Source organism: Sulfurimonas hydrogeniphila (assembly GCF_009068765.1).
GTDB lineage: Bacteria > Campylobacterota > Campylobacteria > Campylobacterales > Sulfurimonadaceae > Sulfurimonas > Sulfurimonas hydrogeniphila.
On sequence record NZ_CP035534.1, the window covers coordinates 804,225 to 861,895 of the forward strand.

55 protein-coding genes and 1 tRNA gene (1 of these 56 only partly in view) are annotated in these 57,671 nt (G+C 38.1%); 30 read left to right on the forward strand and 26 right to left on the reverse strand.

Annotated elements, in window-relative coordinates:
* Both cmoB and ETP70_RS04280 read left to right on the forward strand, forming a co-directional pair.
* A protein-coding gene (gene cmoB / locus ETP70_RS04275) for a tRNA 5-methoxyuridine(34)/uridine 5-oxyacetic acid(34) synthase CmoB (RefSeq protein ID WP_151900018.1) crosses the window boundary here: on the forward strand, positions 1-530 show its 3' portion. Its footprint begins 364 nt before the window's first position; only the last 530 of its 894 coding nucleotides appear in the window; the start codon falls outside the window, past its left edge; it ends in the stop codon at positions 528-530.
* A complete protein-coding gene (locus ETP70_RS04280) occupies positions 530-1,021 on the forward strand; it encodes a PaaI family thioesterase (RefSeq protein WP_188110046.1) in 492 nt (163 codons plus the stop codon). The genes cmoB and ETP70_RS04280 overlap by 1 nt, the downstream gene beginning before the upstream one ends.
* A gap of 18 nt (positions 1,022-1,039) precedes the next feature.
* On the opposite strand, the gene ETP70_RS04285 is transcribed toward ETP70_RS04280, so the two are convergent.
* Complete coding sequence (locus tag ETP70_RS04285) at positions 1,040-1,639, reverse strand: class I SAM-dependent DNA methyltransferase (protein WP_151900020.1); 600 nt, start codon at positions 1,637-1,639, stop codon at positions 1,040-1,042.
* Positions 1,640-1,648: 9 nt separating this feature from the next.
* Complete coding sequence (locus ETP70_RS04290; RefSeq protein ID WP_151900021.1) at positions 1,649-2,242, reverse strand: MBL fold metallo-hydrolase; 594 nt, start codon at positions 2,240-2,242, stop codon at positions 1,649-1,651.
* A 40-nt stretch (positions 2,243-2,282) separates the two neighbouring features.
* On the opposite strand from ETP70_RS04290, the gene ETP70_RS04295 reads away from it, so the two are divergent.
* From ETP70_RS04295 to ETP70_RS04305, 3 genes are read left to right on the forward strand one after another with little or no spacing between them, the layout of a single operon-like run.
* Positions 2,283-3,098, forward strand: a complete 816-nt coding sequence (locus ETP70_RS04295; protein ID WP_151900022.1) for a ferritin-like domain-containing protein — start codon at positions 2,283-2,285, stop codon at positions 3,096-3,098.
* Between the two features lie 34 nt (positions 3,099-3,132).
* Positions 3,133-3,411, forward strand: coding sequence for a hypothetical protein (locus ETP70_RS04300; protein WP_151900023.1), 279 nt, complete (start codon positions 3,133-3,135; stop codon positions 3,409-3,411).
* Between the two features lie 50 nt (positions 3,412-3,461).
* Complete coding sequence (locus ETP70_RS04305; protein ID WP_151900024.1) at positions 3,462-4,475, forward strand: transporter; 1,014 nt, start codon at positions 3,462-3,464, stop codon at positions 4,473-4,475.
* Positions 4,476-4,483: 8 nt separating this feature from the next.
* Here the strand turns inward: ETP70_RS04305 and ETP70_RS04310 are convergent, their stop codons facing one another.
* Positions 4,484-6,346, reverse strand: a complete 1,863-nt coding sequence (locus ETP70_RS04310; protein WP_151900025.1) for a nitrate- and nitrite sensing domain-containing protein — start codon at positions 6,344-6,346, stop codon at positions 4,484-4,486.
* A 232-nt stretch (positions 6,347-6,578) separates the two neighbouring features.
* On the opposite strand from ETP70_RS04310, the gene ETP70_RS04315 reads away from it, so the two are divergent.
* The 3 genes from ETP70_RS04315 to ETP70_RS04325 are packed head-to-tail and all read left to right on the forward strand — an operon-like array spanning position 6,579 to position 9,429.
* On the forward strand, positions 6,579-7,385 hold the full coding sequence (locus tag ETP70_RS04315) for an NAD+ synthase (protein WP_151900026.1): 807 nt from the start codon (positions 6,579-6,581) through the stop codon (positions 7,383-7,385).
* A gap of 16 nt (positions 7,386-7,401) precedes the next feature.
* On the forward strand, positions 7,402-8,538 hold the full coding sequence (locus ETP70_RS04320) for a DegT/DnrJ/EryC1/StrS family aminotransferase (RefSeq protein WP_188110047.1): 1,137 nt from the start codon (positions 7,402-7,404) through the stop codon (positions 8,536-8,538).
* Entirely contained in the window at positions 8,539-9,429 is an 891-nt protein-coding gene (locus ETP70_RS04325) for a tetraacyldisaccharide 4'-kinase (protein WP_151900027.1), read from the forward strand.
* Here ETP70_RS04325 and ETP70_RS04330 read toward each other — a convergent pair.
* A complete protein-coding gene (locus ETP70_RS04330) occupies positions 9,413-10,699 on the reverse strand; it encodes an APC family permease (RefSeq protein ID WP_151900028.1) in 1,287 nt (428 codons plus the stop codon). The genes ETP70_RS04325 and ETP70_RS04330 overlap by 17 nt on opposite strands.
* A gap of 1 nt (position 10,700) precedes the next feature.
* Positions 10,701-11,246: an HdeD family acid-resistance protein gene (locus ETP70_RS04335; protein WP_151900029.1), complete on the reverse strand. Its 546-nt coding sequence runs from the start codon at positions 11,244-11,246 to the stop codon at positions 10,701-10,703.
* 126 nt (positions 11,247-11,372) lie between these two features.
* On the opposite strand from ETP70_RS04335, the gene argB reads away from it, so the two are divergent.
* The 9 genes from argB to hemC all read left to right on the forward strand — a co-directional run bounded on the left by argB (position 11,373) and on the right by hemC (position 19,013).
* Positions 11,373-12,224 carry an acetylglutamate kinase gene (gene argB / locus ETP70_RS04340; protein WP_151900030.1) on the forward strand — a complete coding sequence of 284 codons (852 nt, stop codon included), beginning with the start codon at positions 11,373-11,375 and terminating at the stop codon, positions 12,222-12,224.
* Between the two features lie 12 nt (positions 12,225-12,236).
* Positions 12,237-12,524, forward strand: coding sequence for a DUF2018 family protein (locus ETP70_RS04345; protein ID WP_151900031.1), 288 nt, complete (start codon positions 12,237-12,239; stop codon positions 12,522-12,524).
* Between the two features lie 96 nt (positions 12,525-12,620).
* Entirely contained in the window at positions 12,621-12,944 is a 324-nt protein-coding gene (locus tag ETP70_RS04350; protein WP_230973308.1) for a hypothetical protein, read from the forward strand.
* Positions 12,945-12,960: 16 nt separating this feature from the next.
* A complete protein-coding gene (locus ETP70_RS04355) occupies positions 12,961-13,848 on the forward strand; it encodes a polyprenyl synthetase family protein (RefSeq protein ID WP_151900033.1) in 888 nt (295 codons plus the stop codon).
* Positions 13,848-15,128 carry a glutamyl-tRNA reductase gene (gene hemA / locus ETP70_RS04360; protein ID WP_151900034.1) on the forward strand — a complete coding sequence of 427 codons (1,281 nt, stop codon included), beginning with the start codon at positions 13,848-13,850 and terminating at the stop codon, positions 15,126-15,128. Before ETP70_RS04355 ends, hemA begins: the two co-directional genes overlap by 1 nt.
* Positions 15,129-15,131: 3 nt before the next feature.
* On the forward strand, positions 15,132-16,835 hold the full coding sequence (locus tag ETP70_RS04365) for a proline--tRNA ligase (protein WP_151900035.1): 1,704 nt from the start codon (positions 15,132-15,134) through the stop codon (positions 16,833-16,835).
* Positions 16,836-17,267: an FxsA family protein gene (locus tag ETP70_RS04370; RefSeq protein WP_151900036.1), complete on the forward strand. Its 432-nt coding sequence runs from the start codon at positions 16,836-16,838 to the stop codon at positions 17,265-17,267.
* Positions 17,221-18,054 carry a DsbA family protein gene (locus tag ETP70_RS04375; protein WP_151900037.1) on the forward strand — a complete coding sequence of 278 codons (834 nt, stop codon included), beginning with the start codon at positions 17,221-17,223 and terminating at the stop codon, positions 18,052-18,054. The genes ETP70_RS04370 and ETP70_RS04375 overlap by 47 nt, the downstream gene beginning before the upstream one ends.
* Complete coding sequence (gene hemC / locus ETP70_RS04380; protein WP_151900038.1) at positions 18,054-19,013, forward strand: hydroxymethylbilane synthase; 960 nt, start codon at positions 18,054-18,056, stop codon at positions 19,011-19,013. The genes ETP70_RS04375 and hemC overlap by 1 nt, the downstream gene beginning before the upstream one ends.
* On the opposite strand, the gene ETP70_RS04385 is transcribed toward hemC, so the two are convergent.
* From ETP70_RS04385 to ETP70_RS04445, 13 genes are all read right to left on the reverse strand, one after another.
* Positions 19,010-20,188, reverse strand: coding sequence for a glutathionylspermidine synthase family protein (locus tag ETP70_RS04385; protein ID WP_151900039.1), 1,179 nt, complete (start codon positions 20,186-20,188; stop codon positions 19,010-19,012). The two genes, hemC and ETP70_RS04385, sit on opposite strands and share 4 nt — an antisense overlap.
* A gap of 3 nt (positions 20,189-20,191) precedes the next feature.
* Positions 20,192-20,770, reverse strand: coding sequence for a Cj0371 family chemotaxis-regulating polar lipoprotein (locus tag ETP70_RS04390; RefSeq protein ID WP_151900040.1), 579 nt, complete (start codon positions 20,768-20,770; stop codon positions 20,192-20,194).
* Position 20,771: 1 nt separating this feature from the next.
* A complete protein-coding gene (locus ETP70_RS04395; RefSeq protein WP_151900041.1) occupies positions 20,772-21,218 on the reverse strand; it encodes a hypothetical protein in 447 nt (148 codons plus the stop codon).
* Positions 21,215-21,688 (reverse strand): L-threonylcarbamoyladenylate synthase, encoded by a 474-nt coding sequence (locus ETP70_RS04400; protein WP_151900042.1) that lies wholly within the window; start codon positions 21,686-21,688, stop codon positions 21,215-21,217. Before ETP70_RS04400 ends, ETP70_RS04395 begins: the two co-directional genes overlap by 4 nt.
* Positions 21,649-24,906, reverse strand: a complete 3,258-nt coding sequence (gene carB / locus ETP70_RS04405; RefSeq protein ID WP_151900043.1) for a carbamoyl-phosphate synthase large subunit — start codon at positions 24,904-24,906, stop codon at positions 21,649-21,651. Before carB ends, ETP70_RS04400 begins: the two co-directional genes overlap by 40 nt.
* A 69-nt stretch (positions 24,907-24,975) precedes the next feature.
* A complete protein-coding gene (locus tag ETP70_RS04410; RefSeq protein WP_151900044.1) occupies positions 24,976-25,725 on the reverse strand; it encodes a MipA/OmpV family protein in 750 nt (249 codons plus the stop codon).
* The gene (gene mreC / locus ETP70_RS04415) at positions 25,722-26,483 is read right to left on the reverse strand and encodes a rod shape-determining protein MreC (RefSeq protein WP_151900045.1); all 762 of its coding nucleotides are present in this window, start codon (positions 26,481-26,483) and stop codon (positions 25,722-25,724) included. Before mreC ends, ETP70_RS04410 begins: the two co-directional genes overlap by 4 nt.
* Positions 26,476-27,513: a rod shape-determining protein gene (locus ETP70_RS04420; RefSeq protein WP_151900046.1), complete on the reverse strand. Its 1,038-nt coding sequence runs from the start codon at positions 27,511-27,513 to the stop codon at positions 26,476-26,478. Before ETP70_RS04420 ends, mreC begins: the two co-directional genes overlap by 8 nt.
* A 10-nt stretch (positions 27,514-27,523) precedes the next feature.
* Positions 27,524-28,768: an ATP-dependent Clp protease ATP-binding subunit ClpX gene (gene clpX, locus ETP70_RS04425; protein WP_151900047.1), complete on the reverse strand. Its 1,245-nt coding sequence runs from the start codon at positions 28,766-28,768 to the stop codon at positions 27,524-27,526.
* Complete coding sequence (gene lpxA, locus ETP70_RS04430) at positions 28,765-29,550, reverse strand: acyl-ACP--UDP-N-acetylglucosamine O-acyltransferase (protein ID WP_151900048.1); 786 nt, start codon at positions 29,548-29,550, stop codon at positions 28,765-28,767. Before lpxA ends, clpX begins: the two co-directional genes overlap by 4 nt.
* Positions 29,551-29,561: 11 nt before the next feature.
* Positions 29,562-30,011 (reverse strand): 3-hydroxyacyl-ACP dehydratase FabZ, encoded by a 450-nt coding sequence (fabZ, locus tag ETP70_RS04435; RefSeq protein ID WP_151900049.1) that lies wholly within the window; start codon positions 30,009-30,011, stop codon positions 29,562-29,564.
* A gap of 50 nt (positions 30,012-30,061) precedes the next feature.
* Positions 30,062-31,147, reverse strand: a complete 1,086-nt coding sequence (locus ETP70_RS04440; protein ID WP_151900050.1) for an epoxyqueuosine reductase QueH — start codon at positions 31,145-31,147, stop codon at positions 30,062-30,064.
* Positions 31,148-31,292: 145 nt separating this feature from the next.
* Positions 31,293-31,799, reverse strand: a complete 507-nt coding sequence (locus ETP70_RS04445; RefSeq protein WP_151900051.1) for a peptidylprolyl isomerase — start codon at positions 31,797-31,799, stop codon at positions 31,293-31,295.
* Between the two features lie 124 nt (positions 31,800-31,923).
* Between ETP70_RS04445 and ETP70_RS04450 the strand changes: the two genes are divergently transcribed.
* The 10 genes from ETP70_RS04450 (at position 31,924) to ETP70_RS04495 (ending at position 42,886) form a co-directional block, all read left to right on the forward strand.
* Positions 31,924-33,117: a sensor histidine kinase gene (locus ETP70_RS04450; protein WP_151900052.1), complete on the forward strand. Its 1,194-nt coding sequence runs from the start codon at positions 31,924-31,926 to the stop codon at positions 33,115-33,117.
* Entirely contained in the window at positions 33,117-33,770 is a 654-nt protein-coding gene (locus ETP70_RS04455) for a response regulator transcription factor (protein ID WP_151900053.1), read from the forward strand. The genes ETP70_RS04450 and ETP70_RS04455 overlap by 1 nt, the downstream gene beginning before the upstream one ends.
* 398 nt (positions 33,771-34,168) lie before the next feature.
* A complete protein-coding gene (locus ETP70_RS04460) occupies positions 34,169-35,602 on the forward strand; it encodes an OprD family porin (RefSeq protein ID WP_151900054.1) in 1,434 nt (477 codons plus the stop codon).
* Positions 35,603-35,616: 14 nt separating this feature from the next.
* Entirely contained in the window at positions 35,617-35,940 is a 324-nt protein-coding gene (locus tag ETP70_RS04465; protein ID WP_151900055.1) for a DUF485 domain-containing protein, read from the forward strand.
* Positions 35,933-37,600: a cation acetate symporter gene (locus ETP70_RS04470; protein ID WP_151900056.1), complete on the forward strand. Its 1,668-nt coding sequence runs from the start codon at positions 35,933-35,935 to the stop codon at positions 37,598-37,600. The genes ETP70_RS04465 and ETP70_RS04470 overlap by 8 nt, the downstream gene beginning before the upstream one ends.
* Positions 37,601-37,602: 2 nt before the next feature.
* Positions 37,603-39,417 carry a putative nucleotidyltransferase substrate binding domain-containing protein gene (locus ETP70_RS04475; RefSeq protein ID WP_151900057.1) on the forward strand — a complete coding sequence of 605 codons (1,815 nt, stop codon included), beginning with the start codon at positions 37,603-37,605 and terminating at the stop codon, positions 39,415-39,417.
* A gap of 11 nt (positions 39,418-39,428) precedes the next feature.
* Complete coding sequence (locus tag ETP70_RS04480) at positions 39,429-40,061, forward strand: 3'-5' exonuclease (protein ID WP_151901497.1); 633 nt, start codon at positions 39,429-39,431, stop codon at positions 40,059-40,061.
* Positions 40,030-41,994 (forward strand): acetate--CoA ligase, encoded by a 1,965-nt coding sequence (gene acs, locus ETP70_RS04485; RefSeq protein WP_188110048.1) that lies wholly within the window; start codon positions 40,030-40,032, stop codon positions 41,992-41,994. The genes ETP70_RS04480 and acs overlap by 32 nt, the downstream gene beginning before the upstream one ends.
* A 75-nt stretch (positions 41,995-42,069) precedes the next feature.
* Positions 42,070-42,753, forward strand: a complete 684-nt coding sequence (pyrF, locus tag ETP70_RS04490; protein ID WP_151900058.1) for an orotidine-5'-phosphate decarboxylase — start codon at positions 42,070-42,072, stop codon at positions 42,751-42,753.
* 43 nt (positions 42,754-42,796) lie between these two features.
* Positions 42,797-42,886 (forward strand) — tRNA-Ser (locus ETP70_RS04495).
* A gap of 295 nt (positions 42,887-43,181) precedes the next feature.
* Here the strand turns inward: ETP70_RS04495 and ETP70_RS04500 are convergent.
* The 3 genes from ETP70_RS04500 to ETP70_RS04510 all read right to left on the reverse strand — a co-directional run bounded on the left by ETP70_RS04500 (position 43,182) and on the right by ETP70_RS04510 (position 44,557).
* Positions 43,182-43,466 (reverse strand): type II toxin-antitoxin system RelE family toxin, encoded by a 285-nt coding sequence (locus tag ETP70_RS04500; RefSeq protein WP_151900059.1) that lies wholly within the window; start codon positions 43,464-43,466, stop codon positions 43,182-43,184.
* Positions 43,453-43,680: a CopG family transcriptional regulator gene (locus tag ETP70_RS04505; RefSeq protein ID WP_151900060.1), complete on the reverse strand. Its 228-nt coding sequence runs from the start codon at positions 43,678-43,680 to the stop codon at positions 43,453-43,455. Before ETP70_RS04505 ends, ETP70_RS04500 begins: the two co-directional genes overlap by 14 nt.
* 472 nt (positions 43,681-44,152) lie before the next feature.
* A complete protein-coding gene (locus ETP70_RS04510; RefSeq protein WP_151900061.1) occupies positions 44,153-44,557 on the reverse strand; it encodes a hypothetical protein in 405 nt (134 codons plus the stop codon).
* A 412-nt stretch (positions 44,558-44,969) separates the two neighbouring features.
* On the opposite strand from ETP70_RS04510, the gene ETP70_RS04515 reads away from it, so the two are divergent.
* Positions 44,970-48,014 (forward strand): MutS-related protein, encoded by a 3,045-nt coding sequence (locus tag ETP70_RS04515; RefSeq protein ID WP_151900062.1) that lies wholly within the window; start codon positions 44,970-44,972, stop codon positions 48,012-48,014.
* A 3-nt stretch (positions 48,015-48,017) separates the two neighbouring features.
* On the opposite strand, the gene ETP70_RS04520 is transcribed toward ETP70_RS04515, so the two are convergent.
* Positions 48,018-48,461: a GatB/YqeY domain-containing protein gene (locus ETP70_RS04520; RefSeq protein WP_151900063.1), complete on the reverse strand. Its 444-nt coding sequence runs from the start codon at positions 48,459-48,461 to the stop codon at positions 48,018-48,020.
* Positions 48,462-48,533: 72 nt separating this feature from the next.
* Between ETP70_RS04520 and flgH the strand changes: the two genes are divergently transcribed.
* A complete protein-coding gene (gene flgH, locus ETP70_RS04525; protein ID WP_151900064.1) occupies positions 48,534-49,256 on the forward strand; it encodes a flagellar basal body L-ring protein FlgH in 723 nt (240 codons plus the stop codon).
* Positions 49,231-50,646, forward strand: coding sequence for a hypothetical protein (locus tag ETP70_RS04530; RefSeq protein WP_230973310.1), 1,416 nt, complete (start codon positions 49,231-49,233; stop codon positions 50,644-50,646). The genes flgH and ETP70_RS04530 overlap by 26 nt, the downstream gene beginning before the upstream one ends.
* Before the next feature lie 3 nt (positions 50,647-50,649).
* Here the strand turns inward: ETP70_RS04530 and ETP70_RS04535 are convergent, their stop codons facing one another.
* From ETP70_RS04535 to ETP70_RS04550, 4 genes are all read right to left on the reverse strand, one after another.
* Positions 50,650-52,512 (reverse strand): diguanylate cyclase domain-containing protein, encoded by a 1,863-nt coding sequence (locus ETP70_RS04535; RefSeq protein ID WP_151900065.1) that lies wholly within the window; start codon positions 52,510-52,512, stop codon positions 50,650-50,652.
* A 91-nt stretch (positions 52,513-52,603) separates the two neighbouring features.
* Positions 52,604-54,142, reverse strand: a complete 1,539-nt coding sequence (locus ETP70_RS04540) for a SulP family inorganic anion transporter (RefSeq protein ID WP_151900066.1) — start codon at positions 54,140-54,142, stop codon at positions 52,604-52,606.
* A gap of 1 nt (position 54,143) precedes the next feature.
* On the reverse strand, positions 54,144-56,771 hold the full coding sequence (locus tag ETP70_RS04545; protein WP_151900067.1) for a valine--tRNA ligase: 2,628 nt from the start codon (positions 56,769-56,771) through the stop codon (positions 54,144-54,146).
* Positions 56,772-56,847: 76 nt separating this feature from the next.
* Positions 56,848-57,669, reverse strand: a complete 822-nt coding sequence (locus tag ETP70_RS04550; RefSeq protein ID WP_151900068.1) for a GGDEF domain-containing protein — start codon at positions 57,667-57,669, stop codon at positions 56,848-56,850.
* Positions 57,670-57,671: the final 2 nt, after the last annotated feature.

A 57,671-nucleotide genomic window follows, 5' to 3' on the forward strand; every position in this document is an offset into this window, starting at 1 on the left:
TCGGTTTTGATCCTTCACCGCTCTATAAAACACAGTTTGATTTCATCAATCATTTTGTAAAAAGTGACATAGTGTATGAACTTTTGGGTGTTGAACATCTGCCGATATATGACGAAAAATTTGATATGATTTTTTGTTTGGGTGTTTTGTACCACAGAAGTGATCCTGTTGCCATGTTAAAATCACTCTATAAGGGATTGGACAAAAAAGGCGAAGTGATTTTAGATACATTTTATATAGATGGCGATGAGGAGATGGCACTCTGTCCTGAGTTTTCTTACTCCAAAATACCCAACATCTATTTTGTACCGACGATAAAAGCATTGAAAAACTGGTGTCTGCGTGCCGGATTTGATGGATTTAAAGTATTATGTACTTCTGTTACAGATGCTGATGAACAGCGTAAAACAGAGTGGATAGAGGGGCAGTCACTGGAAGACTTCCTTGATCCGGATGATAACACAAAAACAGTAGAAGGCTATCCTGCGCCGCAAAGAGTCTATGTGAAACTGATAAAGGATAAAAAATAATGAAAAATGAACAACTTGATGATGAATTAGAACTTGAAGAGTATAGAAATACAGAAAATGAAGTGATGATTCAAACACATGAAAAGGTCAACCAAAATCTTTGTGGTGAAGTGATAAAGATGCAAGAGGGATATGTGGAATTGAGCCTTGAGACTATTCCTGACATGCTTGCTGATGAGGTCGGATTGATTCATGGCGGTTTTATTTTTGGTGCTGCTGATTATGCAGCTATGCTTGCAGTAAACGAACGAAATGTTGTTTTGGTAGCAAGTGACTGCCAGTTTCTCTCTCCTGTAAAATTGCATGATGTTGTTGATGTTGTTGCAAAAGTAAGACATAAAGAAGGGCGCAAAAGAAATGTACATGTACAGGCTTTTGTTCTGGATATAAAAGTTTTTGAAGGAGAATTTAAAACTGTTATAACAGACAAGCATGTTTTAAAACTCAAACTGCTGGATGAGGAAGAGCAAAAGAGCGGAACACCAGAGTAAAAAGGTTCAGCCCACCTCTTACTCTTTGTTTGCTGTGAGTAAAAATATTCCAAAATCTTTATGGGGTTTTTTGATTGTATTTATGTTTTGTATTTTTACATCTGCAAATCCATGTTTTTGGACGATGTCGCGCAGTGTTTGGGCATCGAATCCAAAATGGTGCACACCTGTATTGTCCGAGTGAAAGGTTCCGTCTTCCCTTTCCAAATCGGCAATGGCAATAAAACCGCCTTTTTTAATGTTTTTATAAATTGTTGCAAAAAAAGCATCCAAATCTTCTACATGATGCAGTGTCATTGAGCTGATAAGTCCGTCAAACTGCTGTTTGAGCGGTTCTTTGACAATATCTTGATGATAGGCTTTTATTGCCAGTTGCGGTGTGTTTTTTTCCTGAAGTTTTTCGAGCATTTTTGCCGAGGTGTCCACACCGTAAACCTGTTTTACTTTGGGAGCAATGCTAAATCCAAGCAGTCCTGTCCCCACGCCAAAGTCAAGTATCTCCATATGCTCACTCAGCGGTATCTCTTTTTCTATAGCATCAGCAATTGTTTTTGCGCCCTTCACACGTATGTCACCGCTGTCCCAGTTTTGTGCTTTTTCTTTAAAATGATCTTGCATTATTTTCCTTTAGAGTTGGTTGATCCAGTAGTCTGCATACTGCTGTTCCTGTTTGATCGAAGTATTGTCCCCGTGTCCCGGGTAGACAGTTTTGTCATAAGGAATCTGTTTGAATTTTTCTAAAGATTTTTTCATATCTTCAGGGCTGGAGTAAGGAAAATCCGTTCTGCCGATACTTCTTTGAAAAATAAAATCACCGCTGAACATTGCATGCCCGATTTCAATAGTGGAGCACCCCGGACAGTGTCCCGGAAAATGGGTAAATTTTACTTTTGTACCGTCAAAATCAAGCTCTTCGTCACCCTCAATGGCTACATCAGGAGTAGATGGCGGCAGATCCGGCATCCAGGTATTGTCTTGAAGCAGAGGAATGTCACCTTTTGGTGTGTAGAGTTTGACCCCCAGTTTCTCCTGAAGCTCTGCATTGCTCCACACATGGTCAAAATGGCCGTGTGTATTTAATATAGCTACAGGATTTGTAACATTGTTCAAAACCCACCCAGTGGCACCAACACCCGGGTCAATTATAAAATCTTTGCCATCAACTGTAGCAATATAACAATTTGTCTGATACGGTCCCATAGGCTGTTTTTTTATCTGCATTATAATCTCTTTTTTAGTGTTATTATAGCATCATATCGGTATGAATTTTTATAAAGAATTAGAGTTAATTTTACAGACAAAATCACCCAAAGAAAAAATCAGAAGATTTAATGATTTTTATGTGCATTACAAAGCGGGGAGCGCCGTTTTTGAAACAGAATACAAAGCAAAAGAGTTTTCAGAACCCTCATACAGTGTTACATGTAAGACAGTACCGCCTCAGGATGTTCCAAAAAGAACAAACCTCACAACAAAAGAGGGACAGGTGAATTTGCTGCATGCCATAGCACATATAGAATATTCTGCTATAGATCTGGCACTGGACGGGGCATACCGTTTTACAAATATGCCAAAAAAATATTATGATGACTGGCTGGAAGTTGCAGATGATGAGATACGCCATTTTTTACTGCTTGAAGAACTGTTGCATGAACTTGGGAGCAAGTATGGCGATGTGGAGGTGCATAATGCTCTTTTTGAAGCAAGTCAGCGAACACAGACTTTATTGGAGCGTATGGCAGTAGTTCCCCGTTATCTCGAAGCCAACGGCTTGGATGCTACACCGATGATACTGCAAAAAATCCAGAGAATGCCAAAAAATACTATGCTTGAAAAAATTACACATGCTTTACATGTAATCCTTGATGAAGAGGTTTCTCATGTGAAAAAGGGCGATGTCTGGTTTGAGTATGCCTGTGAAAAAGAGGGTGTAAATAAAGATGTCTATTTTGAAATTATAGACAAATATTATCCGCAAGGATTTTTACGTCCTAAAAATTTAAATCTTGAGGCAAGAAAAGCAGCAGGCTTTACATGTAATGAACTTAATATTATGGCAAAAAAAGAGGTGTGCTGATTTTTTGATATGAATTATATGTTATAATTCAAAAATGATAATAAGAAAGATTCTCAGAAAATACTTTGCCGCTCTTTTTGTAGTTGCGACACTTATGGCGGTTTTTCATCACCACAGTGACCTGGAAGTACATGAAGATTGTCAGATATGCAGTATCTCCTCCAATATCTTTGATGGTGATATTCAAAGAGAACCGGTCTATCTTCCTACACTTGGGCAGACACTCTGTTTTGTGCCTGTTTCTACTCTTTTTATATACATAAACGAAATTTACACTCCTCGTAATCCCAGAGCTCCCCCAAGTTATTCTTAATTTTCAAAAACAACTGTTTCAAATTTTTTTAATTATTAATAAGGATACTTATGCAAAAAAAACTCTTCAGAAAATTACAAATACTATCGCTGGCAGCATCAGCTGCTATAACGCCTTTATGGGCATGCAACTCTTCGCATGTCTTGGGAATGGGTGGCTCGAGCGCCGCGTATACACTTTCTGCAAATACAATGCAAAAAGGAAACTACTACATTGGCGTAAATGCTGAGCGTGTCCAGAACAACACACTCTCTGATCAAACCATAATATCAGCGATGCAAAACGGTTCAAGTCATTTGCACAATATTGATGCAATAGATTCCTATTCTCTCTCACTCTCTTACGGGCTCACAGAAAGATTGACACTCAGTATGCAACTTCCCTATGTTTCGCGTATAAATGTTCGTGCAGGTGAAGCAGATAATGGTTTATATGCAGTACATCCGCATGGAAATGCTCAGGGTATAGGCGATATTTCTACAATTTTACAGTATAAAGTGTATGACAAAGAGTTCAAAGTTGCTCTTTTAGCCGGAATAAAAGCACCAACAGGCAAAACTGATATAGCAGATGCAGGAGAAGTTCTTGAAGCGGATTTGCAGGCAGGAAGCGGCTCATGGGACTTTTTTGCCGGAGTTGCTCTGACAAAAGATTTTGACACTTTCTCTTTGCATGCAAACATACTGTACAAAAAAAATACAAAGGGTGTTGATGAGAGTCAATTGGGGGATATTTTTACCTACAATGCAGCATTTTCATACAAACTTTTTGCGCACCAGCATAATCAGAAGTTTTGCAGAGCAGATGAAAAAGAAGATTTTGGCTATTCTGTATCGCTTTTTGCTGAAATCAACGGAGAAAAAGCGTATAAAGATGATTTTGGTGGTGAGACCGCTTACAACACAGGACATCATGTTGTTTTTGCGACCGTAGGAACACAGGTCGCCATGCACAGCGGTTACTCGTTTTTTATAACATTTTCAAAACCGTTTTATCAGAATTTTAACGGAATACAAAATGATATAAACTACAAATCAAGTATAGGGTTTGGAAAAAGCTTTTAAAGCTTCTTCTAAACTTTTGTGTAAGAGTGCATATCATTGTAGCTATCTCTTACATGTAAAAACTCATCAAGATGTTCAAAGAAAATATCGACAAGTTCAGGGTCAAAATGTTTTCCTTTTTCTTCTTGTATTAATTTGAAAATTCTTTCATCATCCCATGCTTTTTTATAGCAACGTTCACTGCCAAGAGCATCAAAAACATCCGCAAGCGCAGTAATGCGTCCGTAAATATGAATATTTTTTCCACGTAAACCTCTTGGATAGCCGCTGCCGTCATATTTTTCGTGATGCTCATACGCAATGACTGCGGCAGTTTTCAAAAGCTCTCTTTGTGAGTTTTTAAAGAGCTGATAGCCTATTTCTGCATGGGTTTTCATCACTTTCCATTCTTCTTGTGTCAGCTTGCCTTTTTTGTTCAAGATATGATCAGGAATGGCAACTTTGCCTATATCATGCATCGGAGAAGCAATAGTGAGATATTTTGTCTCTTTTTCCCCCAAGCCGTAATGTTTTGCCAAGATCTGAGAATATAAGGCTACCCGTTTGACGTGGAAACCTGTTTCCTGACTTCGTGTTTCACCAATTTCACCCATTTTGAGAATAATATCTTCTTGCGTCTCTTCTATCTCTTTGTGGAGTTGTAAAATCTGTGTGATGTCATTTCTGATGGCAATAAACTCTTCAATTTCTCCTCTTTCATTTAAGATAGGGCTGATGGTCACTTCGACTATGTAAGAACTTCCGTCTTTTTTTCTGTTTTTTATAACGCCGGACCAGGCTCTTTTTTCTAAAACAGTGTGCCACATATCCCGGAACAGTGATTTTGGCATATCTTTGTGACGGACAATATTGTGCGGTTTTCCTAAAAGTTCTTCTTTTGTATAGCCTGAAATTATGCAGAATTTATCATTTACATAGGTGATTCTTCCGCTTCTGTCGGTTTTGGAAACAATGCTGCTTCTGTCAACAGCATTTTTGTATTCACTTAACAGTTTTAAGTTTCTCAAAATACTGTTTTTAATTTTGACTCCAAGCAAAAGCATAATCAAAGTGATGAGGACCAGTAGAAAAATATTTATAATCAGTTCTATTTTGAGTCTTGAGGCATATTTGTTTATCAAACTGTTAATATTGGCAAATTCCAGTTTTTGGAGTCTGTTAAATGCTTCTATAATAGCTGTAGCTTTATCAAACCATTCGTTTGGATCCTGTGTGACAGAAATATTTTGATGTTTTGTATACTTTTTAAATACATTTTGCAGCCATTGATAATTTTTCCCCTGAGCAATTGTATGAAACTCTTTCATCATCTCATCAGAAGCATATGTTAAAAAGTTTTGCTGTGCCAGATCATACTCGCCTTTTGCATGCATAGCTGTAAATACAAGTTGGTAGTTTTGTTTTTTCTGGGCAAACAATCCGCTGAGGGAACCTCGCATCTTGCCGGCGGCTTCTTTCATAAAAAGCAGGTTTGTGTAGGCATGAAACATCTGTTCAATCTCTTTTTCTTTGATTGTTTTGGTGATCATGAGATGATTTTGCAACAGATGGTATATGATTTTTGTATACTCGTTAAAAGCATCTATAGTGCTAAGAGAGAGTGATTGGACTTTTTTTCGGAGTTTTGCAAGTGTCTTTTTGTCGGGAGAATAATCTTCATGCAAAAAGATGATTTTAGCATATATACTGTCTGTATTTTGTTGCTGTTTGCGCAGTAGTGATTGAAATTTTGTTCCATGGGAGCCAAGATACCCGCTGCTGTAGCCTCTCTCTTTTTGAAGAGAGTTTATCAAAAGAGAAATATTTTGTATATGCAAAGCATCTTTTTTAAGATGAGAAAGGCCTTGAAGATTGTTATAGCTGTGTATCATTAAGAGTACAAATCCAAAAAATATAATGATTAAAGGCAGTGATACCAATAATTTCAGTTTGGATATTATTGTTGTTGAATTTATTATAAAACCTTTAAAAATAAAATTAGATCTTAATTTTACAATAAATTTGTTACAAAAACGTTAAAATCACTTTTCTTAAAAAAACATTTGTTACAAATTTTAGATATAATATTTTTTGTTAATAAGTTGTAAAGGTTTAGTATATATTATGAGTAAATATTCGCAGATAACTGACTATTTGGTTCTTTTTTTAGAAAATGAAGTGAAAAAGACAGGTATAAAAAAAGCAGTGGTTGGTTTGAGTGGCGGACTGGATTCTGCTGTGGTTGCTGTTTTGGCGAAAAAAGCATTTGGAGATGACCTGTTATGTGTTAAAATGCCATCACAATATTCATCACAAAACTCACTTGATGATGCGGATGAATTGTGTCGCGATTTCAATATGCGTTGTGTTGTCTGTAGTATTGCTCCAATGTTGCAAGCGTATGAAGAGATGCACCCTGATATGGATAATCTCAGAAAAGGAAACTTTTCATCACGCATGCGAATGGCAACATTGTTTGATATTTCGGCAAAAGAGAATGCTTTGGTACTTGGTACAAGCAATAAAAGTGAATTAATGCTCGGGTATGGCACACTTTACGGTGACTTGGCGTCGGCAGTGAATCCCATAGGAGATTTGTACAAAAGCGAAGTTTTTGAATTAGCCGAGTACTTACATGTAAGTAAAAGTATCATTGAAAAGCCGCCTTCGGCTGATTTGTGGAGCGGTCAAAGTGATGAGGCTGATTTGGGCTATACATATGCTCAACTTGACGCAGCGATGAAACTCTATGTGGATGAGAGACTTTCGCGTGAAGAAGTCATACAAAAGGGTGTTGACGAACGGATGTTGGATATGATTATAAAAAGAATTTTTAGAAATCATTTCAAAAGAAAGATGCCTGTGATTGCAAAGTTGACTTCAAGAACATTGAATCATGACTTTAATTATCCGCGCGATATTACATTATAAAACCTAGGAGTAAAAAATGAAAAATGAAAAACTGAGTATCCCTTTTAGTAAGTATGAAAGTTCCCGCGAGGCACACTCTAATGTGAGTGATGTACTCGACGGAGAAGATTTGTATCAGGTACCAAAACTTGAAGAAGAGTTTCGTGAGTATGTCGGATCAGAGTATGCGCTTGCTACATCGCACGGCACATCGGCACTGCACCTTGCCATGCTTGCACTTGACCTAAAACGCGGGGACAAAGTAATCTGCAGTGTAAATGCGCATCCGAGTGTACCTGAGGTTGTCCGCCATTTTGATGCTGAGCCTGTTTTTATTGATATAGCCGAAGACTCTTATAATATTGATCTCAATAAGTTAGAAAATTATTTGGAAGAAAACAAATCCAAAAAGCTCAAAGCGGTTATTATAACGCATATTGGCGGTATGACTGTAGATTTGGACAGAGTCTATTCGATGGCTTCCATATATAATGTCAAAATTGTTGAAGATGCAAGCGATGCTCTTGGTGCTACATACAAGGGAGTGAAAATAGGTGCAACAGGTGCAGATATAGTCTGTTTTAACTTTTCTCCGCATTTAAAGAAAAATATCTGTAACGGCGGGATGCTTGTGACCAATGATGAAGATATTATGCAAAGAGCAAGGTTGCTGGCAAATCATGCAATGGTACGCAATGAAAATGCTTTGGAGTATATTTATGATGTTGTAGATATTGGGAATGATTATGCACTGAGCCATTTAAATGCAGCCTATATCAGAGCGCAGGTAAAAGAACAGGATGAAAACATCGCAAGACAAAAAGAGATTGCCAAAATGTACAGTGAAGGACTTGAAGGGGTAGATCACATTATTACTCCGGATATGGATAATGAAGAGAATCCTTTTTCTCTTTATATAGTAAAAATAGATAAAAACCGCGATTCTTTTGCTGTAGCACTCAAAGAAGAGGGAATCGGGGCAGGATTGCATTATATTCCGCTTCATCTTTTATCGTATTATAAAAGCAAATATGCCCTGCGTGTTAATGATTTTCCAAGAGCACTGCGTTCATTCCAACAGGTACTTTCTTTACCGATTTATGCAAGTATGACTGATGAAGATGTACAAACAGTTATAAGTAAAATCAAAAAAATAGCAAAAACGAGAGTGTAATTGAAAAAAACGCTCGTTTTCTGGGTTGAAGAGTATTTCTACAACCCAACTCCTTTGCAAAAACTTCTCTCCTATCTACTGCTTCCGCTGAGTTGGCTCTATTGTATTATTATGTATGTTCGATACAAAGTACAGAGACCGGAGGATTTTGCTATGGAAATTGTCAGCGTTGGTAATCTGACTGTCGGCGGCAGTGGCAAAACTCCATTGGTAACAGCACTGGCAAAAGAGCACAAAAAACCTGCGATTATACTTCGTGGCTATGGACGAGCATCCAAAGGCTTGATTGTTGTCAAAAACGGCAATGAAATTTTATGTGATGTCAAAAGCAGCGGGGATGAAGCGATGATATATGCCAAAAAACTTCCAAATGCTACAGTCATAGTCAGTGAAGAGAGAAAAAGAGCCATACAAAAAGCAAAAGAGCTGGGTTGTGAGATAGTTTTTTTGGATGATGCCTACTCCAAACATGATATCAAAAAGCAAGATATACTCATAGATGTAAAAACAAAGAACAGTTCTTGTCTGCCTGCAGGTCCTTTTAGAGAGCGTCTGTGGCCGGGGAAAGAGGCTTTGCATGTAGAAGAGGAGAAAGATTTTTTTCGTAAGGTAAAACTTGTGAACCCGACACAAAAAATGAGTCTTGTGACCGCTATAGCAAGGCCACAACGACTTGATAAATATCTTCCTGCTGTTATTGCAAAGCATTATTTTGAAGACCATCACAGTTTTACAAAAGAAGAACTTGAAACAATTTTACAAAAAGATGCAGCGACTTCTCTTTTGGTAACATTTAAAGATTATGTAAAAATTGAGCATTTCGGACTGCCCCTTTCACTTCTGGATTTGGAAGTAAAAGTAAAAGAAGGTGTCTTTAGTGCGTTTGTTTAGAAATGATTCTTTGTTTGAAGTATCGCAGTAGATACTCTGTCGTAAAAGCAAGTGCAAAGGTCACTATAAGATAGTATGCAATCTCAGGCATGGTTTTATAGGTAGAATAGAGAGTAATTCCCGCAACGCCAAACATGGAAAAAATTGCCAAAACAACAAGATATTTTTTTGCGCCACTCTCCTGCAGAAGATTCAAATGCGCAATATGTGTACTTCCCTGAACGATGAGCATGACTATAGCGGCAACAGTTGTGATTTGCGCCAGGTTGAAAAAGAGTACCATCGGTATAATCAGCAACGCGCTGATAATGAGTCCTTCAAAAGAGCGGTAGATATTATATTCGTATATTTCAGGAAGATTTCCCTCTTTTGCCATTGTGTATCCTATGTCAGTTACGGCATAAAGTGTTGCATTGATAGCCGAGGCTGTTGCCAGGAGTGCTGTGGCGGCCATGATTTTAAATCCCCATTCACCAAAGATGGGCTTTGCCGCTTCAGCCAGAGCATAATCTTTTGTCTGAATAATTTTATCAAGCGGCAGGTTTCCTAAAACAGCGATACTTGTAAGTATGTATAAAGCTGCCACAATGAGCAAGGCGACAAACATAGAACGCATCATGGTCACTTTCGGATTCTCCATATCCTCGACTGAGTTTGTAATCACACTAAAACCCTGGTAGGCAAAAAACGTAATTCCGATGGCAAAGACCATACCGCTTACAGGAGGCATGTCCTCTACACTTAAAAGCTGAGGCTGTATCGTAAAAAGTGCCGCAAAAGCAAAGGTAACAAGGACTCCGAGTTTGATTATGACAATGATGTTTTCCGCCTTCGCAACAAAAACGGCACCGATAAGATTGATAAGGGTAAAAAAGGCGATAATACCTATGGCAAATATATTGACCCAGGTTGTATCTCCGTGGAGCATAAAAGTTGCGCTGTAGGTTCCAAATGATTTGGCAACGGCTGCAATGGCAATGAGTTGGGAAAAATAGAATATGACACCCATGGAACCGGAGAAAATGTTTTCTCCAAAACCCTGGACCAGATACTCGACTATCCCGCCGCGTGACTGGTAGCGTACTGCCAGCTTTGCCAGAGAGTAGCCGCTTAAAAGAGCTATAATCCCACCGAAAACAAAAGAGATCCAGACAATATTTCCAGCCATGGCCCCTGCCTGACCGATGACTATGAAAATTCCGGCACCGACCATGGAACCTATGCCTAAAAAGACGGCACTCCAGAGACCAAATGCTTTTGTCTTGTGCATTTTATCGGTTCATTTTTTTAAAAATCGACCCTGTGACAAGCAGGGCAAATCCGTCAAAAAAGAGACTGAAACCGACAAGCAAACCTATAAGGTAGGTGGAGGTAAAAGGCCATCCTGCTATAAATAAAATACCGATTAACATGGAAAAAAGGGCATTAATCATCCACCAGATCCAGCCGTTTGCAGGACGCATATTCATCGCAAGAGAGAAACTGGCAAAAGAATCCATAAAAAAGTATATAGCCAGAAGCAGACCGACTGTGCCAATTCCTGTCATTGGATAAAAAATCATTAAAGCACCAATCCCGATAAGCACAAAGCTTTTAAGCCAGCCCAGAACATCACTTTTGTCACTTATATAGGTAAAATACCCGGCCATAAAACCACCAAACATCATCAGCCATGCCACAAAGGTGACTGTTGCCAGGGTCATAAATACAGGGTATATAATACCCACTATTCCGAGAATAATAAAAATCACACCTGTAATTTTTGAATACTTACTAAATTTGTCAAACAGATTCTCATCTATAGGATACTTCCACATTTTTCTTCCTTTTCGAATATTTTGGAAAGATTGTAACATAGTTTTATCACAAGAAGAGTTACTTAAGTAGCATTAATAGAAGATTGGATAGAATAGCAAAATTATTTTGCATAAAGGATAGAAATATTGCAGGCAAAAGTTGAAACAGTAAAAACACTCCTTGATGCACTTCCGTTTATTCGCGAGTTTAGAAAAGAGATTGTCGTTATAAAATATGGCGGCTCGGCACAAACATCTCCCGAATTAAAAGAGAAGTTCGCAGAAGATATTTTGCTTATGTATTTGGTAGGTATCAAACCTGTAATTGTTCATGGCGGTGGAAAAAAAATTACCGATATGCTCGAAGCGCTTAAAATTGATACGCAGTTTATAGACGGACAGCGTGTCACGACAAAAGAGACAATGCGGATTGTAGAGATGATACTCAGTGGTGAGATTAACAAAGAGATAGTCTCTTTGCTGAACTCTCATGATACAAAAGCAATAGGTATCAGCGGTAAGGATGCACACTTTATCCGTGCAAGGGCGAAAGATTTTTCCAAGTGGGGATTGACTGGGAATATTACAAATGTCAAAGCAGATGTTGTTTTAAATCTGATAAAAGAAGGCTTTATTCCTGTGATAGCCCCTATTGCCGCAGGTGAAGAGATGGGACATCCCGGGTATAATATTAATGCTGATCTGTGTGCATCATATGTTGCAAAAGCCATAGGTGCAAACAAAATAATATTTTTGACAGATACGCCGGGGGTCTTGAACAAAGAGAAAAAACTTCTTGCAACCTTGACAAAAGATGAAGTAAAAGTGCTCAAAGAAAACGAAACGATTCACGGTGGGATGGTACCAAAAGTTGATGCCTGTCTTGAAGCGATAGACGGTGGTGTGCATAAAGCACATATAATTGACGGGCGACTTGAGCACTCCATGCTTTTAGAGTTGTTTACATCAGAGGGTGTAGGTACCCAAATAGTAAAATAAAAAGGATTAGGTATGAGTTACAGCGCGTTATTTGAAGATGAAGATGATATTTTTGGAGGTTCTCCGAGATCAAAGTTTATGGATGTTGTTTTTAATGCGAACAATGATATAGTAAGACAGGAACTTGAAAAGTTTGTTGAAAAAGTTGCTGCAATGGAGTTGATGCTCCAAGAAGAGGTCGGTGATGATATTGATACGGCAGTTGCCCGATATAAAGCAAGTCATCTGGATGAGGTTGCAACCAAAACGAAAAGTATTTACATAGAGCTTATGGGTGATATTCTTTCTCAAAGCGAATAAGAGTTGCAAAGTATTTTACAGTTTTTCTTGACAGCGTTGTTTCTTTGTAGCACTGCTGTTTTTGCAAGTGACTTACGGGATGTGCAGGAAATTTCATTGAAAAAGGATGAGCCAAAGAAAATTCTTGTAAAATACGATAACAAAACAAGACTTTTTACATTTAGATGGACTTTGTACACTAATGAAGGTTTGGTGGTTTTGCGTTCTTATGATAAGCATGTAGCGCAAAATATACTGTACTTGAATCATAAAAATCAAAGTTTTCGGGTTAAACTAAAAACTCCTGGAGCAGATTTTTATAATATACCCTATATACTGGTTAAATTTAAAGAGTTTGATGTAAAAAAAAATATTGCAAAATTTGAGCTTTATCTCTCTGATGATAAAGAGCAAATACGATTAGAAACAGCAAAAAAATAAACAAAAGACGAGATAGATGCAAAGAGTAGAAGCACAAATAAAAAGATTGATACAAGAGTGTGATTATGATGAAGTGACCCGTCTGTTTGCCATGCTGCAGGGCGGAAAAAGACTTCGGGCAAAGCTTATTCTTAAAATTGCTCCAGAACATAAGGACGCTCCTCTTTTAGCCGCCATAGTGGAACTGATTCATGCTGCCTCACTTTTACATGATGATGTTATTGATGATGCGATGACAAGACGCGGAGCAGCATCGGTAAATGCAACAGACGGAAGCAAAACAGCTGTCATGCTTGGAGATATTTTATACTCAAAAGCATTTACGGAACTTGTTGCCTTTGACAAAGCGGTAGCACAGACAATTGCTTCATCGGTTACAGCACTCTCCAAGGGCGAAATGATGGATGTCAGAATGGCAGAAAATTTTAACAGTGATGAAGAGCGTTACCTTGATATGCTCTATCTCAAAACTGCTACACTCATTGAAGCAGCTGCAAAAGCGAGTGCTCTGCTAGCGGGAAAAGATGCAGAGAAATATGCTCTTTACGGACGTAACTTAGGACTTTCATTTCAAATTATAGATGATATTCTTGATATTACAGCAGACGAAGCAACGCTTGGAAAACCTGCGATGAATGATTATGTAGAGGGGAAATGTACTTTGCCGTATATTTATCTTTATAATGCACTTGAAGCAAAAGATCAGGAAAAGCTTCTATCTCTGCATGCGAAAAAACCTACGGAAGAAGAACTCTTATGGATGAAAAAGAAAATGCAAGAACATAAAACGATAGAAAAATCTTTTGAACTGGCACAGAAACTCTCAAACGAGGCGAAGATTGCTTTGCACGAAGATAAAGATTTAGTTGCCATTTTAGATACAATGATACAAAGAAGTTATTGATGCATTATTTAATTGTAAGTCTCTCCCATAAAAACAGTGATTTGGAACTGAGAGAAAAATTCACCTATACGGATGAAGAGAAAGAGGCATGTCTGCAAAGACTGCTCAAGTCGCCTAATATCAGTGAAGCTGTCATGCTGGCTACATGTAACCGTATGGAGTTGTATGTATGCTGCAGTGACATTGAAGAAGCAACAGAACATATGATGAAGTTACTGGCATTTAAAGGTGGTTTGTCAGAAGAGGTTTTACGAAAAACTGCTGAGATAGTTGATGACAGCAGTGCTATTCATCATCTTTTTGCGGTTGCAAGTTCTATAGACTCTATGGTGGTCGGTGAGACACAGATTGCCGGACAGTTAAAAGATGCTTTTAAATTCTCTCATGAACGCGGTTATTCGGATAAGAAAATGTCACGAGCACTCTCTCATGCGTTTAAATGTGCTGCAAAGGTAAGAAATCTCACTGATATATCCTCAAAACCGGTTTCTGTGGCTTCTGTAGCAATAAAACAGATTAAAGAAAAGGTTCAAAATTTACGTGAAAAAAAAGCACTTGTGATTGGTGTAGGTGAAATGAGTGAAATCTGCGCAAAACACCTTGTCTCGGACGGGGTGGAAACTTTTATTGCAAACAGAACAAAGCAAAAAGCCCAGACTTTGGCACAAGAGTGCAATGCGGAAGTATATGAATTTGGAGACCTGGACAAAGCGGTTAACGAATTTGACATTATATTTACTGCTACAGGTTCTTCTTATCCTATTATTACCAACGAACTTATAGAAGATGTAGATTTTGAAAGATTCTGGTTTGACCTGGCTGTCCCAAGAGATATTGATATAAAAAACAGAGAAAATATTTTTCTTTTTGTTGTGGATGATATAAAAGATATTGTAGATGCAAACAAAGCACAAAGAGAACAGTATGTAAGACAGGCACACGGAATTGTAGGACGAAGTGTTGTGGAATTTTATGAGTGGCTTGATACACTCAATGTGGAACCTATCATAAAAGAGATTTATAAAAAAGCCGAAAAAGCCGCACAGGAAGAGACAAAACGTGCGATTAAAAAAGGTTTTCTGCCTCAAGAATATGAAAAGCAAGCACAAAAAATGGCGCATCAGGCAATCAAAAGATTTTTGCATGATATGACCAAAAAGATGCGTGCAGCCTCGCATGAAGCCAAAAGTGATTCTGTCACCGGAGCAATGCAGTATATTCTTAATGATGAACATGACAATATTCCAGACCAATACAAACACCATTTAAAAAAGGATTAAAATTTGAGAAGAAGTAAAGCTTTTATACCGACAACCAAAGAGGCACCATCAGATGCTACACTTCCGAGTCATATATTTTTATCTCGTGCAGGATTTATTACACAGGTTGCTGCAGGGTTGTATAATTATCTGCCATTAGCAAAAAGAGTGATTAAAAAAATAGAAAATATCATTAATGAAGAGATGACAAAAGTAGGTGCCCAGGAAGTGGAACTCTCTTTTGTAACACCCGCAGAGTTGTGGCAGGAGAGTGGAAGAATAGAAAAGTTCGGTAAAGAACTGCTTCGTTTTCACGATAGAAAAAACAATCTTTTCGTACTTGGACCTACACATGAAGAGATGATGGTTGATGTTGTCCGGAACCGTGTGACATCTTATAAAAATCTGCCATTAAATCTGTATCAGATTAAGACAAAATTCCGTGATGAGGCCCGTCCTCGTTTCGGGCTTATGCGTGGCCGTGAGTTTATTATGCAGGATGCCTACTCTTTTCATGCTACAGCAGAGGATTTAGACAGAGAATTTGATGCAATGGAAGCAGCCTACAAAAAGATACTTTCTCGTATGGGACTGGATTTCAGAGTGGTGGAAGCCGACAGTGGTGCCATTGGTGGAAGCGGTTCCAAAGAGCTTATGGTTTTGGCAGAGAGTGGTGAAGACACAATTGCTGTTTGTTCAAAGTGTGAATACGGTGCCAATATAGAAGCAGCTTCAAGAAGCAAACGCTCAAATATTCCTGAAGCTCCTGAAGCTTCTTTTAATAAGTTTAAAACACCAGAGATAAAAACAATAGATGAACTTGCAGAGTTTTTCAAAATTGACCCTTATTATACGGTTAAATGTGTTGCAAAAAAAGTTATATATGAAGATGCAAGTGAAATTGTTCTTTTCTTTGTACGCGGATGCGATAATCTTCAGGAAGTAAAAGCACTCAATGCAACAGAAGCCCTTGATATTGTGGATGTGACAGAAGAAGAACTCAAAGAGACAGGACTGATTCCCGGTTTTATAGGGCCGCTTGATCAAGACAAGGCAAAACATGTCATTGACAGTGATTTAAAAGATGCCACAAATTTAATCTGTGGGGCAAATGAAGCAGATTATCACTTTATAGGGGTAGATTTGTCAGTGCTCAGTAATGCTGCTTATTTCGCAGATATAGCAGAAGTAAATGAGGGGGATATCTGCCCGTACTGTGACGGTGAACTCTCTTTTACAAAAGGTATAGAAGTAGGACATATTTTTAAACTTGGAACGACTTATTCTGAAGCTTTAAAAGCCGAGTTTTTAGATGAGAACGGAAAAGCACAGCCTTTTATTATGGGAACATACGGAATGGGTGTTTCACGCCTTGTAGCAGCAGTTGTAGAGCAGCATCATGATGAAAATGGCTGTATCTGGACAAAAGAGACAGCACCGTATATGGTAAATATTATGATAAGTAACATCAAAGATGAGGCGCAGGTGCAAGCAGGCGAACAACTTTATAAGCAGCTGCAGGATGCAAATGTAGAGGTAATGCTCGATGACAGAAAAGAGCGTTTTGGATTTAAAATGAAAGATGCGGAACTTATCGGATTCCCGTATACGGTTGTTATCGGTAAAGAGTTGCAAAATGGACATGTGCAGATTTTTGACAGAGCAACAAAAGAAAAAAGAGATATCAAGAGAGAAGAGATATTTGATAAAATTATGGAACTGATTTAAATGATTTATTTTTTACTCTACCTTTTTTTGGAAGTGCTTGTCTCTGTGCAGATTTCTTCTGCTATAGGAGGACTTGCCACTTTTTTTGAGATTCTTGTTACTGCATTTATAGGGATATCAATTTTAGTAAATTTCAGAAAAAGTTTGATTGAAAATATGACGGCAGTCTCTTATAACTGTATTGATCTCGAGCAGTTTCAAAAATTAAATCTTTTTACCCTGATTGGTGCTATACTGCTGATTATTCCTGGATTTTTAACAGACATATTAGGTATACTCATGCAGTTTGGTGTTTTTACGAGTATGATTGTTAACCGTTATAATGTAAAATCAGGAAAATGTAATTCTTCTTTTGAGGAACAAAATAATATAACAAAGGATTCAGATGTCATTGATGTTGAAATTATTGAGCACGACTCTGCTCTTAAGTAGTTTTCTCTATGCAAGTAACGCAAGTGAAAATATAGAATATTTTTTAGAAGACAAGTTTAGTGAAAATCCAAGACTCAAATCAGTAGATGTAAAAGTGGAGGGTGTTACACCACTCAAACAACTTCCAAAATGGAATGCCTATATTGTTAATGTGAAAGCTGTTTTGAAAAACAAGCCAAAGCAGGTAATTCGCCAAAAAATGATTTGGTTTTCAAACGGAAAGATGATTACAAAAGATTTGACAGATATAAGTACAGGAGAAAGTCTTGTCGACAAGGTTAAACCAACAGTAAAAGCCAGACATTATGCAAAAGAAAATTTGATTTACGGCAATGCCAATGCGAAACACAAAATAGTCATTTTTTCAGACCCACTGTGTCCTTTTTGTAGAGGATTTGTACCAGGGGCGATTAAAGATATGAAAAAAGAGCCCCAAAAATTTGCTGTATATTACTATCATTTTCCACTCGAAAGAATTCATCCCGCTTCAGTAACACTGGTCAAAGCAGCAATTGCCGCAGAACATCAAGGTGTAAAAGATGTTGTATTAAAACTTTATAATGTTTCAATCAATCCAAGAGAAAAAAATGTCAAAAAAATTCTTGAAGCATTTAATAAAGCAGAAGGGACAAATATTACACCTGAAGATATTCAAAATCCCAGTGTAATCAAGCAGTTTAACCACGACAGACTTGTAGCCACTGATCTTATGGTTGGTGGAACACCGACGGTTTATCTTGACGGTTCTGTAGATAACACAAAGAAAAAATACCTAAAAGTGAAGTAATGCAAAAATTAACAATAGCAACACGCGTTTCAGACTTGGCACTTTGGCAGGCATATCATATCAAGGAAAGAGTTGAAGCAAGTTTTCCTGAAATAGAAGTAGTGCTTAATAAAATAGTAAGTAACGGCGATAAGGTTTTGGATAAACCTTTGGCTCTCATCGGCGGAAAAGGGCATTTCACCAAAGAGCTTGAAGATGAGATGCTCTCAGGCAATGCCGAGCTTGCTGTACACAGTTTAAAAGATGTACCGACATATATTCCCGATGGTTTGGAACTTGCAGCTGTGACGCAACGTCAAGACCAAAGTGATGTTTTTTTGTCACATACGTACAAAACACTTGAAGATTTGCCTGAGGGAGCAGTGGTTGGGACAACAAGTCTGCGCCGTAGAATGCAACTTTTGCAAAAAAGACCTGATTTAAAAGTCAAAGATTTGAGGGGGAATGTCAATACACGTCTGAGAAAGTTACAAGAAGGGCAGTATGATGCGATAATTTTGGCATGGATAGGACTCAACAGACTTGATTTGCTCAAAGATATTCCCTATACCCAAAAACTTTCTCTTGATATGATGATACCGCCGATGGGGCAGGCTGCCTTGGGTATTGAAATTGTAACCGGCAATGAACAGGTACGGGTAATTGCACAAAGTCTCAATGATGAAGATACCTTTACATGTACACAGATTGAGAGAGATTTTATATCAAAAATCGGAGCGGGATGTTCGGCTCCTGTTGCCTGTAATGCTGTTATAGAAGATGGTAATGTTGTTTTTAGAGTTATGCTTGGCTTTCCAAACGGAACACATATTATGCAGGAAAAAATCGTAAGAAGTATAGAAGAAAGTAAAAATTTAGGCAAAGAGCTTGCCCAAAAGATGATAGACAAAGGTGCACTGGAGTTATTAAAAGAAGCAGAAAAAACTGCTTTTAAAGATGAAATGCCACAAAGACTCTAAAGTATAACATGGCCTACAAATTTACTCATATTGTCTAAAATATCTCCGCCTTTTCTAAAACTCAGTCCACAGGCTTCATAGGCAAAGAAAACACCTGCCTGATATTTTTTTCCATGAACATCTTTTGGAAAATCTACATACTCCTGGTAGATTTTTTTATGATTCGCATAGGGACCTTCAGTCTGAATGCTGATACTTCCGTTTGCTTCGATAATCTTTGTATTGGCACCTTCGCGTCCAAAAACAGGTTTTTCAACTTGCTTGAGTCCTTGAAGCGGTTCAAAAGAGGTTTTAAGAAGGTAAGGCGAATCTGGAAACAGTTCACATAGAATTGCCATCATTCCTTTTGACTGGAAGAGTAAAGTATAGGCAGGGTTTAAAATAATGGCTTTTTGGTTTTGGATGATATTTGTGAGTGTGGTGGCGAGTTCCGGCTCATCAACTGCAATGTCTTCCCAAGGATAGAGTTTGAACCAGTACTCATAATTTATGTCATTACTGTCATAAATGCCATCTTCATCAAAGCGGACATTCTGCAAAAACTCAAACTTTGTAACAAATCCGGCATCTGTTGCCATCTGCTGGAGCAGTTTTGTAGTGGCTTCTTCTTCGTCATTGCCTTCAACAGAAGAAAAAAGTATTTTCCAGCCGTCATAGAATTCTTCAAATTTGTCTGTGTCATCAAAGAGTGTAACGAGTCTTTTAAAATTGTTACTGATGGCCTCATATACATTGTTAAACTGACGCTCTTCGTCCATATCATTGGATTTTAAAATTGCCCATTGTAAAAGTGCAGTCTCAAAAAGCGCCGTAGGGGTGTCGGCATTAAATTCTATAAGCTTAATATCCTGTCCGTCAATACCGCCGGCTAAATCAAAACGACTGTAAATATGCCAATGGACATCGTTTTCCCAGCTTTTTTTAATACTCTCTATAAGGTTGAAAGGAATGCCCAAATCAAAAAAGAGATCATTACTGATGACATATTCGGCTGCTTCGACATACATGTCATAAAGAGTATTTGCTGCCTCATAATAGGCCTCTGCTTCTTCTTGGGTCACTTCTACAAGCTCATCGCTGACATACTTGCTGCCGTCAGAATCAGTATGCCAGGTAAAGCCTATCTCTTCTAAGGTTTCATCATCTATTGGACTCAGTTTTTGTGTAGTTATCATGTGTCAGCCTCCAAAAAATCCGCCACTGCTTCTGCTGTAGCTCGAGCTTCTTGAAGTGCCGCCAAAGAAGCTTTTTCTGCTGCTTGTTGATTTTCTTGCTGCCTTGCCTGCTGCCGAACGGCTGTAGGCACTTCTGTTGACACTGCTTGCATTTCTGGAAAACCTTTTGTTGTTCATCAGCGCATTGCCTATCATATTTCCGAGCAAACTTCCTGCCGCAACGGCTAAAATAGTACCGGCAAGTCCCATACCTGCACTGCCTGAATTATCTTGAAGTGTTTCGCTCGTACCATTTTGTACTTTTTGATACTCTTGTGCAGCCAAAGCTTTCATCTCTTCTTCGTTCATAAAACGCTCTGTTACTCTGCCAAATTCATCACGTTCTCTGATGATTGCACGTGAAGGACCCTGTGTCGGCATCTCTTCGACAACTTTATACTTTCCGTTTGGCTGTTGTTCTATAACCAAAAATTTATTTTGTGCTTCTTGTTGTTTTTGCTCACATCCTGTAAGCGTACTCATCATTAAAACACCTGCAGTTCCTAATACAACACCGCTGGCAATTGAAGAAATATGTTTCATGCTAATATTGACCTCGAATTTTATTTTTATCTAGAATTATAACTTTTTTTAGTTCATAATCGTAAAATGTTACATTTTTTCTTCCATCATAGTAGAGATCACCATGATAGAAAAATTTATCCGTTTTGAGTGTAATGTTTTTTTTCATAAGCATCATTTCTCCAATGCTTTTTCCTATAGGAGGAATAAGCGTTGCAAAAGAGAGGACAAAGAGAGAACCTATAACAATCAGTGCTGTTTTTGTGCTGGCATAAACTACCAAATAGCCAAGAAGTATAGAAAAAAATAAAAACAAAAAGAAATTTTGATGATCTGCAAATAAAATATTGTAGTATACATGTACACCATAAAAATCGATATAATTCAGTTTCACGCCTAATATAATGAAAAAATCAAGTATGAATGTAAAAAACATACCGCTTAGCAGTGCCTGGAACAGTTTGCTCATCGTAACCTCTTTATTTTTTTATGGTTGATTTTATAGAGTTTTGAAGCCTGACCTTCAAAGAGTCCTTTCTTGTTTTCTATTATTATATCAGCTTTTTGCTCACAAAAAGTTCTTGAAAAGTTTTTACCGCTTTCATTGGCAGATGTGGAGTATGTCCATTCCTTTTGTCTCAAACAAGAAGAGTCTGCCACATCTTCTGCAACCCGAAAAGCATGGTTTTTTACTATAAAGGTTGTTTTTTTAAGGCGTCTGACTCTGTTTTTCTGAGTGTTTGGTACTCTTTTATGGTCTTTCTTCAGTGCTTGGAAGTTTTTATAAACAACAATGAAAGGTTTGGTATTTGGACGTGATTTTACTGCACACAGCTTAGGCGCATCCTGGGATAAAAAACCGACAGTAGTGTCGGTTTGTGAGAGAATAATATTTGTTTTTATACTAAAAAATCTTGCAGGGCTGTTGAGCTTGACCATTTTTCATCTTCCATTTCATCGAGTGCGAGTATCAGTGCTCTTGCTGCACTGAGCGTTGTAAAGTAAGGAATACTTCTTTTAAGCACTTCTTGGCGAATGACAACAGCATCTTTTTTTGATGTGTTGTTGTCAGATGTATTAATTGCCATTGCTATTTCATCATTTTTCATGCTGTCCTCAATATTTGGACGGCCTTCTGAAATTTTTAAAACCACTTCACATGCTATACCCGCTTCTTCTATGGCTTTTTGTGTCCCTTTTGTTGCAACAAGTTTGAAGCCGTGTTCAACCAGACCTTTTGCTATTTCAGGAGCATGTTTTTTATCTGTATCAACAAAAGAGAGGAAACATGTTCCGCCTGTCGGAATATTATTTCCTGCACTGAGTTGTGCTTTTGCAAAACTTACCCCGAAGTTTTTACTGATACCCATTACTTCACCCGTAGATTTCATCTCAGGACTCAGTACCAAATCGGCACCGTAAAGTTTATGGAAAGGGAATACTGCTTCTTTGACAGATACATGCCCTTTGAGGCGAGGACGAAGCAGACCGTTGTGCTCTTCAACTATTTCATATTTGTCATAGTAGGCTAATGAGCTTCTTAAGTCTTTGCCCATCATAACACGTGTGGCTACTTTTGCAAGAGGCATACCGGTTGCTTTTGAGACAAAAGGAACTGTACGTGAGGCACGAGGATTGACTTCAATAAGATAAATTTCATCCTGATAAATTGCATACTGTACATTCATCAGTCCGACAACGCCAAGGCCGAGTGCGATGACTTTTGTCTGCTGCTCAACTTTTTCTATCATATCCTGTGTCAAATTCATAGGAGGCAGTGAACATGCCGAATCTCCCGAGTGTATTCCTGCCTCTTCGATGTGCTGCATAACAGAACCGATGTAGACATCTTTGCCGTCACAGATACAATCCACATCAAGCTCAATTGCCTGATCCAAAAATTTGTCTACCAAGACAGGGGCTTCGTTGGAGACAGAAATGGCAAGATCCATGTATTGACGAAGCTCATCTTCGCTATATACGATACGCATGCCGCGTCCGCCAAGCACAAAGGAAGGACGAACAAGAACAGGATAGCCCAGTCTTTCGGCTATAATAAATGATTCTTCTTTTGTACGTGCCAAACCGTTTGCAGGCTGTTTAAGATTGTGCGCTTTTACAAAATCACTAAACTGCTCTCTGTCTTCTGCCAAATCAATGACGGATGATGGAGTTCCTGAAATTTTTGCACCGATTTTTGTTAAAGAATCAGCAAGTTTGAGTGGAGTCTGTCCACCGAAATGAACAATGATACCATCAGGATTTTCATTTTCTATCACTTCTCTTACATGTTCAAAATCTATCGGTTCAAAATAAAGAACGTCAGATGTGTCATAGTCGGTAGAAACCGTTTCGGGGTTGCAGTTATACATAATAGTCTCTATGCCCATCTCTTTAAGTGCAAATGCCGCATGTACACAACAGTAGTCAAATTCAATCCCCTGTCCGATTCTGTTTGGTCCGCCGCCTAAAATAAGCACTTTTTGTTTGTCGCTTTGACGATTGGTAATATTTGGCAGTTTTGTAATGTTTGTTGTTGAGTAGAGGTAAGGAGTGAGTGCTTCAAACTCAGCGGCACAGGTGTCAACTTCATTATACTCCAGGCTGATGCCAAGCTTTTTTCTTGCTTCATAGACCAGGTCTTCACTCACTGTTTCTTGAGAATTTTTTGCTATAAGCTGTGCAATTCTTTTGTCAGAAAAACCGTCAACTTTTACTTTTCTCATTAACTCCTCATCAAAAAGGATTTTATCGCTGACAGTTGCTTCTGTTTCCATCATCTCTTGTATTTGATATAAGAACCATGGATCAATCTGGCAGGTGTCAAACATTTCCTGTATACTCATGCCGCGACGAAAACCTTCGGCAACATAAAGAATTCTGTCAGCATTGGGACGACGGATTTCATGCTTGACAAACTCATCATCCGCCTCAATGTCATCAAAACCGCAAAGTCCTGTTTCAAGGGAGCAGAGTGCTTTTTGAACAGACTCTTTAAACGTACGGCCGATTGCCATGACTTCACCGACTGATTTCATAGATGTGCTGAGTGTACTTTGTGCTTCAGGAAATTTTTCAAATGTAAAACGCGGTATTTTTGTAACAACATAATCTATAACCGGTTCAAAAGCTGCAGGTGTTCCCGTGATGTCATTTTCAATTTCATCAAGGGTAAATCCGACTGCTAAAAGAGTGGCTACTTTGGCAATAGGATACCCTGTTGCCTTACTTGCCAGTGCAGATGAACGCGATACACGCGGATTCATCTCAATTACAATCATGCGTCCTGTTTTCGGATCAATTGAAAACTGAACATTGGAACCGCCTGTGTCAACGCCGACTTCACGTAAAATTGCGAAAGAGGCATCTCTCATTCTTTGATACTCTTTGTCTGTCAATGTTAATGCAGGGGCAACCGTAATAGAGTCTCCCGTATGCACACCCATAGGGTCAAAGTTTTCAATGGAACAGACGATAATGCAGTTGTCCGCTTTGTCGCGGATAACCTCCATTTCATACTCTTTCCAGCCGAGCATAGATTCCATAATCTCGATTTCATTGACAGGTGAAGCTGAAATACCTTCCTGGGCAAGTTTTTTAAACTCTTCCATATTATACGCCACACCGGAACCGCCGCCTGCGAGTGTAAAGGATGCACGACTGATGACCGGAAAACCAATCTCTTTGACAACTTCTATTGCCTCTTCAACACTGTAGGCATTTCTGCTTTTTGGCAAATCCATACCGATTTTAGTCATAGCTTCGTTAAAAAGCTGTCTGTCTTCGCCTTTGTTAATCGCTTCGGGGTTTGCACCTAAAAACTCCACGCCTTCAAGCATTCCTTTTTCATACATACTCATTGCAACATTGAGTGCAGTCTGTCCGCCCATAGTCGGCAAAACAGCATCTACTTTTTCATCTTTGATGATTTTGGCGATAACATCTTCTTTGATAGGTTCTATATATGTTCTGTCTGCAAACTCGGGATCTGTCATAATAGTAGCAGGGTTTGAATTGATGAGAACAACGCGGTAACCTAACTCTTTTAAAGTTTTAACGGCTTGTGTTCCAGAGTAGTCAAACTCACATGCCTGACCGATGATAATCGGGCCAGAACCTATAAGTAAAATAGTTTTTATGTCGGTGCGTTTTGGCATTTGTTCCCTCTTAAATATGGTTATATAAATTTAGAGATTATAGCCAAAAGGCACTTAATAGGAGTTTAGTCAGTAGGTAAAAGTGTAGATAAGCGAGGCAAGTCCAGAGTAAATAAATTTGTTGTTCACCAAAGGACTGTTGTATGCACTGTTTGGAATTCTGTCTGCTCTTATGTTAAAAAGGGCTGCGAGTTTTTTGCTCAGAGGGTATTTAATATATGTTTGCACGGCAAATGAGAATCCTCCCTTTGGCATGTAAGCAGGACGCTGCAGTGTTGCTTCGGAATTTTTGACTCCGTAATAATAGTCAAGAAATTTTCTGGGTTGGTACAAGAGTACAGCACTTGGATAAAAAGTAAATTGACCTGCTGTGTACTTATCACCAATTTCTACACTGCCGACCCATGAATTATATTTGTTGAGGATGTCTGCCAAAAGCATTACTTCAATATAGCTGGAGTTTTTATAGCCGGCACTAAAAGCAATACCACCTTCCATTGTTGAGTCTTTGTCGCTCATTCCTTGCAAAGAGACTGAGTCTGATGCCTTGTAGCCAAGTGTTCTCGGCTGTACAGTAAAGGAAAATCCCCAGGAATATTCCGCTTTTTTGTCTCCTAAAAAGTAAAGACCGAATCTGCTCCATCTTGCATATACAACAGAGTTGTCAAAAAATATTACCGGTGAAGGCAAAACAAGGGCAGAAGCCTCTTTGTAAGGTTGACTCTGAAAGTACGGTCCTGCACCGATTGTAAGTTCTTGTTTGCTCTCTTGGGCTGTAAGATGTAAAAATAACAACACTGAGATTATGAAATATTTCATTTTAGATTCCTTATTATATGAAAATAACCCGGCTCATTCGCCTTGTAATATTGTTCAACAACAGCATTTTGATAGCCTTGTGATCTTGTAACAGAAAGAACCTTTCCTACTTTGAGACCTTTAAAAAAGATATTGTCCAGACCTGATGTGATCACTTCATCCCCGGGTTTGATACTGAACCAGGCCGGTATGAAATTGATAACTATATTTTTGGCATTGTTGCCATGTGCAATACCGGGTGCTTTTTCTTTCCCTACATAAACAGAATAGGCACTCTTTATATCAGAATTAAGCAGTGCCAGAGGTTTGTTGTTTTTTGCTATCACTATTCCTGCAACAAACTCTTTGTAGGTTAAGCCGTAAATTTTTGAGGCATTATACTCTGGAATATCCATCCATAATCTGTTGATATTTCCAAATTTTTCATACGATATTGCACGGACAAGCTCTACTTTGGGATCTGTTTTGAGTGAAGAGTTGTTTTCTTTGTACAAATCCTTGAGTTCAGAAGTGAGTTGCTGCAGGAGAAGATGATTATTTTCATATTTTTTCAGTCTGTTTTTCAGATTCTCTATTTCCTGCGCCTGAAATAAATGTTTGTCTGTTTTGTTGTTAAAAAATTCTATACTGTCAAGATAATTTGATTTTATGGTGTTGAGTGCTGAAACAATGGGAGACTGAATAGGATTGTTGTAGTATAAAGCACCCACAAAGAGTGCTGTCAGGATAAAAAAATAGACAAACGATTTTTTATTCATTCTCAAAAAGTTCTTGCAGGAGGTCTATCTCTTCTAAAGCTCTTCCTGTTCCCCGTGCAACGGCTAAAAGAGGTTCATCTGCGACAAAAACAGGAATTCTGACGATATCTGAGAGATATTTGTCCAGCTGACGGATTAAAGCACCGCCGCCCGTCAAAATTATACCGTGGTTTACAATATCACCGGCTAAATCAGGCGGCATTCTTTCTAAAACATCCCGTAGTGCTTCGGCGACTTCTTTAAGCGGCTCTTTCATTGCTTCTCTGGCATCTTCGCTTGTCAGTTCCACTGAACTCAGCAGTCCTTCAACCTGATCGCGTCCGTTGACAACCATCGTAAGTTCCTGGTCAAGCTCTACAGCTGTTCCAATGTTTATTTTAATCTCTTCGGCAACTCTCTCTCCTATGAGGAGATTGTATTTTTTTCTCACATAGTTGACGATTCCCTGATCGATTTTATCTCCGGCTGTACGGATGGACTTTGAGAGTACCAAACCGCCCAAAGAGACAACACCTATTTCAGTTGTACCGCCACCAATGTCTACAACAAGATTCCCTTGTGGTTCCCGAATATCTATGCCGGCTCCGATAGCTGCTGCCATAGGCTCTTCTATGAGAAAAACTTCGCGTGCTCCGGCACTTAAAGCAGACTCGCGAACAGCCTTTCTTTCAACCTGTGTCAAGCCGTAAGGCACACAGATGATAATACGGGGAGATATTAAAGAACTTCTTCCGTGTGCTTTTTCAATGAACTTGCGAATCATCTTTTCAGTCATGTCAAAATCGGCAATAACACCGTCACGCATAGGACGGATGGCTTTGATATTTCCCGGAGTTTTTCCCACCATCTCTTTTGCTTCATGTCCGACAGCGAGTACACGCTGTTGTCCATATTTTTCGGTTTTGACAGCAACAACAGAAGGTTCATTAATGATAATCCCGCGCCCCTTTGCTATGACAATTGTATTGGCAGTTCCCAAGTCGATAGAAAGGTCATTTGAAAAAAGTCCGACTATTTTATTAAATATCATTTATTGTGCCTTATGCTGTTTTTTGTGTTGTTTTCTTAATATAAAGAGGCTGTTCGCCATTTTCAATGACTTCTTTTGTGATCATTACTTCATAACCGCTGTATTCAGGGAGTTCATACATGATATCTATCATACTCTCTTCTAAAATTGCGCGAAGTCCCCGTGCTCCTGTTTTTCTTTTGATGGCCTTTTTTGCTATGGCACGGAGTGCATCTTCTTCAAAGTTCAGTTCCACATCATCTATGGCAAAAAGTTTTTTGTACTGTCTTACAAGTGAGTTTTTCGGCTCTGTTAAAATGCGTACCATGTCATCTTCAGTGATTTCATTGAGTGATGCAATGATAGGCAGACGTCCGACAAGCTCAGGAATAAGTCCGTAATGAACCAGGTCATCCGGTTCAACCATGTCAAATGTAGGTTTTTTCTCTTCTTTTGTCTTCTTTTCCTGTCCGAAACCAAGAACATTTTCGCCCTGTTTGCGCTTTAAAATATCTTCAAGTCCGTCAAAGGCACCGCCACAGATAAATAAAATATTTGTAGTATCAATAGCTGTAAACTCCTGATTTGGATGTTTTCTTCCCCCTTTTGGCGGAATATTGACAGAAGAGCCTTCGATGATTTTTAAAAGTGCCTGCTGGACACCTTCTCCCGAAACATCGCGGGTAATGGAGCGGTTTTCACTCATACGTGAAACTTTGTCAACTTCATCAAGAAAAATGATGCCTTTTTGCGCCCGTTCTACATCACCGTCAGCTGCCTGAATGAGCTTTGTCAAAATGTTTTCAACATCTTCACCGACATATCCGGCTTCTGTCAGACTTGTTGCATCCGCAATGGCGATAGGGACATTCAATACCCGTGCAATAGTTTGTGCCATAAGTGTCTTACCGCTTCCTGTAGGACCGATAAGCAGAATGTTTGACTTTGAAATTTCTGTATCATCTTCATCTGACTTGTGCATTTTAAATATACGCTTATAGTGATTATAAACAGCAACACTCAGGAGCTTTCTTGCTCTTTCCTGTCCTATAATATACTCACCCAAAAAAGCATCCAGTTCTTTTGGTGTCATAAGTTTGTGTACTGCATCAACAAGTTCGCTGTTGTTCTCTTTTGCAAGTTCTTTTTCATCACCAAACATTATTTTGTAAGCTGAAACAACACAGTTTTTACAAATGTAAACACCGTTGCCTGCTATAAGAGGGTTTTGTTCGCTTTCGCTTGCATCACAAAAGCTGCAATGTCTGTGTATCATACTTTTTTCCTTTCAAACGGAATTCCGCGTTTTGTTGTAATGACAAAGTTACATAAATCTGTTACATAATGATTGTCTGAATTTTCCAGCAGTTCGCTTGCTGTATCTTTGAGTGGTCTGCCTGATTCAAAAAGTTCTCTGTAGGCTGATTTGAGGGCATTGATGTCATCTCTTGACAAATGTCTTCTGAGTCCCGTTAAATTAAGTCCTCTGAGCGAAGCACGGTTTCCCTCTGCCATACAAAAAGGAGGAATATCCTGTGCCAAAGCTGATGCGCCTCCCACCATGGCATAATCGCCTACATGGACAAACTGGTGAATTGGTGTCATGCCGCCAATGACAACATAGTTGCCAAGTTCCACATGTCCTGCAAGTGTTGCCGCGTTTGCCAAGATACAGTGATTGCCGATGATGACATCATGTCCGAGGTGAACGTATCCCATAAAAAGGTTGTCGTTGCCTATGATGGTTTTTCCGCCGCCGCCTTTTGTACCCGGGTTAAAAAGGGTAAATTCACGGATAGTATTGTTATCGCCGATGATAAGTTCAACATCTTCACCGTTGAATTTCAAATCCTGCGGAATTGAACCGATGACTGCATGTGAAAAAATTTTGTTGTTTTTGCCGATAGTTGTTTTTCCGTAAATACAGCTGTTTGCATCTATGCTTGTTCCATTGCCAATCGTTGCTTCACTTGAGATAAAGCAAAACGGTCCGATTGTAACATTTTCCCCGATTGTCGCGCCGTCTTCAATAACGGCAAGTTGAGATATTTGAGACAAAAATAAATCCTTTACTTGTCAACTATCATAGCTTTGAGTTCCGCTTCGCTTGCTAATTTGTCATCAACATATGCTTCACCTTTAAGCATCCAGATAGTACCTTTTTGTTTTATGACAGAAATTCTGTATTCGAGTTTGTCTCCCGGTTTTACAGGAGTTCTGAATTTTGCTTTGTCGATGCTCATGAAATAGACTACTTTGTTTGCAATCTCTTCCTCCGTCAAATCTCCCATACTTAAAAATGACAATATTCCGCCGGCTTGCGCCATGCCTTCTAAAATCATGACACCCGGATATATAGGATGGCCAGGAAAGTGTCCCTGAAAAACAGGCTCTGAAATAGAGACATTTTTGTAAGCAGTGACCGATTTTCCTTTTTCTAGCTGAGTAACTCTGTCAACCAACAAAAAAGGATAACGGTGAGGAAGAATTTTTTGTATTTCTGTAACATCCATAAGCATATTTATAAACCTTATAACAATATTTTTTTGATATTTTATCTAATTTATTGTTAAGAAAAGATAATAAGTTTTTCTTTGGTATCTTCATATACTTTTGCATTCAATTCAATGCTAAGCTTTGTCTCCGGTATATCCTTGACAACTATTATGGGAGTTATGTCATAATTTGAGCCCGATACAACAGCTCTGAGTCTCTGTTCTTTTTCAAAGTCCAAGGGGTTGTAAATAAGCTCTTTGACAGATTTATAAGTTGATTTGCCCAAGTCATTGTAGGTTTGCAAAGTGATAAATTTTATCTCTTCACGATTAAAATAATACACACCATTGTGTGAAAATTCTATGCGCCCCTGTGCTTTTTTTCTCGGCAGTGTGGAATAACTCATAGCATAAGCTTCTATGCTCTCTTTTTTTCCTGCTGTGAGTTTAAAGCCAAACTGTCTATAGTTGAGAAATTTTTGTTTAATTATTCTGTACTCTTTGCCTTCCTCTTCCAGTTCGTTTCTTTTGGTGTACATGTAAAGACGTTCTTCAATTGAGGCAGGAAGTGTCTGTCCTGAAATTGGTGAAAACATTTCATCCATCAGTCTGTTTTGCTGATCCCGCTGCATGGTAAGCCCGAAAATACAGCCGCAATAGTCCTGACGGTAGAGTTGTTCTTCTTTTGTGACACGGCTTTGATCCTGTGTCCCGCCGCCGCTTCTGTAGTCAACGGCTACAAACTCAACACCGTGACTTTTATAAAATTCATCACCGACACGTTTGAGCTGTTCCTGGGACTTGAGCGGACTTACCAACAGAGTGGTTGTTATTTTTTTTTCACCGAGTTCGAGGGCTTTTTTTGCACTTGTTGTGAAACGTTTGTCAAAACAGACTTCACAACGAGCCCCTTTTTCAGGTTCATTTTCCAGTCCACGAACTGCTTCAAGCCAGTTTTCATAGTCATATTCACCCTCAATCAATTCGATACCGAGTTTTTTGCAGGAGCGCTTGACATCAAGCAGGCGCAGCTGATATTCGGAATAGGGATGGATATTCGGGTCGTAAAAAAAGCCGGTCAGTTTTTCATCTGGAAAATCTTTTTGAAGTTTTTCCAGAAAGAAGTGTGAGTCAACACTGCAACAAATATGTACTAAGATGGTTTTTCCTTGAAAGATGTTTTAGGTTATGAGTATTTTTCAAAACGCGGACTTCAGTCCGGGCTGAGAATGGCAAGGCTGTTGCAACAGCCGGCACTGAAGTGCCGGTTCCGAGATTGAGGTTTTAACCTTGCCTGCGAAAAAATCAGTCTCTTTTTTCGTGAATCTCTATAGTTTTGATCTCATCCTGTCCTTCAATTGAATCTAAAACCGCAAAGCTTTCAGCATCATTCTCTTCAATACCGCCAAAAACTGTATGGACACCGTCAAGATGCGGGCAGGGAACAAAACAGATAAAGAACTGGCTGCCGCCTGTGTTTTGTCCTGCATGTGCCATAGAAAGTGTTCCTTTGACATGTTTATGTGTATTTTTATCGGTTTCGCATGCTATAGACCAGCCCGGACCACCTGTTCCTGTTCCCTGCGGACAACCGCCCTGTGCCATAAAACCGGGGATTACACGGTGGAAGCTGAGATTGTCATAAAATCCTGTTTGTGCCAAATGTGCAAAGTTTGCAACGGTATTTGGTGTTTCCTCCGGATAAAGTTTAATCCAAATATCGCCTTTGTTTGTTACGATTTTTGCATATTGCAGTTTTGATAATTCTTCTTCGCTTAAATTGTATTCTTTGAGTTGTGCTTTTCCAAACATATAAACCTCTTTATTTTATTTTTTTGTTATTATAGTTAAATTTTTATAAATATGTCTTGTGCTTTTAAAATTAAGTTTGGAATTAAAAGCGGTATAATTTTGTTGAGAAAAACAGGGATAAAAAATGCAAAAGAACAGATTTACATCTTTGACTATCAAGCAGGCCAATACCGTTACAACTGTTGTCATATTGGTTTTTGTCATTATATTTGCCTATTTGCTGATAAAAGAAAATTATCAGGATTATGAAAAAGCGCTTTACAGGCAGGAACACAGTGTGGCTGATTACGGAGATACACAAAAACAGCTCAAAAGGCTTCTGATAAAAAACACTTTGGCTATTGTGACACTCTCTTTTATACTTTTTGCAATCATGCTCGGGTTGTATAAGATATTTTATGCGTTGATTCAAAATGATATGCATGTATTTTTAAATTTTTTTAAAAATGCGGCACACAGGGAAGCATTGCTGAGTCCTGATGAGATTTTTTTTAAAGAATTTAAAGAGATGGTTCTGTATGCAAATGAAATGGTAAAGACAATAAATCAGCAAAAGCTATCATTAAAAGAGATCAATCTTATTCTTGAAAAAAAGGTACAAAAGAAAACATTGTATTTAGAACAGGCAAATGCAAAACTTTTACAAGAAAAAAAGTTTTCAGAAGAGATACTGGCTGCACAAAAAGAGTTTTTACGCTACACTGTGCATGAAACAAACACGCCTCTGAGTGTTATTTTGACGAGTATAGAACTGTATGAAATGAAAAATAAAAAGGACAGACAATTGTCCAAAATAGAAGCGGCTGCAAAAAATATATTTAATATATATGATGATTTGAGTTATTTGGTAAAAAAAGACCAGGTGCCGTATCCCAAAGTTTCAATTGAACTGGTTTCGTATCTCAGCATGCGGATAGAGTTTTTTAGAGATGTTGCACATTTGTCTAAAATTGATTTTAAATACAGCAGTGATTTGGACAAGGTTTATATTTATTTTAATGAAACAAAACTTCAGCGTATTGTAGACAATACTATTACAAATGCCATCAAATACACTTTGCCGGAGGAAACAGTCTTCTTACATGTAAAGCAAACAGGAGCAGATGTAATGTTTAGTGTATCAAGCAAGTCTAAAATTATAAAAGATCCGGAGAAAATTTTTGATGCATACTACAGGGAAAATGACAATGTCAAAGGATTTGGATTGGGACTGCAGTTGGTGAAAAATATTTGTGAAGAAGACAATGTGAGCATAGATATTGCATCAACTGACAAACTGACTACATTTGAATATAAATTTAAAATGATGGGTGAATAATGAAAATTCTTTTACTGGAAGACGAAATAATGCTAAACGAGTCTATACAGGAGTATCTGCAGGAGCAGGGACATCTTGTTGTAAGTTTTACAGACGGTCTTGAAGCATTTGAAAATCTTCAAAAAGACGACTATGATTTATTGATTTTGGATATCTCTGTACCAAATATAGACGGATTGACACTTTTGGAAAAGCTTCATGCCATCAAAATTCATACACCCAGCATTTATATCAGCGCTCTGGTAGATATAGAAGATATCTCCCGTGCCTATGATCTGGGATGCTATGATTACTTGAAAAAACCCTTTCACCTAAAAGAACTTGCTTTGAAAATTGACAGAATTTTAACAGACAAAGATATTCCTCTGGTTTTTCTCAGGCTTTCAAAAAACTATATGTATGATCAGGAAAACAATACGCTTTTGTTTCAGAACACTCCCCAGATTCTTACAAAAAAACAATCGCAAATTATAGATATTTTAGCCAGGAACAGAAGCAGAATAGTTGATTTTGAACAGTTTCGCATGTATGTATGGGATGAACAAATCGTAGATAATGCAACCATAAGAGCAGAGATTAACAGACTGAAAAAAAGTTTAAAAGAAGATATTATTGTTAATGTCAGAGGCATGGGATATATGATAGAAAAATGAGCAGGGTATTGTTTGTTACATATTGATACACGCCAGAGATTAAATTGCAATTTTTTGTTAAAAATATGAATTGCTACGTTAATGCTATGTTTTGGATTTATGATTACCTTAAGTGCCTGACAAGAATAAATGACATAATTTAATGAAGAGAAAAAATAGAAGCTACAAGGCGAAAATTCGCAGAAGCTACTAGTAGCTTCAAGGGTTTTCAACGAAGTTAGGTTCTGTTTTCTCTCTTCACCCGAAGGGCAACATGCAAAGGACTTATTTTCTGCGTTGAACTTCCGTTAACGATGCTAGCATCGCCAACAAAAGTTCGCCTTGCAACTAAATCCTTTGTATGTTGTTAAATATGTTATTTATTCTTGTCAGGCACTTATCTAAAAGTGGAGGATTACATGAAAAAAATTGCATTAAGTATGTTTGTTACAGCATTGGTGACAAGTGTATATGCTGATTACGACGGTGTAAATATAAAGTTAAAGCACGGTGTTGAAGAGAAACAAGAGGTGCATGTTCTTTCTGATGACATAAAAGACATGTTTGCAAAAGGAAAAACAAGCGGTCAGATTAGAATGTTTTATGTGGACAGACAGTATCAGGGTGGTTCAGGGGCAGATACGCACAGAGATGCTGCTGTTTTAGGCGGTCATCTCAAGTTTGAAACAGCTACATTAAGCGGTATTCGGTTGGCTGCGGCTTTTTATACAGTGCAGGATTTGGGTATACAGCAACACACTGCCCAGTCACCGGCACTTCTTGGAACCGGATACAAGTCATATTCAATTCTAGGTGAGGGATATCTTGGATACAGTTTCAGTGAATATGGGCTAAAAAGTGATGCCAAGCTTGGTTATCAGAGATATGACTCTTTAATGATGGGATCAGATGATGCAAGAACGCTTCCAAATACTTTCAGAGCATACAAGTTTGTAAGCAAGGATGTGAAAAATATTACTCTTCAGATAGCACATGTAGACAGAATCGCTTATGGAACATTCTCAAATATCTATTCTGCCGGCGGAATACTTGCCGCTACTTCAGGGTACACTTCAAGAGGGATCAATGCTTCAACAGGAGTACAAACCGGAGAGTATCTGAACTTGGGACTTGCAACAACCGGAAGAAAAACTGCCGGTGTTACAAATATTCAACTGAAATATACAGCGAAAAACTTTCATGTAGATGTCTCAAATGATTATGCATGGAATCTTTACAATACACTCTACGCTGACACAGGAGTCTCCTGGAACTGTCTGCTCAACAGTAATGTAAAACCGTTTGTAAAAGTGCAGATGATTAAACAAAACAGTGTTGGCGGAAAATATATGCAGTACTCTCCGCTGGGAGGGTCCGGTGAGGTAGATTCTTTTTACTGGGCGGGTAAAGTCGGGGCAAAATATGAAGGTTTTGCTGCATATATTGCCTACTCCCAAACATCTTCAAACAATGCAGGAGATGATTCTTACAAAAATGCGATACTTACACAGTTTGGCGGCATGCCGGCATATACTCAAGGTATGGTGACCCGTCATATGTTTTTAGCGGGAACAAAAGCAACAAAAGCTGCTGCTGTCTATAACTTCAAACAACATGGAATCAACCTTTCAACTGCTGCCTATTATGTCGCTTTTGATACAGATGCAAACTCCGGATACGGTATAGCAAGAACAGCAACAGAAGCTGGATTTGACATCAAATACTACCCAAAAGCAGTTGAAAAACTGCAGCTTCGTTTTCGCGGAAATTTTCCCAGAAAATTTGCGGAAGCAACTCCAGGAAGTGACACCGGTTGGAATGAGTACAGACTCATTGCAAACTATAATTTCTAATACAAGGAAAAATTATGACCAAAGAACAGATACAACAGATAAAAGCAGATCCTGATTACCAGAAACTTGTAAAGACAAGACAGGGTTTTGCTCTAAAATTAACAATAGCGATGCTTGTAGTCTATTTTGCATTTATACTTACAATAGCTTTTGATCCCTCGGCATTGGCAGTGCCCCTCTCTAGTGAGGCAGTGACAACCATAGGTATTCCTGTCGGTATGGCTGTAATCGTATTTGCTTTTATATTGACAGGCATATATACAAAAAGAGCAAACAGTGAGTTTGATGATCTGGCAAACAAAGTAAAAAACAAATTAAAGGAGCGCCTAGATGTTTAACAGAATATTTTTATTTTTAATTTTCGGCAGTATCGCGGCATTTGCCTCCGGAACTATCAACGGTGAAATTCAAAAACAGCCGCTGAATGTTCCGGCAATTGTTATGTTTGTTATTTTTGTCGGTGCAACTCTGGGCATAACATACTGGGCAGCCAAAAGAACAAAGTCTGCGAAAGATTTCTACACAGCAGGCGGTGGCATTACAGGGCTGCAAAACGGTATGGCCATTGCAGGAGACTATATGTCTGCGGCATCCTTTTTGGGAATTTCCGGGCTTGTTTATCTCAAAGGGTATGACGGACTTATCTATTCGATCGGATTTTTGGTCGGCTGGCCGATTATTCTATTCATTATTGCAGAACCTTTGCGAAATTTAGGCAAATATACCTTTGCGGATGTTGCTTCTTACAGACTACGCCAAAAACCTATTCGTATATTGGCTGCATTTGGTTCTATTGCAACTGTTATTCTTTACCTTATCGCTCAAATGGTCGGTTCTGGAAAGTTAATACAGCTTTTATTTGGTCTGCAGTATGAAGTAGCGGTTATTCTGGTTGGTGTTTTAATGATTCTTTATGTAACATTTGGCGGTATGCTCGCAACAACCTGGGTGCAGATTATCAAAGCATTCTTACTGCTTTCAGGAGCTACTTTTATGGCTATTGCTGTAATGGCGCATTATGATTTCAGTTTTGGAGCATTGTTTGCCCATGCAACAGAATTAAAAGGTATAGAAATAATGTCTCCGGGCGGACTCGTTTCGGACCCTGTTTCTGCAATATCTTTAGCCGTCGCCTTGATGTTCGGTACAGCAGGTCTCCCTCATATCCTGATGAGATTTTTTACAGTAGGCAATGCAAAAGAAGCACGAAAGTCGGTATTTTATGCGACAGGTTTTATCGGTTATTTTTATATACTGACGTTCATCATCGGTTTTGGCGCAATTGTAATGGTGTATAAAAATCCTCAGTATCTGGATCTGGCAAAACAGGCCATAAGCGGCGGTTTCCCGATTCTTGGCGGAAACAATATGGCAGCCATACATTTGTCTCATGCTGTTGGCGGTGACTTCTTCCTTGGATTTATCTCTGCTGTGGCATTTGCAACAATTCTGGCCGTTGTTTCGGGTCTGACACTGGCAGGTGCTTCTGCAATTTCACATGACCTGTATGCTTCTGTGTACAAAAAAGGTGAAATTGACGGGCTTAAAGAGATGAAAGTTTCAAAAATTGCTACTGTTGTGCTGGGAATCGTAGCTATTATTATGGGGATAGCATTTGAAAAGCAAAATATCGCTTTTGTTGTCGGGCTTGCGTTTGCAATAGCAGCCTCTGCCAACTTTCCTGTACTTTTACTCTCCATGTACTGGAAAAAACTTACAACGCGTGGCGCTGTCATCGGAGGAACCTTGGGACTGGCTACAGCTGTCATGCTTGTCATCCTTGGTCCGATTGTCTGGGTACAGATTTTTGGCAATGCCGAAGCGATTTTCCCGTATAAATATCCGGCACTCTTTTCTGTGAGTGTTGCCTTTGTCGGTATCTGGTTTTTCTCAGTAACGGACAAATCAGAGGCTGCAGCACAAGAGATGGAGGCTTTTGAAGCACAATACATCAGAAGTCAGACAGGTATTGGTGCCGAGGGTGCATCCGAGCATTAACTATGAGCATCTTAGACCAAAAAAAACTTATTGAGTCTATTCACCCTTTTGGCTTACTCAGTTCAGAGGAACTGAGTAAGCTGATGCAAAAAATCGACATTGCATATTACCCTAAAGATACGCTGCTCATCAGCAAAAATCTTCCATCTGTCGCTTTTTATATCATCATAAAAGGATATGTGTCCGAGTATATTGATGATACACTGCATACTGTTTACGGTGAAGGTGACAGCTTTGATGCGGATGCTTTGATTTACGGGACAACACAAAACAGGTTTGTTGTCAGTGAAGATTTGATTTGTTATGAGATTCAAAAAGAAGACTTTTTGGAATTGATACAAAACAAACGCATACAAGAGTATTTTTTACAAGATTTTATTACACGCCATCAACATTTAAAAGAATACTCACAGCAGAGTCAATTAACTCCTTTTTTGGTATCTCAGGTAAAAGATATTTATCTTCATGCTGTTTGTATTGTTGCACAAGACACAACAATAGCAGATGCTTTAAAAGAAATGAAAAATCTTAAGGCTACATGTATTCTCGTAAGGGATGAAAACAGCTGCGGTATAGTTACGGATACGGACTTGAAAGAGAAGGTTTTGATGGGTAAATATGATGTAAGTGATGCCATTGTGCATATAGCATCTAAAAATATTATTGCTATTGAGAAGAGTGACTTTTTATTTAATGCTTTGGTGCTTATGACACATAATGCGATTAAGCGCTTGGTTGTAAAAGAGGGTGATGAAATTGTCGGGATACTAGAGCAGTTGGATTTGTTGAGTTATTTTGCAAACCATTCTTACCTGATTTCTGTGCAAATAGACAAAGCAGAGAATATTGATGATTTAAAAGAGGTTCAAAACGGATTAAAAAATCTTGTAACAACACTTGATTCCAATGGTGTAAAAGTACGTTATATCAGCAAACTTGTTGCAACACTCAACCAAAAAATATATGCAAAAGTTTTTACGATGTATGTTGATGAATCTTTACAGGAAAAATGTGCTCTTATGATAATGGGTTCTGAGGGCAGAGAGGAGCAGATACTCAAAACCGATCAGGACAATGCTCTGATCATTGCCGATGATATGGATACAGAACTTTTTGGAGAGCCTATGCATAAACTCAACAGGGCGCTTTTAGAAATAGGGTTTGTAAAGTGTGAGGGCAATGTTATGGTCAGTAATGCGTACTGGCGTCGTAATTTAGGGGACTTTAAAAATGAAATAGATAACTGGATAGCAAGTTTTGAAGGAAACAGTTTACAAAACTTGAGTATATTTTTAGATGCAAAGTGTGTTGCGGGTGATTGTACTTTAGTGAATGCGGCAAAAGAACATTTGTTTGCGCGTTTTGAGAAGAGAGATGATGTTTTGGCACATCTTGCAAAAGCAACGCTTTTTTTTGAAACACCTATTTCTCTTTTTAGCGGTTTTAAGCTTGACAAAGAGCATGAAAACAAACTGGATTTGAAAAAAGGCGGCATATTTGCAATTGTTCACGGCATAAGATGTCTGGCACTGGAGAATAAAATCAAAAAAAACAATACAATCGAACGTATCAAAGAGTTGAACAACCGAGGTGTTTTTGATAAAGTTTTTGCGACAGAACTCATAGAAAGTTTTGATACTCTGTTGTCTGTGAGGCTCAAAACAATGCTGTATGCAAAGGATCAAAAAAATATCAATTATATAAATCCAAAAGGTTTGGACAAAACAAGCCGGGATTTGCTCAAAGACAGTTTTAAAGTGGTAGATAAACTGAAAAAGTTTATTAGTTTTCATTTTCATTTGGAAATGGTTTCGTAATGCTTTTTTCTATGTTTGAACAGATGAAAAAAAAGAGAAATCTGTCAAAACTCAAAGATAAATCTTTTTCTTCTCTTTTTGAACAAAGTGATGAAATTGTGGTTTTCGATACAGAAACCACGGGCCTCAATCCAAAAGAAGATGAAATACTTTCTATAGGTGCAGTTAAGATTAAAAATAATAAAATACTGACATCACAAACTTTTGAAGTTTATTTGAAAAACTTTGGAGCAATTGATGCAAAAAGTATAACAATACACGGAATTCGTCCATGTGACCTGGAGAATGCAAAAGAACCGTTGGAAGGAATTAAAGAGTTTTTGAATTATATCAAAGGTGCCACTTTGGTGGGGTACTATCTTGAGTTTGATGTTGCGATGATTAACAAATATATAAAGCCCGTGCTTGGAATCACTCTGCCAAATAAAATGGTTGAAGTTTCTGAAATATATTTTGATAAAACAATTGCAATGATACCGCAAGCTAATATTGATTTGCGTTTTGATACAATCTTGAAAAACTGTAATATCCCTCAAATGGGTGTGCATAATGCTGTAAATGATGCCATTATGACAGCAATGATTTACTTAAAACTAACACAGGAGAAAATAAATGTCAGAAATAGAAAAAAAACCGATTTTTAAACCAAACAAAGAGTTTGCAAAAACTGCCAGAATCAAAAACATGTGTGAATATCATGATTTGCAGGATGAAGCAATTGAAGATTATGAAGGATTTTGGGGCAGATTTGCCAAAGAAAAGCTGAGCTGGAAAGAGCCGTTTACAAAAGTGATGGATGAATCGAATTACCCTTTTGTCAAATGGTTTGAAGGCGGAAAGTTAAATGTTTCAGAACAATGTATTGACCGTCATTTAGACAAACGCAAGAATAAAGCGGCGATTATTTTTGAAGGAGATCGCGGCGATAAACAGATTATTACCTATTTGGAACTTTACTACAATGTAAACCGCTTTGCCAATCTGTTGAAAAATGAATTTGGTGTCAAAAAAGGGGACAGAGTTGTCATCTATATGCCGATGATTCCCGAAGCTGCCTATGCGATGCTTGCCTGTGCCAGAATCGGCGCCATTCACTCTATAGTATTTGGCGGATTTTCTGCAGAAGCACTCAAAGACAGAATTGAAGATGCGGATGCAAAAGTTGTGATCACTGCTGACGGAGCTTACAGAAAAGACAAGCCATATATGTTAAAACCGGTGGTGGATGCGGCTTTGGCAGAAGGTGGGCCGGTAAAAAAAGTGCTCGTGGTTGAGAGAAACAATGAAGATATACGATGGGTTGAAGGGCGTGACTACTCTTATAATGAATTGATCAAAATGCAGGACGTTACATGTAAAGCGGAAGTTATGGATAGTGAAGATCCGCTCTTTCTGCTCTATACATCAGGCTCAACAGGAAAACCAAAAGGTGTGCAGCATAATTCTGCGGGATATATACTGTGGGCACAGATGACAATGGAATGGGTGTTTGATGTCAAAGAAAATGATACCTACTGGTGTACAGCAGATATCGGCTGGATTACCGGGCATACCTATATAGTTTACGGTCCGCTTGCAATGGGTGCGACAACGGTAATGTTTGAAGGTGTTCCGACCTATCCTGATGCGGGTCGTCCTTGGAAAATGGTAGAAGAGTATAAAATCAACCAGTTCTATACTGCGCCTACTGCGATTCGTGTATTGCATAAAATGGGTGAAGATGAACCGGCTAAGTATGATTTGAGTAGTTTAAAAGTACTTGGAACTGTTGGAGAGCCTATTGATCCTCCTGCGTGGAAATGGTATTATGAAGAGGTTGGCGGAAGCAAATGTGCTATCGTTGATACTTACTGGCAGACAGAAACAGGCGGGCATATAGTCTCTCCGCTTCCTGGGGCAACCCCTATCAAACCGGGATGCGCAACATTTCCTCTTCCTGGAATCATGGCAGAGATTCTGGACCCGGCAACCGGTGAGAAAGTTGAAGTCGGAGAGGGGGGTTATATGTGTGTCACACGTCCTTGGCCTTCGATGATTCGCGGTGTCTGGGGAGATGAAGAGAGATTTATAAAATCCTATTTTGGTGATGTGAAAAAAGACGGTAAACCTGTCTATTTTACAGGTGACGGTGCTGTGTATGATGAAGACGGTTATATCACGATTACGGGACGTACTGATGATGTTATTAATGTCAGCGGTCACAGAATGGGAACTGCCGAAATTGAAGCAGCCATCAAAAAACATCAAAATGTTGCCGAGGTTGCCGTTGTCGGAAAACCGCATGAACTCAAAGGCGAGGGTATTTTTGCCTACATCGTTTTAAAAGATGACAAAGGCGTGGCTGATGAGGTTGAAGAGGCAAAAATAATTAATAACATCATCAAAAAAGAGATAGGAAACATCGCTATCTGTGATGATATGGTTTTTGCACCGGGACTTCCAAAAACAAGAAGCGGAAAGATTATGCGTCGTATTTTACGCTCAATTGCCAAAGGCGAGGCAATTACTCAGGATATTTCAACCCTGGAAGATCCAAGCATAGTTGCCAAAATTGAAGCAATGGTGAAGTCCAAATAATAAGACTTTTCTGGAACCCAGACTTCAGTCTGGGCTTTAGTTTTTCATGCTATAATTCCACAAAAAAGAGTTAGTATGGAATTATGTGTTGCCCTTGATTTACCTACGAAAGAAGAAAATCTCGCTTTAATTGAAAAAATAAAAAACTATGATGTCTGGCTCAAAGTCGGACTGCGTACCTATATTCGCGACGGCGAAGCATTTTTGCAGGCTATTAAGCAAATCAATCCCGATTTTAAAATATTTTTAGATCTAAAACTTTATGATATTCCAAATACCATGGCAGATGCTGCCGAGTCAATTATAGGACTTGGTGTCGATATGTTTAATGTTCATGCAAGTGCAGGAAAACGTGCCATGAATACTGTGATGCAAAGACTGAAAAAGTATGAAAATCGTCCATTGGTCTTGGCTGTAACGGCTTTGACATCGTTTAGTGAAGAGGAATTTCAGGCAATATATGAAGCGAACATAGCAACAAAAGCAAATCAGTTTGCAAAAGATGCAATGGAAAGCGGACTTGACGGTGTTGTCTGTTCGGCGTATGAGAGCAAGGCTATTAAAGAGTTTACATGTAAAGAGTTTATGACACTCACTCCTGGTATTCGTCCTTTTGGTGAAGATGCGGGGGATCAAAAAAGAGTCGCCGATGTTGCCTATGCCAAAGAAGCACTTGTTGATTTTATAGTCGTCGGACGTCCGATTTATCAGGCAGAGAACCCTGCTGAGGTCGTTAAAAAAATATTAGCACAGATTTAAGCTAATTATTATGAAATAATGACTATAATCTCACTCTTCAAAAGGACGAGTGGGTGAGTGGCTGAAACCACATCCCTGCTAAGGATGCGTACTGGCAACGGTACCGAGAGTTCGAATCTCTCCTCGTCCACCAGAAACCCCTAAAATACGAGCTTTCAAGCACATTTTTAAAAATCAGTTTTTTTCTTGTCCTACCCCGTCAGACATATATCTCAATACTTCTGTCAAATTTATGATTTGAACTTAGGGAATTTTGAACGGTCTCACAAATTGTAATTGTGGCCAAGTTATAGCTTTTTTTAAATCTTTTGCAAGTCAACAATATAGGGATTTGTCAGAATATTTTTTTATCAAAATCAGGCCACTATTTGTTATTATCGTACTTAAGTGAACATTCTCACACTTTATTATATTTTGCAAATAAACGCCTATTTATAAGCACTTTCACGAGTAGTTACATGTATCACTAAAATTATAAGTTTATCATCATACTTTTTATAAATAACTCTATAAGAACGAAGTTTTAAACGATATAAATCTTCTTTTTGCCCTTGAAGCTTTTTAATCTTACCTTTTTGCATTAATGCAATTTCATATTCTTTAGAAAATAATTCCGAAAAATCTTTTAAACTATCACGAATAAATTTTAAATCAGGTTTATTTACTTTTTTAAAATCTTTTTTTGCGGTAAATGTAAATTCAATTTGATACATCAAGACCTAACTCTTGAAACATATCATCAAATGAAATTGTAGGCTCTTTAAGCTCAAGTCTTCTTTCTGCTTCTTTTAAGTCTATATAATCAAAATACATATCAAGGGCAGAAGCTATAAGATGGCTCTTTTTTGTATTAAGCTCTTTTGCATAACGATTAATATCATTATCAAGTGATGTAGGTAATGTAATGTTTAATCTTGTAGTATTCATAATGTCACTTCCTTTATGTGTATAATTATACACCTTTTATGTGTATGAAGTCAAATAAACAGCATAGGATTTTTTCGAATCTCTCCTAGTCCACCACAAACCACTAAAATACGAGCTTTCAAGCACCTTTTTAAAAATCAGTTTTTTTCTTGTCCTACCCCGTTAGACATATATTTCGCTACTAACACCCTCGATTTCTTCTATCATACTCATCATGACTACATACACAAACTAAATATATAACATCAATAGTACAATTCATTAAAATACGATATTGAGTATTTGGAATTCGGATAGAATATCTATCTTTATCTTTCTTGCAATTCATTTTTTTATAGTGCAAAGATGAATGATTTGGATCTTGTTCAAAAAGTTCTAAAGTATCATTTATTTGGATTTGAGAAAGAACATATTTTTTAATTAGTTGTTTTTCAGTACGAAGATATTGCGAAGTTTGATAATCTCCATAATATTAAGCAGATTTTTTATTTTCTTGAAGAATACGAACTTCTAATTGACCTATCCTGTCTAAAAAAATAATCAAAGAAGTATAAAGTTTATCTACTTGGATATAAAGTTCTTCAAAAAGAATATCTTTATCTTTTATTTGCTCTAATTTCTTTTTGAAAAGTTTTATGTCATCAATAGCATTTAATAAAGTATCATAAAATTCTTCTATATTATCAACAGGAAAAGTGTGCATATCATCCAGTTGCAATGAAAATCGTTCTAATTCTATTTCTTGAGTATGAATACTATTAATAATCAAACGTATCATTTTTTCAAACAATTTTTTAGGGGCAGTTTTTAATGCTTCTTGAGCTATATCAATATAGTCAACATAATCGATAAAATCTGTATTTATACGAATAGTCATAATAAAAACTCCGATGTTTTTACTAAATTATAGCATATTAAATAAAATACAGGATAGGTTTTTTTCGAGTTTCCCCTCGTCCACCACAAATCCCTAAAATACGAGCTTTCAAGCACCTTTTTAAAAATCAGTTTTTTTCTTGTCCTATCCCGTTAGACATATATTTCAATACTTCTGTCAAATTTATGATTTGAACTTATGGAATTTTGAACGGTCTCACAAATTGTAAGTGTGATGTCAACGGCGGAGTTAAAATAAGCAGTATAAGCGTAAACTGCCTGTTTCTTAACTCTGTCGTGATATATTGTACTTTGGTACATTTTTGGATTGCGCTTGACACCTCTTCACCGCTTTTTAAATCCTTCTTATGATATAATCATATTCTAAATAAAGCTTAGTAAAAAAGAGTTACATGCAGTCATCAGATGTTAATAAAATATTAAACAATAAAGAAAAACTTTTAACGCAGATATATTTTGATTTACAACGGTTTTTTGAGCAGAAGTATGGGAATGATACAGTTGTTTTTATGGAAATCGGTACTTTTTTTGAAGTGTATGAAGTCAATAATGATGAAGAACAGATTGGAAAAGCCAAAGAGATAGCGGAACTTTTAAATATACAGCTTACGAAAAAAAATAAAAAAATTATAGACAATTCTGAAAAAAACCCTCTGCTTGCGGGTGTGCCTGCCGTTTCGTTTGAACGTTACTTAAACCGTTTGATTCAGGAGCAGAAGTATACGGTTATAGTCGTCAAGCAAAAGGGAAATCCTCCTAAGATCAGTCGTTATATTTCTCAAATTGTCTCACCCGGTACCAATTTTGAACATATTATTGACAATGATGACAATTACATTGTTTCTGTTTTGATTGACAAGTTTCGTGATATTTATACGGTAGGGTATGCTGCCATTGACGTAACCACGGGGAAAACATGGCTGTATGAGACACACGGGACAAGTGAAGATCCTGCTTATGCACTTGATGAAATTTTTAATCTTTTAAATGTTTACAGAACGAGTGAAATTGTTGTGACTTTTTTAGACGGGATTGATGACCAGCGTCATGTGATGCAGTATTTGGAAATTCCCGAACATTATCATTATTCTGTGAACAACAAACGGGCAAAAATAGAGTTTCAAAATGAACTTTTTAAAGAGGTATATCAGATTCGTTCACTGCTCTCTCCTATAGAGCATCTGGATTTGGAACGCTCTCCTATGATTACCGAAGCCTTGGCAATTCTCATCAATTTTGTGATAGAACATGATTATCATATAGTGCAGAAGATGGCGATGCCCCGTCTTATAGACAATCGCCGTTTTATGTATCTGGGCAACAATGCACTGGAGCAGATGGGGATAATTTCCAAAGACAAAAAAGAGTTCACACTGTTAAAAATGCTTGACAAGAGTGCAACGGCTATAGGAAAAAGACTCTTAAAAGAGCGTCTTTTAAATCCGATAATGGAAGAAGACGAACTTGAACGTCGGTATAATCTTATAGAACGGGTTGCTTCACATGTAAGGTATTTGGATGAAATGATGCGGGGTGTTTATGACCTTGAGAGGCTTTCTCGCCGTTTAAGTCTTGGCAGACTGCATCCTTTTGAGATGAATCATATGTATGATTCTATGGTAAGTGTCAAGGAATTGATGCTTTATGTCAAAAAGCATAAAATTCAAAAAACGCCTTTTCATGAGAGTGAAGTGGAAGAGTTCTTGCGTGATATAACTAAAACGATAGATTTGGATATATCACGGCGTTTTACCAATGCCACGGTAGATGAAAACTTTTTGATGAGCGGTGTGGATGAGGCAATAGATACTTTGGTCAAAGAAAACAGCGTAATGATGCTTGCTTTTGAAGATATAATTTTGAAAATCGAAGCACTTCTGACAAGTGTCAATGCAGGAAGTTCGACAAAAATGGTGACTTTGGGACTTTTGGAAAAAGAGGGCTATTACATCTCTTTGAGCAAAAACAGATTCTCTTTGATTGAGAGTGAATTCAAAAAACGGGAAGATTTTGCAGATTTCAGTGTAAAAAAACTGACAAACAATGTCAAAATCACCTCTGCTTTTACCGACAGACTTTCTGACAATATCATGAAAAACCGCCGAAAAATTGTTGTTTTGGTAAAAGAGAGATATATCCAACTTCAGGCACTTTTTGAGAGACGCTATTCACTTCTTTTTGACAGAGTTATCAGCTATGTGGCTGATCTGGACGTGGGAGTGAGCTCTTCAAAGGTCGCACAGGAGTACAAACATTCAAGACCGATGATAGTGGAAACACAAGAAGATGAAAATTTTATGCAGATTATGCAATTGCGTCATCCTTTGATAGAAGTGCAGGAGCGGGGCGGGCTCTATGTTCCCAATGATATAGTGATGGGAAACCGTGACTATATGGACCTGCCTCATCCAAAAACGGTGATGCTTGATGTGGCTGTGCATGACGGGCATGACATTAACGGAGTCCTTTTATACGGTATAAACTCCAGCGGAAAATCCTCTTTGATGAAGAGTATCGGCATTGCGGTATTGATGGCGCAGTCGGGTTTTTTTGTGAGTGCTGCGGTGATGAAATTCAGTATTTTTGATTCTCTCTTTACACGCATAGTTTCTAAGGATAATCTGGCAAAGGGACTCTCTACCTTTGCAGTGGAAATGCTTGAACTTAAAAATATTTTCAACCGCTCAACCGTAAAATCGCTTGTTTTGGGCGATGAAATAAGCCACGGAACAGAGACACTCTCAGGCGTTGCCATCGTGGCTGCAGCGATACAAAAACTTGCCGAGACACGATGTCTGTTCTTGTTTGCAACGCACCTGCATCAACTCTCAACAATGAATGAAATTACTTCGCTTGACAATGTTGTAGATTTGCACCTGAGTGTGGAGTATGATGAGAAGAGAGATACACTGATATTTAACCGTGTGCTTCAAGCCGGAAGCGGCAGCAGCATATACGGACTGGAATTTGCCAAATCGCTCCATATGGACAATGAATTTTTGGAAAATGCCAATGCCATCAGAAAACGTCTTGCCAATGATTATGACGAGCTTGAACTGCTTGTGAAGAAGAAAAAATCCAAGTACAACAAAGAGCTTTATGTGACCAAATGTGTTATCTGCGGTGCGGTGGCAGAAGATGTGCATCATATATCGCAAAAATCACTGGCTGATGATGCAGGTTTTATAGGGCATTTTCACAAAGACAACAAACACAATCTTGTGCCTTTGTGCAAAGAGCATCACAAACAAATTCATGACGGCAAGTTACATGTAAACGGCTTTATAATGACAAGTAAAGGGCTTGAGTTACAGTTTGAAGAGCAGATGAAAAAAACAGAAGTAAAAAAAGTTGTTGCACCTGAAATAAATACAAATATTGAAGTAAAAGAAGTAGAAAATGACGAGCCAAAGGGCTTCGTCCTGGATGACTGGTAAGATTTAAGCCAAGGCTTTTTTGACTGCATCACTGATGCGTTTTCCATCGGCACGTCCGGCTAATTCTTTACTTGCCATACCCATAACTTTTCCCATCTCTTTCATGCTTGAAGCACCTGTTTTTTCAATGATGGTTTTGATTTCATTTTGCAGTTCTTCATCACTGAGCTGTTTTGGCAGATAAACTTCATAGTATGTTATTTCATCAAGTTCTATTTGCATTAAATCTTCACGGCCTGCTTCTTTGTACTGGCTTGCAGCGTCATTTCTGCGTTTGACCTGTGTCTGAATAATTTTTATGACATCTTCATCACTAAGCTCTTTTCGTTCATCTACCTCTATCTGTTTAAAAGCACTGGTAAGGAGGCGAAGCGCATCTCTTTTTTTTGTATCTTTTGCTTTCATGGCATTTTTTACATCTTGGTTGATTGTTTCTCGTAATGACATTGGTAAAATCCTTGTTTATTGTTTATGGAACTGTAATTGCTAGTATTATAACAAAATTAAGGGACTTTCTTTATGAAAAAAATAAAATTGACTGCTTTTGTATTTCTCTGTGTTGTGGTGTTGTTTAACGGATGTACAGCAAACTTAACTGATCCCGAGATAAATTTTGAACCGCCTGCCTATGTTGAACAGATGCCTGCCAAAGAAGAACAGCAGGATTTTGCCTCGACTGGCAGTATATTCGGACAGGGAGAAAATCCTCTTTTTTCTGATCACAAGGCTATGCATGTCAGTGATATTGTAACTGTAGTTATTTCAGAAACCGCACAAAGTTCAAATACCGGTACAAAGCAGTTGCAAGAGGCTGATACAAGTGCTCTTGGAGGGGGGTTGTTTTCAAGTACAGGTCTCAATTCTGCTGTAAACTCCAAAGTAGCAGACTTGAACGGATTTACGAATGTAGGTTTTAACTCTACATCAAACAGTAGCTATAAGGGATCCGGAAGTGCAACAAAGGATGCAAGCTTTACAACAACTATTTCGGCAAGAATTGTAAAAATTTTAAAAAACGGAAATTATTATATTTCCGGAAAAAGAGAGATTCTGATAGATGACCAGAAGCAGATAATTCAGTTAAGCGGTGTGATCCGTCCATATGATATTGATCAATACAACAGAATCAACTCTACACAAATCAGTGATGCAAAAATATTATATAAAACGGAGGGAGATATGGATCGTGCTACAAAACAGGGATGGGGGACGAAAATTGTTCAATCAATTTGGCCGTTTTAGTTTTGTTACAGCACTTTTTTTAACTTCTGTATATGCAGGGAGTTTTGCGGAGTTTAAAAAGGTGCAGACGGAATCTTTTAACAGATTTAAAGATAAAAAAGACAGCGAATTCAACAAATATCTTCAGCAGCAGTGGGAAGAATACAGTGCGTATATCTCAACACCCTTATATCAAAAGAAAAAACCAAAGACTGTGCCGGCATTGCATCAAAAAAAAGTTCGAAGTGTCGGTCCGAATTTAGTGATAAAGATAAAACCTTTTGCTGAGAAAAAATCCGCTCCTCAGGAAAAAAAAATAAAAGCTGACAATACAGTTTTTGAGTTTTTTGGAACATCTTTGGGATTTGATGTTGATAAAAAAATAAAAAACGCCAACTTTTACCCCAGAACACAAAAGGGGATTGAGAATTTTTTCAGTGTTGTGGCGACAAGTGATTACGACAGCCTTTTGTACGGGATTGAGAGTACATGTAAAGAGATGCATCTCAATGACTGGGGAGTTTATCTTTTAATAAACAGACTCTCCTATACTCTTTTTTCTACACCGGATAATGAAAAATTATTGAGCTGGTTTTTGTTGAATAAGCTTGGCTACAGGGTCCGTGTAGCTTTGGGTGCAGACAAACATATAGTCTTGCTTCACAGCGTCAAAGGCAAGATCTACTCTGCACCAAACTATACACTGGACAATAGAAAATTTTATGTCATTTCTAAATATAACAAAGAAAATATTGCGAAAGTCTATACGTATAAAAATGATTATCCTGAAGCAACAAAAACACTTGATTTTACGTTAAAAACACTTCCTGTCCTTGCAAAAAAAATCCAAACAAAAACTGTTTCTTTCAAAGAACATGGAAAAGTTTACACTTTTTCTTATCGGTATAACCAAAATCTCATTGATTTTATGAAAACATATCCTCAGGTGGAATATAAAGTTTTTTTCAATGCACCTTTGGAGTATGAGACATATAAAGACATAGCAGGGGATATCAAGAAATATACTGAGAACAAAAAAGCAAGTGAAGCTTTGGATTTTGTACTGCATTTTGTACAAAAAGCTTTTATATATGAGCGTGATCAGGAACAGTTTGGCAGAGAAAAAGTTATGTTTGCAGAAGAAACACTTTATTATGAAAAATCAGATTGCGAGGACAGAGCTGTATTGTATGCCCGTTTGGTGAAAGATTTATTTGGTATTGGTATTGTGGGTGTTCAGTATAAAGATCACATGAGTACTGCTTTACATGTACCGATGGCAGGGGAGAGTGTACAGGTATCAGGACAAAGGTATGTTGTAGCGGATCCGACATATATAAATGCTTCTTTGGGACAAAGTATCCCCAAGTACAGATCTGTCATACCCGAAAGCTTTGTTTATGTAAAATAGGATTCAAATCTCACTGTAAATAGAACAACTGTTTTTTCCGTTTTTTTTGGCAACATACATGGCTTTGTCGGCATCATTCATAATATTTTCTATGTTGTGTTTTTCATCGGGAAAGATTTTAATGCCTATACTTGCACCAATGTGAATTTCATTTCCTTCAATGACAAATGTCCGAGAGAGGGCTTCTATGATAGAGTGGCATTTTTTCTGTGCATACGCTTTGGCGGCCTCTTTTGTCTCTGCTATATTTACTAAAATGATTGCAAACTCGTCACCGCTGATTCTTGCAAGAATATCTTCTTCTCTTAAGATGCTTCTCATTCTGTGTGAGACTTGAATGAGAAGTTCGTCTCCGACATGGTGGCCATAGGTGTCATTGACCTGTTTGAAATTGTCCAAGTCTATAAATAAAAAAGCATGAATAAAGCTATGTCTGATTGCCTTTGCATTCTCTTCATGGAGTCTTTGCAATAAAGCTTTTCTATTCATGAGTCCTGTGAGAAAATCATGATTTGCCTGATATTGAGCCTCTTCCTGTGCATTTCTTAAGTCTGAAATATCATAAAACTGTGCAATAAAATTAATAATTTCACCGTTTTTATCTTTAATAGCAGTAATGGAGAGTCTTTCAGGATAAATTTCACCGTTTTTACGTTTGTTGTAAATATCACCTTTCCATTGTCCGGATGAAAGGAGTTGATGCCACATGTTGGCATAAAATTCTTTACTGTGTTTGCCCGATTTTAGCAGCTTTGTGGTTTGTCCTATAATCTCATTTGCTTTATATCCTGTAATTCTGGTAAAAGATTTATTGACTTCAAGTACAACACCGTTTTTGTCAGTAATGACTATAGCTTCGTGTGAGTCGAATGTATGGGAAGCTATACGTATTTTTGCAAGAAGTTTGTCCTCTTTTCTGATAAGAGCGTTAATATAATAGAGGAGGAGAAAAAAAGAGATAAAAGAGAGAATCCAGAAGATAATTGTATATGTAAAAACCTGTTTTATATCTTTTTGTGTCTGCAGGGCATCTGTTACAATGGTATTGAGAATGTGGCTTGACACATTGTAAAGTTGTGTAATGTATTGTGAAGCAGTCTGAAACCATTTTTTTGCATCTTCTTTGGATGAGAGTTTATCCTGAAAAAACATTGTTTTTAAGGCAGCTGTTTTTTGTACAGTCTCTTTTTGTATGAGTTGTTTGAAAATATTTTGTGTGTTTTTTGAAGCACATATGTAAAAAATAGTTTGGAGCTTTTTCTCTTTTTCCTGCAGGAGATGAATATAATGTATATACTTTTCATTTTTTTTGGGAGCGAGTATCTGGTTATAAACATACGCTCTTTCCTGTCCCACATACTCTTTAAGTTTTTGAAGTTCAATAAGGGCTTTGCCGTTATATGATTTTGATTCTAAATTATGCATCAGTGTAGTAATAGCCTGAAGCAGCTCTTTATTGAGGGTATTATAATATTGCATTTCATCCCAAAAGCTGATTTGTGTTTTAAGAACTTTTCTTCTCACTGCCGTAATAGAATGAAACTGCTTTTTAAGATACTGATATGCATTTGAAAAATGAATCAGATCCTGATAGGCACTGTCTGTATGCTTATACTGTTTTTCCAGATTTTTTCGGATTATTTCATCTTTTGAAACAAGGTACCCTGCACTCAGTCCTCTTTCAAGTTGTAAATTATGAATGAGTTTACTGAGAATTTTTGTCTGTTTTGCAGAGAATGCATAGGAAGTACTGTTCTTATATTTGATATAGTTTTCATTTACCAAAGAATAGGAAAAGTAAAGTAATGCAATGGCAGGAAGAGAAAAAATAAGGATAATTTTTATCTGCAAAGATTTTAAATTCATATTTAATGATATGCTGATATAGATTAAAAGATATCATTACATGTATTGAAAATGTTAAAAGTTAAAATCATGTTTCACATTGAAACACAATTTAATAATTAATAGCAACCTTGTATGTCGGATCATCTTCTTCATAACTGCAATGCGGTCCGGCTTTTTTCATGATTTTTTTACAGTCTTCGCTTAAGTGGCGCAAAAGAAGATTTTTGCCGGCATCTTCGTATTTTTTTACGAGAGAATCTATGGCTTCGACACCGGAAAAATCCAATACTCTCGCATTTTTAAAATCAATGACAACTTTTGGCGGATCATTCGGAATGTCAAAATTATCTGAAAAAGTTGTAGCACTTGCAAAAAAGAGCGGACCTTCAAGTTCATATACTTTTGTTCCGTCTGCTTCTGTATGTGTTTTTGCCCAGATGCGTGCATGCTTCCATGCAAATACAAGTGCAGAGATGATAACACCGGCTATGACTGCAACAGCCAAATCTTCTACAACTGTTATAATTGTCACAACGACCATTACAAAAACATCGGCACGAGGCATATGTTTGAGATGTGAGAAGCTCGACCACTCAAATGTTCCTATACTCACCATAAACATAATACCCACAAGAACACCGACTGGAATGGCATTTAAAACATCTGTTAAAGAGATGACCAAGATCAAAAGTCCGACGGCTGCCGTAAATGAGGAAAGCCGTCCGAGACCGCCTGATGTATAGTTAATGATACTCTGCCCGATCATTGCACATCCCGCCATGCCTCCAAAAAATCCACAGGCGATATTTCCGGTTCCCAAAGCGATACACTCCTGGTTTCCACTGCCTCTTGTCCCACTCATTTCATCTAAAACTGCAAGCGTCAAGAGTGATTCTATAAGACCGACAAGAGCCATAATAACAGCATAAGGAAGAACCATGACAATGGCATCCATACTAAAAAGCGTATCGGGAATAATGAGATGCGGCAGTTTCCCTTTAAACTCTGACAAATCGGCCAATGCTCCGACGGTGAGTGTGTCTAAATGAGTAAAATACACCACAAGTGTTAAAAGGACAATGGCAACAAGTCCTGAGGGAACAGCCTTTGTATATTTTGGCAAGAAGTACATTATAAACATGGTAATGGCTACGATAACATACATATTTAAACCCTGTCCCTCAAAGAATTTAAACTGTGCCATGGCAATAACGATTGCCAGACCGTTTACAAAACCATATAAGGCAGGTTGGGGAACAAGACGGATAAATTTTCCAAATTTCAGCACTCCTACAGCAACCTGGATAAGTCCTGCTATGATGGTTGCCAGCAAAACATAGTGGAGCATATGGAAGTAGAGTTCATCTCCGCTAAACCCCTGTGCTGTGAGTTTTAGGTTTGCTTCTATAACAAGCCCGACTATAACAACAGCGACGCTGCCGGTAGCTCCGCTGATCATTCCCGGTTTTCCACCGATAAGTGCAGTAATAACACCTAAGATAAAAGCAGTATAAAGTCCTACAATAGGACTGACACCTGCTATAAAGCTAAAAGCAATAGCTTCAGGTACCAGTGCCACTGCAACAACAAGACCTGATAAAATATCGTTTTTTATATTTGGAGAGGTGTATTTTCTTATATCAAACAAATTATGCCTTTAGTGAATCTAGTTGTGCTAAAACTTTTTCACGTTTGGCTTCTGCTTCTTTGAGTGCTTCACGATTCTTTGCCAAAACATCTGCCGGAGCATTCGCAACAAAGCGTTCATTGTTCAGCATCCCGCTCAGTTTGCCTATCTCTTTTTGGAGTTTTTCATCCTGTTTTGTCAGTTTGTTGATAATCGGCGTCAAATCAATAGAATCTGTCGGAATGAAAGTCTCACAGCTGTCTGCGATGTCACTGACCGCATTTTCTATTTTTGTATCGGTAAATTCTACATCTTCCACTTTTGCAAGTTTTGCGATAAAAGGCAACATCATTGCCTTTTCTTTTTCGCTCAGACCGTCAATTTTCACATAGGCTTTTTGGATTTTCTGATTTGCCAAGTCAACCAAAACTTTTGCACGGCGAATGGAGACGATGGCATCCATAATGATGGCAAATGTTTTTTCTTCTTTGCGCTGTTTTGTTTTGTGAGGAAATTTCTTAATCATAATAGAATCAGCATTTTCCAAAGAAGTGCCGCTGAGTTCATGGTAGAGATGTTCTGTGATAAACGGCATAAACGGATGCAGGAGTTTCATGGCTTCTTTGAAAATCGCACCAAGTTCTATGATGGATGCTTTGTCTGCTTTACTCAGCTCAATACCCCAGTCACAAAATTCATTCCATAAGAAACGGTACATTGTAAGGGCGGCATCGTTAAACTTGTACTCATCAAGATAGGTACGAACCTCTTTTGTGGCAAAATTCAAACGGCTCATCATGTAACGACCAAGATCGGTCTCAACACAAAAACTCTCCATATCAGGAAAAGTATCACCATTCATCTGCAGGTATTTGCTTGCATTGTAGAGTTTGTTTGTAAAGTTACGGTTTTGTTCGAGTTTGTCAACACTCATTCGTATATCACGTCCCTGAGCAGCAGAAATGGCAAGAGTAAAGCGTAATATATCAGCAGAGTATTTATTGACCATATCAAGAGGATCAATGACATTGCCTTTTGATTTGCTCATTTTCTGACCGTGTTCATCACGCACAAGAGCATGCAGATAGATGTGGTTAAACGGCAGTTCTCCTATAAAATGTTCGCCCATCATCATCATTCTTGCAACCCAGAAGAAAAGAATGTCAAAACCGGTAATAAGCAAAGAGTTTGGATAAAAATCTTTCATATCCTGTGATTGAAAAAGCTTGTCCATCTCGGTATCACCTTGACCCCAGCCAAGTGTAGAGAATGGCCACAAAGCAGAAGAAAACCATGTATCGAGTACATCAGGGTCTTGAGAGATGTTTTTTGAAGCACATTTTGGACACTCAGTCGGGTGTTCATTTTCTGTTGCCCATTCATGGTCACAATCCCCGCAGTAAAAAACAGGAATCTGGTGTCCCCACCAGAGTTGACGGCTTATACACCAGTCACGGAGTTCACCCATCCAGGAATTATAAGAGTTTATCCAGTGCGGCGGGAAAAATTTTGCTTCACCTGCATTTGTTTTTTCTATGGATTTGTCAGCGACTTCTTTGCGAACAAACCATTGTTTTGATATGTATGGTTCTACAACGTTTTTACATCTGTAACAGTGTCCAACCTGATGTTTATGGTCTTCTATTTTAACGATATAACCCTCTTCCTGGAGTCTTTTTACAATAGGCTCTCGTGCTTCAAGGCGTTCCATGCCTTTGAACTCTCCGGCATAGTCATTTAAAATACCTTTTTCATCAAAAACCGTAATAAATTCCAAATCATGGCGTTTTCCGACTTCGTAGTCATTCTGGTCATGTGCAGGCGTGACTTTTACGACACCTGTTCCAAACTCCATATCGACATAAGCGTCTGCAATAATTTTAATCTTTCTATCAAGAAGGGGTAAAACAACTTCTTTTCCTATGATGTCTTTGTATCTTTCATCATCAGGATGTACCATGACGGCAGTATCTCCAAAATAGGTTTCAGGTCGTGTAGTAGCCACTTCAACACTGCCGCTGCCATCTGCAAAATGGTAAAGCATATGGTAAAACTTACCATCTTCTTCTTCGTGTTCTACTTCGATATCTGAGAGGGCCCCGTCATGTGTGCACCAGTTTACCATGTAGTTTCCGCGAACAATCAAACCTTCATTGTAGAGATGGACAAAAGCTTCTTTGACTGACTTTTGCAGACCTTCATCCATGGTAAAGCGCTCTCTCTCCCAGGCAGGACTTACGCCCATTTTACGAAGCTGTTCTGTCATTATGCCGGCAGATTCTTCTTTCCATGCCCAGACTTTTTCCAAAAATGCTTCGCGTCCTATCTCTTCTTTCGTGAGTCCCTGTTCTAAGAGTTGTTTTTCAACAACATTTTGTGTGGCAATTCCTGCATGGTCCGTTCCCGGCTGCCAAAGTGTTTTGTAGCCGTCCATGCGTTTGTAGCGGGTAATGATGTCTTGGAGTGTAAAGGTAAGAGCATGCCCGATATGCAGTCGTCCTGTTACGTTTGGCGGTGGCATCATAATAGAGAAGTTTTTATTTTCTTCTTGTATGGCTTTGTTTCCGTCTGTTTCGAAGTATTTTCTTTCTTCCCAAATTTTATAATATTTGTTTTCGGTTTCTTGTGGATTGTATTTGTTGTCTGACATAGTGCGCGCCTTAAATTATCTAAATTAAAATTGCGCGATTATATCCAAAAAGAGGTGAGTATTTGCTTAGAAATTGCTATATGCCGGTTACTCTCTTTTTTATCTCTATCTTATCATTGTACATATTTTTATCAGCTACTTCTATAACCTGTGGCAGGAGATCATTTTTTTTAAATTTGGTTACACCAAATGAAAAACTGACACGAAAGGTGTCGTTATGTGCTTTTAATTTTTTGCCAAGAACATTTTCTCTGATTGTATTTAAAAAAGAGCTTGCTTTTTCCTCGGAGACACTGTCGCCAAAGAGTATGATAAACTCATCACCTCCGTAGCGTATGACAGGAATTTTTAATTTTTTCAGTTCATTTGTCAAAAATATTAAAACTTTATCACCGATAATGTGGCCATGTGTATCGTTCACCTGTTTAAAATAGTTCAGATCTATAATAGCAAGCGTTCCATTATGCACAAAAGTATTGCCAAGCGGGTCCAGGTGAGTATCATGAAGCCATTTTCTGTTATATGCGTGGGTCAGTTCATCTTTGTAAACAGATTCTTTGAGTTTTTCAATTTCTTGACGAAGATATTGCGTCTCTTGCAACACCTGATTGAGAATTTTTTCATCTTTGTTCTCAATAGCATGAATGGCCCTGTTTGTATTTTCACTTAAGGCCTGTACATTTTTGGATGTTTCATTTTGTAAAGTTGTAAATCGTGAACATTCAGTTTCTATAATCTTTCTTGAAAGGCTTTCCTCATCTTCTATTTCAAGATTGTTTTTCTTGGCAAAGTCTGAAAAAACTGAAGCATAAATAGTAGGTGTGACAACAGGAATCTGTGCGATAGAGTTTTTTGCCTCATTCGAAACAATCTCTAATATTTTTTTATTTTCTTCCATGG

Coding starts and splice junctions, on each gene's coding strand:
- ETP70_RS04295 (WP_151900022.1), top strand. CDS start 2,283: ATGAATTTTTATAAAGAATTAGAGTTAATTTTACAGACAAAATCACCC.
- ETP70_RS04345 (WP_151900031.1), top strand. CDS start 12,237: ATGAGTTACAGCGCGTTATTTGAAGATGAAGATGATATTTTTGGAGGT.
- carB (WP_151900043.1), bottom strand. CDS start 24,906: ATGCCAAAACGCACCGACATAAAAACTATTTTACTTATAGGTTCTGGC.
- ETP70_RS04375 (WP_151900037.1), top strand. CDS start 17,221: ATGTCATTGATGTTGAAATTATTGAGCACGACTCTGCTCTTAAGTAGT.
- ETP70_RS04515 (WP_151900062.1), top strand. CDS start 44,970: ATGCAGTCATCAGATGTTAATAAAATATTAAACAATAAAGAAAAACTT.
- ETP70_RS04385 (WP_151900039.1), bottom strand. CDS start 20,188: ATGATAACTACACAAAAACTGAGTCCAATAGATGATGAAACCTTAGAA.
- flgH (WP_151900064.1), top strand. CDS start 48,534: ATGAAAAAAATAAAATTGACTGCTTTTGTATTTCTCTGTGTTGTGGTG.
- ETP70_RS04395 (WP_151900041.1), bottom strand. CDS start 21,218: ATGAGCAAACTGTTCCAGGCACTGCTAAGCGGTATGTTTTTTACATTC.
- ETP70_RS04510 (WP_151900061.1), bottom strand. CDS start 44,557: ATGACTATTCGTATAAATACAGATTTTATCGATTATGTTGACTATATT.
- ETP70_RS04450 (WP_151900052.1), top strand. CDS start 31,924: ATGCAAAAGAACAGATTTACATCTTTGACTATCAAGCAGGCCAATACC.
- ETP70_RS04305 (WP_151900024.1), top strand. CDS start 3,462: ATGCAAAAAAAACTCTTCAGAAAATTACAAATACTATCGCTGGCAGCA.
- ETP70_RS04310 (WP_151900025.1), bottom strand. CDS start 6,346: ATGATACACAGCTATAACAATCTTCAAGGCCTTTCTCATCTTAAAAAA.
- ETP70_RS04410 (WP_151900044.1), bottom strand. CDS start 25,725: ATGAAATATTTCATAATCTCAGTGTTGTTATTTTTACATCTTACAGCC.
- ETP70_RS04535 (WP_151900065.1), bottom strand. CDS start 52,512: ATGAATTTAAAATCTTTGCAGATAAAAATTATCCTTATTTTTTCTCTT.
- ETP70_RS04550 (WP_151900068.1), bottom strand. CDS start 57,669: ATGGAAGAAAATAAAAAAATATTAGAGATTGTTTCGAATGAGGCAAAA.
- ETP70_RS04390 (WP_151900040.1), bottom strand. CDS start 20,770: ATGAAACATATTTCTTCAATTGCCAGCGGTGTTGTATTAGGAACTGCA.
- ETP70_RS04290 (WP_151900021.1), bottom strand. CDS start 2,242: ATGCAGATAAAAAAACAGCCTATGGGACCGTATCAGACAAATTGTTAT.
- ETP70_RS04500 (WP_151900059.1), bottom strand. CDS start 43,466: ATGTATCAAATTGAATTTACATTTACCGCAAAAAAAGATTTTAAAAAA.
- ETP70_RS04520 (WP_151900063.1), bottom strand. CDS start 48,461: ATGTCATTACGAGAAACAATCAACCAAGATGTAAAAAATGCCATGAAA.
- fabZ (WP_151900049.1), bottom strand. CDS start 30,011: ATGCTTATGGATGTTACAGAAATACAAAAAATTCTTCCTCACCGTTAT.
- ETP70_RS04400 (WP_151900042.1), bottom strand. CDS start 21,688: ATGGTCAAGCTCAACAGCCCTGCAAGATTTTTTAGTATAAAAACAAAT.
- ETP70_RS04320 (WP_188110047.1), top strand. CDS start 7,402: ATGAAAAATGAAAAACTGAGTATCCCTTTTAGTAAGTATGAAAGTTCC.
- ETP70_RS04370 (WP_151900036.1), top strand. CDS start 16,836: ATGATTTATTTTTTACTCTACCTTTTTTTGGAAGTGCTTGTCTCTGTG.
- acs (WP_188110048.1), top strand. CDS start 40,030: ATGTCAGAAATAGAAAAAAAACCGATTTTTAAACCAAACAAAGAGTTT.
- ETP70_RS04285 (WP_151900020.1), bottom strand. CDS start 1,639: ATGCAAGATCATTTTAAAGAAAAAGCACAAAACTGGGACAGCGGTGAC.
- clpX (WP_151900047.1), bottom strand. CDS start 28,768: ATGATACACAGACATTGCAGCTTTTGTGATGCAAGCGAAAGCGAACAA.
- ETP70_RS04545 (WP_151900067.1), bottom strand. CDS start 56,771: ATGTCAGACAACAAATACAATCCACAAGAAACCGAAAACAAATATTAT.
- ETP70_RS04475 (WP_151900057.1), top strand. CDS start 37,603: ATGAGCATCTTAGACCAAAAAAAACTTATTGAGTCTATTCACCCTTTT.
- ETP70_RS04480 (WP_151901497.1), top strand. CDS start 39,429: ATGTTTGAACAGATGAAAAAAAAGAGAAATCTGTCAAAACTCAAAGAT.
- ETP70_RS04330 (WP_151900028.1), bottom strand. CDS start 10,699: ATGCACAAGACAAAAGCATTTGGTCTCTGGAGTGCCGTCTTTTTAGGC.
- ETP70_RS04470 (WP_151900056.1), top strand. CDS start 35,933: ATGTTTAACAGAATATTTTTATTTTTAATTTTCGGCAGTATCGCGGCA.
- ETP70_RS04455 (WP_151900053.1), top strand. CDS start 33,117: ATGAAAATTCTTTTACTGGAAGACGAAATAATGCTAAACGAGTCTATA.
- ETP70_RS04335 (WP_151900029.1), bottom strand. CDS start 11,246: ATGTGGAAGTATCCTATAGATGAGAATCTGTTTGACAAATTTAGTAAG.
- ETP70_RS04460 (WP_151900054.1), top strand. CDS start 34,169: ATGAAAAAAATTGCATTAAGTATGTTTGTTACAGCATTGGTGACAAGT.
- hemC (WP_151900038.1), top strand. CDS start 18,054: ATGCAAAAATTAACAATAGCAACACGCGTTTCAGACTTGGCACTTTGG.
- ETP70_RS04280 (WP_188110046.1), top strand. CDS start 530: ATGAAAAATGAACAACTTGATGATGAATTAGAACTTGAAGAGTATAGA.
- ETP70_RS04505 (WP_151900060.1), bottom strand. CDS start 43,680: ATGAATACTACAAGATTAAACATTACATTACCTACATCACTTGATAAT.
- ETP70_RS04420 (WP_151900046.1), bottom strand. CDS start 27,513: ATGATATTTAATAAAATAGTCGGACTTTTTTCAAATGACCTTTCTATC.
- mreC (WP_151900045.1), bottom strand. CDS start 26,483: ATGAATAAAAAATCGTTTGTCTATTTTTTTATCCTGACAGCACTCTTT.
- ETP70_RS04445 (WP_151900051.1), bottom strand. CDS start 31,799: ATGTTTGGAAAAGCACAACTCAAAGAATACAATTTAAGCGAAGAAGAA.
- ETP70_RS04355 (WP_151900033.1), top strand. CDS start 12,961: ATGCAAAGAGTAGAAGCACAAATAAAAAGATTGATACAAGAGTGTGAT.
- ETP70_RS04300 (WP_151900023.1), top strand. CDS start 3,133: ATGATAATAAGAAAGATTCTCAGAAAATACTTTGCCGCTCTTTTTGTA.
- hemA (WP_151900034.1), top strand. CDS start 13,848: ATGCATTATTTAATTGTAAGTCTCTCCCATAAAAACAGTGATTTGGAA.
- pyrF (WP_151900058.1), top strand. CDS start 42,070: ATGGAATTATGTGTTGCCCTTGATTTACCTACGAAAGAAGAAAATCTC.
- ETP70_RS04315 (WP_151900026.1), top strand. CDS start 6,579: ATGAGTAAATATTCGCAGATAACTGACTATTTGGTTCTTTTTTTAGAA.
- ETP70_RS04465 (WP_151900055.1), top strand. CDS start 35,617: ATGACCAAAGAACAGATACAACAGATAAAAGCAGATCCTGATTACCAG.